This is a genomic window from Vallitalea longa (genome assembly GCF_027923465.1).
GTDB classification, from domain to species: Bacteria; Bacillota; Clostridia; order Lachnospirales; family Vallitaleaceae; genus Vallitalea; species Vallitalea longa.
Map to the genome: position 1 here is coordinate 57,672 of NZ_BRLB01000018.1, position 42,614 is coordinate 100,285.

General features: G+C 29.8%; 34 protein-coding genes and 1 pseudogene (1 of these 35 only partly in view). 25 read left to right on the forward strand and 10 right to left on the reverse strand.

What is annotated here, in order from left to right; translation table 11 throughout:
* The 9 genes from QMG30_RS20290 to QMG30_RS20330 all read left to right on the forward strand — a co-directional run.
* On the forward strand, positions 1 to 300 hold the end of the coding sequence (locus tag QMG30_RS20290) for an ROK family transcriptional regulator (RefSeq protein WP_281818659.1). It extends 876 nt beyond the left edge of the window; 300 of the gene's 1,176 nt are visible here — the last part of the coding sequence; the start codon falls outside the window, past its left edge; the stop codon is at positions 298 to 300.
* A 72-nt stretch (positions 301 to 372) separates the two neighbouring features.
* Complete coding sequence (locus QMG30_RS20295) at positions 373 to 1,347, forward strand: GSU2086 family protein (protein ID WP_281818661.1); 975 nt, start codon at positions 373 to 375, stop codon at positions 1,345 to 1,347.
* Positions 1,348 to 3,156, forward strand: coding sequence for a PfkB family carbohydrate kinase (locus QMG30_RS20300; RefSeq protein ID WP_281818662.1), 1,809 nt, complete (start codon positions 1,348 to 1,350; stop codon positions 3,154 to 3,156).
* Positions 3,149 to 3,817, forward strand: a complete 669-nt coding sequence (locus QMG30_RS20305) for a D-sedoheptulose-7-phosphate isomerase (RefSeq protein ID WP_281818664.1) — start codon at positions 3,149 to 3,151, stop codon at positions 3,815 to 3,817. Before QMG30_RS20300 ends, QMG30_RS20305 begins: the two co-directional genes overlap by 8 nt.
* Before the next feature lie 18 nt (positions 3,818 to 3,835).
* Positions 3,836 to 5,323 (forward strand): sugar ABC transporter ATP-binding protein, encoded by a 1,488-nt coding sequence (locus tag QMG30_RS20310; RefSeq protein ID WP_281818666.1) that lies wholly within the window; start codon positions 3,836 to 3,838, stop codon positions 5,321 to 5,323.
* Positions 5,324 to 5,336: 13 nt separating this feature from the next.
* Positions 5,337 to 6,296, forward strand: coding sequence for an ABC transporter permease (locus tag QMG30_RS20315; RefSeq protein ID WP_281818668.1), 960 nt, complete (start codon positions 5,337 to 5,339; stop codon positions 6,294 to 6,296).
* Positions 6,297 to 6,329: 33 nt separating this feature from the next.
* Positions 6,330 to 7,283 (forward strand): ABC transporter substrate-binding protein, encoded by a 954-nt coding sequence (locus tag QMG30_RS20320; RefSeq protein WP_281818669.1) that lies wholly within the window; start codon positions 6,330 to 6,332, stop codon positions 7,281 to 7,283.
* Positions 7,284 to 7,446: 163 nt separating this feature from the next.
* Positions 7,447 to 8,406: an ROK family protein gene (locus QMG30_RS20325; protein ID WP_281818672.1), complete on the forward strand. Its 960-nt coding sequence runs from the start codon at positions 7,447 to 7,449 to the stop codon at positions 8,404 to 8,406.
* Positions 8,407 to 8,418: 12 nt separating this feature from the next.
* Positions 8,419 to 9,474, forward strand: a complete 1,056-nt coding sequence (locus QMG30_RS20330) for an aldose epimerase family protein (RefSeq protein WP_281818674.1) — start codon at positions 8,419 to 8,421, stop codon at positions 9,472 to 9,474.
* 181 nt (positions 9,475 to 9,655) lie between these two features.
* On the opposite strand, the gene tnpB is transcribed toward QMG30_RS20330, so the two are convergent.
* On the reverse strand, positions 9,656 to 10,765 hold the full coding sequence (gene tnpB / locus QMG30_RS20335) for an IS200/IS605 family element RNA-guided endonuclease TnpB (RefSeq protein ID WP_281818675.1): 1,110 nt from the start codon (positions 10,763 to 10,765) through the stop codon (positions 9,656 to 9,658).
* Positions 10,766 to 10,832: 67 nt separating this feature from the next.
* Here tnpB and tnpA point away from each other — a divergent pair.
* Positions 10,833 to 11,157: pseudogene (tnpA, locus tag QMG30_RS25110) on the forward strand (IS200/IS605 family transposase).
* Between the two features lie 119 nt (positions 11,158 to 11,276).
* Here the strand turns inward: tnpA and QMG30_RS20345 are convergent.
* From QMG30_RS20345 to QMG30_RS20370, 6 genes are all read right to left on the reverse strand, one after another.
* Positions 11,277 to 11,801 (reverse strand): RNA polymerase sigma factor, encoded by a 525-nt coding sequence (locus QMG30_RS20345; RefSeq protein WP_309298660.1) that lies wholly within the window; start codon positions 11,799 to 11,801, stop codon positions 11,277 to 11,279.
* A gap of 125 nt (positions 11,802 to 11,926) precedes the next feature.
* The gene (locus QMG30_RS20350) at positions 11,927 to 12,601 is read right to left on the reverse strand and encodes a hypothetical protein (protein ID WP_281818678.1); all 675 of its coding nucleotides are present in this window, start codon (positions 12,599 to 12,601) and stop codon (positions 11,927 to 11,929) included.
* Between the two features lie 15 nt (positions 12,602 to 12,616).
* On the reverse strand, positions 12,617 to 14,071 hold the full coding sequence (locus tag QMG30_RS20355) for a DUF4885 family protein (RefSeq protein ID WP_281818679.1): 1,455 nt from the start codon (positions 14,069 to 14,071) through the stop codon (positions 12,617 to 12,619).
* Positions 14,072 to 14,264: 193 nt separating this feature from the next.
* Positions 14,265 to 15,974 (reverse strand): hypothetical protein, encoded by a 1,710-nt coding sequence (locus tag QMG30_RS20360; protein ID WP_281818681.1) that lies wholly within the window; start codon positions 15,972 to 15,974, stop codon positions 14,265 to 14,267.
* 518 nt (positions 15,975 to 16,492) lie between these two features.
* Entirely contained in the window at positions 16,493 to 17,023 is a 531-nt protein-coding gene (locus QMG30_RS20365) for a metalloprotease family protein (protein ID WP_281818683.1), read from the reverse strand.
* 4 nt (positions 17,024 to 17,027) lie between these two features.
* Positions 17,028 to 18,089: a tetratricopeptide repeat protein gene (locus tag QMG30_RS20370; RefSeq protein WP_281818684.1), complete on the reverse strand. Its 1,062-nt coding sequence runs from the start codon at positions 18,087 to 18,089 to the stop codon at positions 17,028 to 17,030.
* Between the two features lie 318 nt (positions 18,090 to 18,407).
* Here QMG30_RS20370 and QMG30_RS20375 point away from each other — a divergent pair, with 318 nt between their 5' ends.
* Complete coding sequence (locus QMG30_RS20375; protein WP_281818718.1) at positions 18,408 to 19,322, forward strand: helix-turn-helix transcriptional regulator; 915 nt, start codon at positions 18,408 to 18,410, stop codon at positions 19,320 to 19,322.
* A gap of 67 nt (positions 19,323 to 19,389) precedes the next feature.
* On the forward strand, positions 19,390 to 19,947 hold the full coding sequence (locus QMG30_RS20380) for a DJ-1/PfpI family protein (RefSeq protein ID WP_281818686.1): 558 nt from the start codon (positions 19,390 to 19,392) through the stop codon (positions 19,945 to 19,947).
* Positions 19,948 to 20,040: 93 nt separating this feature from the next.
* Here the strand turns inward: QMG30_RS20380 and QMG30_RS20385 are convergent, their stop codons facing one another.
* Positions 20,041 to 20,394 carry a hypothetical protein gene (locus tag QMG30_RS20385; protein ID WP_281818688.1) on the reverse strand — a complete coding sequence of 118 codons (354 nt, stop codon included), beginning with the start codon at positions 20,392 to 20,394 and terminating at the stop codon, positions 20,041 to 20,043.
* 178 nt (positions 20,395 to 20,572) lie between these two features.
* Between QMG30_RS20385 and QMG30_RS20390 the strand changes: the two genes are divergently transcribed.
* Positions 20,573 to 21,136: a DJ-1/PfpI family protein gene (locus QMG30_RS20390; RefSeq protein WP_281818690.1), complete on the forward strand. Its 564-nt coding sequence runs from the start codon at positions 20,573 to 20,575 to the stop codon at positions 21,134 to 21,136.
* 46 nt (positions 21,137 to 21,182) lie between these two features.
* Here QMG30_RS20390 and QMG30_RS20395 read toward each other — a convergent pair whose 3' ends face one another.
* The gene (locus tag QMG30_RS20395; RefSeq protein WP_281818692.1) at positions 21,183 to 21,806 is read right to left on the reverse strand and encodes a methyltransferase family protein; all 624 of its coding nucleotides are present in this window, start codon (positions 21,804 to 21,806) and stop codon (positions 21,183 to 21,185) included.
* Between the two features lie 468 nt (positions 21,807 to 22,274).
* Here QMG30_RS20395 and QMG30_RS20400 point away from each other — a divergent pair, with 468 nt between their 5' ends.
* Positions 22,275 to 22,778, forward strand: a complete 504-nt coding sequence (locus tag QMG30_RS20400; RefSeq protein WP_281818694.1) for a hypothetical protein — start codon at positions 22,275 to 22,277, stop codon at positions 22,776 to 22,778.
* 45 nt (positions 22,779 to 22,823) lie between these two features.
* Here the strand turns inward: QMG30_RS20400 and QMG30_RS20405 are convergent, their stop codons facing one another.
* Positions 22,824 to 23,309 carry an amidase domain-containing protein gene (locus QMG30_RS20405; RefSeq protein WP_309298661.1) on the reverse strand — a complete coding sequence of 162 codons (486 nt, stop codon included), beginning with the start codon at positions 23,307 to 23,309 and terminating at the stop codon, positions 22,824 to 22,826.
* Between the two features lie 29 nt (positions 23,310 to 23,338).
* Between QMG30_RS20405 and QMG30_RS20410 the strand changes: the two genes are divergently transcribed.
* The 11 genes from QMG30_RS20410 to QMG30_RS20460 form a co-directional block, all read left to right on the forward strand.
* On the forward strand, positions 23,339 to 24,028 hold the full coding sequence (locus QMG30_RS20410; RefSeq protein ID WP_281818696.1) for a GDSL-type esterase/lipase family protein: 690 nt from the start codon (positions 23,339 to 23,341) through the stop codon (positions 24,026 to 24,028).
* Between the two features lie 30 nt (positions 24,029 to 24,058).
* Positions 24,059 to 25,342, forward strand: coding sequence for a hypothetical protein (locus QMG30_RS20415; RefSeq protein ID WP_281818697.1), 1,284 nt, complete (start codon positions 24,059 to 24,061; stop codon positions 25,340 to 25,342).
* 4 nt (positions 25,343 to 25,346) lie between these two features.
* A complete protein-coding gene (locus QMG30_RS20420) occupies positions 25,347 to 26,066 on the forward strand; it encodes a hypothetical protein (RefSeq protein WP_281818699.1) in 720 nt (239 codons plus the stop codon).
* Between the two features lie 289 nt (positions 26,067 to 26,355).
* Positions 26,356 to 27,858: a sugar ABC transporter ATP-binding protein gene (locus QMG30_RS20425; RefSeq protein WP_281818702.1), complete on the forward strand. Its 1,503-nt coding sequence runs from the start codon at positions 26,356 to 26,358 to the stop codon at positions 27,856 to 27,858.
* Positions 27,859 to 28,812, forward strand: coding sequence for an ABC transporter permease (locus QMG30_RS20430; RefSeq protein ID WP_281818705.1), 954 nt, complete (start codon positions 27,859 to 27,861; stop codon positions 28,810 to 28,812).
* Between the two features lie 69 nt (positions 28,813 to 28,881).
* Positions 28,882 to 29,829, forward strand: a complete 948-nt coding sequence (locus QMG30_RS20435; protein ID WP_281818707.1) for an ABC transporter substrate-binding protein — start codon at positions 28,882 to 28,884, stop codon at positions 29,827 to 29,829.
* A gap of 206 nt (positions 29,830 to 30,035) precedes the next feature.
* Positions 30,036 to 31,514 (forward strand): ABC transporter substrate-binding protein, encoded by a 1,479-nt coding sequence (locus tag QMG30_RS20440; protein WP_281818709.1) that lies wholly within the window; start codon positions 30,036 to 30,038, stop codon positions 31,512 to 31,514.
* Entirely contained in the window at positions 31,499 to 33,088 is a 1,590-nt protein-coding gene (locus QMG30_RS20445) for a response regulator transcription factor (protein ID WP_281818710.1), read from the forward strand. The genes QMG30_RS20440 and QMG30_RS20445 overlap by 16 nt, the downstream gene beginning before the upstream one ends.
* Positions 33,089 to 33,107: 19 nt before the next feature.
* Complete coding sequence (locus tag QMG30_RS20450; protein WP_281818712.1) at positions 33,108 to 34,868, forward strand: sensor histidine kinase; 1,761 nt, start codon at positions 33,108 to 33,110, stop codon at positions 34,866 to 34,868.
* A gap of 64 nt (positions 34,869 to 34,932) precedes the next feature.
* Entirely contained in the window at positions 34,933 to 35,730 is a 798-nt protein-coding gene (locus QMG30_RS20455; RefSeq protein WP_281818713.1) for an alpha/beta hydrolase, read from the forward strand.
* Positions 35,731 to 36,092: 362 nt separating this feature from the next.
* Positions 36,093 to 42,614 (forward strand): endo-alpha-N-acetylgalactosaminidase family protein (locus QMG30_RS20460; protein ID WP_281818714.1); only part of this gene is annotated, 6,522 nt, incomplete at its 3' end.

Below are 42,614 nucleotides of genomic sequence, written 5' to 3' on the forward strand. Positions count from 1 at the left end.
ATACAAGGAGATATAAGATACAATAAAATAATTAATGAGAGCATAGTTGCATTAGGAAGTGGAATTATATCATTAATTCATATGTTCCAACCTGAAAGTATTGTTATAGGTGGTAACATTATTGATTTAGGTGAGAAAATTATAACTACTAAAATAAAAGAAGTGGTAACTAAGAAATCAATATTTAGAAATTATTATACACCAGAAATATATTTATCAAAAGTAAAGAACTCCTGTTTAAAAGGTATAGCAATGTCTGTGTTTGAGAAGATTCTAGTTAATAATGAAAAATGTGAGTAAATAATTTTTATGCAATTAGTTAGAGGATATAACAAATTTAGTTAGACGGTATAATTATAGGAAGGTGATAATATGTTTAAGCCCAAGAAAATAGACTTTTCTAAGAACAAAACTTTTACAGCTGCTAATAGGCATAATTTAGTTAGAATTGATAATCTAATGGAAATCAAAAAAGTGGAAGATTTAAGAAATGATTATGAGGAGATAGAAGATTTCATAAGAGCCATTGTAGAAGCTAGGAAAAATGGTAAACCAGTTACCATGTTCTATGGTGCTCATGTAATTAAATGCGGACTATCAAAATATTTAATTGAGATGATTAAAAGAGGATATGTTACACATATCGCATCTAATGGTGCAGGCAGTATACATGATTTTGAATTGGCGTATTTAGGAGGTACTTCAGAACATGTTCCTACTGCAATTGAAGATGGTTCTTTTGGAATGTGGGAAGAAACAGGCAGATGGATGAATGAAGCTATACAGATCGGCTACAAAAATGGAATGGGATATGGAGAGAGTTTAGCTAACTATATACATACTAATAAAGAAAAGTTTCCATATAGAGAGTACTGTGTTTTTTATAATGCATATCTAAATAATATTCCTGCAACATATCACATAAGTATTGGTACAGATATAATCCATCAACATCCAACTGCTGATTATGCGGCTCTGGGATATACAAGCGGTGAAGATTTTAAGATCTTCTGTAATTCTATAAAAGACCTAGATGGAGGGGTACATATGAACTTTGGCTCATCTGTACAGGGACCTGAAGTATTCTTGAAGGCACTTTCAATTGTAAGAAACCAGAAACTAGGAGCAAATAAAATAACTACAGCCAATTTTGATCTTATTCCATTAGGAAATTACAAGAAAGATGTAAGTAAGGAGCATTTTCATTACTATTACAGACCAAGAAAAAATATCATCAATAGACCTACAAGTTTAGGTGGAAGAGGATTTTATTTTGAATTAAATCATATGAAATCAATTCCATATATATTTAATAGATTATCAGAAGAGTTAGAGAGTGGTGAATAAATGAATTTCCAAAATTTAAGAGGAATTTTAGACAAAGTTTCAAAGAAAAGAATTGGTGTTATAGGAGATTGCTGTTTAGATATTTATTGGGAAGCGGATATGAAATTAAGTGAATTATCTCTTGAAACACCACAATTTCCATTACCGATTGTCAGTGAAAAATTTTATCTTGGATCTGCTGGTAATATTGTAAACAATTTATCTACTTTAGAAGTTGATGAAATAGATTTTATTACAGTTGTAGGAGATGATTGGAGAAAGACAATAGTTTTTGATTTGTTGGAAAATATGAAGAATGTAAATACTAAACATATTATAGTTTCTAAAGAGAGAGTTACACCAGCATATTGTAAGCCTATTAAACAAGGTATTTCAGATGTTGTATATGAAGATTCACGATTGGATTTTTGGAATTTAGGACAAATAAGTAATAAGGTTGAAGAAGATATCATTAATAGATTAAATGAAATGGCAAAAAAAGTAGATGCAATTATTGTTGAAGATCAATTAAAAAATGGAGTAATGACAGATAAAATACGAGAAGTAATATCTGAATTAGGTAGAAATGGGAAAACAATAATTGTTGATAGTAGAGAGTATGCTCATAAATATAAAAATGTAATGTTGAAACCTAATGATAAAGAGCTCATCAATATGGCTAATAATTTAAATTTAGATATTGATGGTATGGACATAGTTTCTGTTGCAAGAGAAATATCAAATAAAATAAATAAAGATATTATTGTAACTCTAGGTGAGAAAGGTTCTATATGGGTATCTGAGAATGAAACATTTAAAAAAGATATTTTCAAGGTAGAAGGTGAAATTGATATTGTTGGTGCTGGTGATGGATTTATTGCAGGTTTAGCTGCTTTTTATGACTCAACTTCAAAAGAAAATATATTATCATTATGTAACCTCATGTCCAGCATTATAATTAAGAAAATTGGTATAACAGGTAGTGCAAGTAAAGAAGAAATCTTGAAAAATTATGTTTTAAAGTTGGAGAAACCTTATTTTGAAAAATTAAATGCAATGGAAAATAAAGATATTAAATGTGCACTATTTGATTTTGATGGAACTATATCAACGTTAAGGCATGGTTGGGAAGATATTATGTTTGACTATGTATATGAACAATTACATCAATATTATATGGGTAGGGATAAAGAATTAACGGATAAAATAAAGGAATTTATTCGTGATACTACAGGAGTACAGACAATCTTTCAAATGCAATGGATTGTTGAACAAGTTAAACTTGGGGGAGGTAAACCATTAGATCAGTGGGAATATAAAGATGGTTATAATAAAGCTTTATTGGAAGTGGTTAGAACTAGAGCGGATGCTTTGCTCCAAGGTAAGATGAAGCCAATAGATTTCAGAGTTCCTGGTTCTAAAGAATTTATTGAAAAATTGGTTAGTAGAGGCATTAAATGTTATATAGCAAGTGGTACAGATGATGATGATATAAAAAAAGAAATGAAAGCTATTGAAGTAGAGAATTTGTTTGAGGATTCAAAAGGAGCACCATATAGAAAAGCAGCTTGTCCAAAAGAAGCTGTATATAGAAAACTTATTGAGGAGTTATCTTATAAGCCTAATGAAATTCTAGTTGTTGGTGACGGAAAAGTTGAAATAAATTTAGGAGTTAATAATGGTTCGCTTACATTAGGTGTAGCTTGTGATGAATATTCATTACAAGGTATTGATTTGAAGAAACGAGATAGACTTGTTAAAGCAAGAGCACATGGGATTGTTATGGATTTTAATGATTATAATTCAATATTAGAATGGATTAATGGGTGATTATATGGAAAATAGGGACAAGCTTAAAAAGATAGAAAATAACCTGAATGATTTTATAAAAAAAATACCTGAACTAATAAGTGTTAGAGAAAATATATGGAACACTTTTTTAGAAATGATAAAAACATATGAGAGTGGTGGAAAAATCCTTGTATGTGGTAATGGAGGCAGTGCAGCAGATGCGGATCATATTATTGGGGAATTAATGAAAGGTTTTATGCTAAAGAGGGAATTAAAGGAAAAAGATAGTCTGCCTTGGATCAATAGTGCTTTATCTGATAGTATCCTTGGTGAGTTACAATATGGATTACCTGCAATTAATTTGTGTGCTCATAATGCACTAAATACTGCTTTTGCTAATGATGTTAATCCTGAATTGATTTTTGCTCAACAGGTTTTTTCTCTAGGAAATAAAGAAGATTTATTTCTTGGTATATCTACCTCAGGAAATTCAAAAAATGTTTATTATGGAGGTGTTGTCGGTAAATCAAAGGGAATGACGTGTGTAGCCTTAACTGGTGAAAACGGAGGTTGTATGAAAAAACATTTTGATATAACCATAAATGTTCCTTCAAATATTACACCGGTTGTTCAGGAATACCATTTACCAATATATCATGAATTGTGTAAGTGGGTGGAAGAATACTTTTTCAGTATATAGGAAGGAGATTGATTCTTAATGGAATATCTTTTGAAAGCATCAGATATATCAAAAAGTTTTCCAGGAGTTAAAGCATTAGATAATGTTAATTTTGATTTGAAACCTGGTGAAGTTCATGTCTTGTTGGGAGAAAACGGTGCTGGTAAATCTACATTGATTAAAGTTCTAGCGGGTATTCATAAACCTGATACTGGGACAATTAAATATAAAGATAAAGAAGTTAAAATTCAAGGACCAAAACATGCACAGGAAATTGGAATAGGGGTAATTTATCAAGAACTTAACTTATGTCATCATTTATCCGTAGCAGAAAATATTTTTCTAGGGAGAGAACATGTCAATGGTTTCAGACTTAACAGGAAAAAAATGATAGAAGAATCAAAAAAATATTTATCGTTATTACAAGCCAATATTAATCCAAAAGCTTTAGTAAAGGATTTAACTGTTTCAAAGAGACAGATGGTAGAGATTGCAAAAACCATCTCCATGAATGCTGATGTAATAATTATGGATGAACCTACTTCATCATTGAGTGAAAAGGAAGTAAGTGAATTATTTGAAGTTATAAAAACATTGAAGAACCAGAAAAAGGGTATTATCTATATATCTCATAAAATGGATGAACTAGAATTAATTGCAGATAGAGTATCTGTTTTTAGAGATGGTACTTATATTGCAACAAAAGAATATAAAGATACTAATATAGATGAATTGATTAGTCTTATGGTTGGACGTTCCTTAGATGATAAATTTCCAAGAGTAGAAGTAGAAGTAGGAGAAGAAATATTAAAAGTTGAAAATATTAATGTAAAAAATTTATTGAGTGATATTAATTTTAGTATAAGAGAAGGAGAAATTCTAGGTATTGCAGGATTAGTTGGTTGTGGAAGAACTGAAATGGCAAAAACTATATTTGGAGCCATTAAAAAAGATTCAGGTAATATATATCTAAACAACAAAAAGGTAAAAATTAATTCTCCTAGAGATTCTGTTAAAAATGGAATATTATATGTTCCTGAAGATAGAAAAAATGAAGGATTAGCTGTTAACCTCAGTGTAGCAGATAATATCATTTTACCTAACATGGAAGCAGTTATTTCTAAAAAACTAGGTATCAAAAAAAATAAATCAATAAAGAAAATTTCTGATAAAACTGTAAAAGATTTTAATATTAAAACGCCAAGCATTAATCAAAAGATAAATAATCTATCTGGAGGTAATCAACAAAAGGTAGTCATTGGAAAATGGATTAATAAAAAGCCTAAAGTATTGATTTTCGATGAACCTACAAGAGGTATAGATGTACAAGCCAAAACTGAAATATACAAAATATTAAACAATCTAAAAAAACAAGCAGTTGGAGTAGTGGTTATATCATCTGAGTTACCTGAATTGTTAGGTATAACAGATAGAATATTAGTAATGAGAGAAGGTACTATTTCAGGAGAATTAATTACAAAAGAAGCTACACAGGAAAAAATAATGAATTTAGCGACAGTTAATTAAGGAGGCTTATAAAATGAGTAATTATACAAAATTCAAGTCCAAGTTGACACCGGAAAGTTTTAGAATATTATCTGTTTTAAGTGGGCTTTTGATTCTTATGTTGTTTTTCAGTATCACTTCACAGTATTTCTTTACAACAAATAACTTATTAACAGTAGCATTGCAGAGTTCAATTATAGCTATTATAGCTATTGGACAAACATTCGTTTTGATTACAGCTGGAATAGATTTAGCAATAGGTTCTAATATGGCTTTAGCAGGAGTTATATCTGGAATGCTAATGGTCAATGGATATAATGTATTTTTTGCTGTTCTAGTAGGAATTTTGAGTGGAGCATTAGTTGGTTTTATCTCAGGAGTAATTATCGTTAAAGGGGATTTACCTCCATTTGTAGTAACTCTTGGAGCAATGAGTATAGTAAGAGGTATTGCATTGGTAATAACAAAAGGTATACCAATATCCGGCCTTCCAAAATCATTTCAAGTAATAGGTAATGGTAAATTATTACATATTCCTATACCTGCAATTATTATGATTTTGTTAACTGTTATATTTAGCTTCATACTCTCTAAGACTAAGCTGGGTAATTATATCTATGCTTCAGGAAGTAATTTAGAAGCTACAAAACTTTCAGGAATAAATACAAATAAAGTAATTATTATTGTATATACATTCAGTGGATTTTTAGCTGCATGTGCAGGTGTAATAATGGCATCTAGAATTGCATCTGGACAACCTTCAGCAGGTATGGGTTATGAATTATTTGCAGTTGCTTCAGCAGTTATCGGGGGAACAAGTCTTGCTGGTGGTGAAGGTTTAATAATCGGAACTTTAATTGGAGCTCTTGTAATAGGTGTTTTAAGAAATGGTTTGAATCTGCTTAGTGTATCAGCTTTCTGGCAGGAAATTTTAATTGGTGTGGTTATTATTCTAGCAGTTTATGCTGATAGAATAAAACATAGAAAAAAATGATGTTACATAAAAACTTTATAAGGAGATGTTAAGATGAAAAAATTAGCTCAAGTATTGGTTTTGATTTTAATTGTTAGTTCTATGATTGGGTGTTCAGCTAAAAAAGAAGGTAAGGAAGAAGTTAAAGGTGATAAAGATCTTGAATTCGTGTTAATTACAATGGATTCAATGGATGAGCATTGGTTATCAGTTAAGGCAGGAGCAGAACAAAAAATAGCTGAATTAGAAAGAGTTAATTTAACATTCAGAGCTCCATCTGGAAAAGTAGATCCTAATGAACAGACAAGGATGACTGAAGATGCTATTAATCAAAAAGCAGATGCTATTTTGATTGCTCCATCAGATAAAACAGCATTAGCTCCAGTTATTGACAGGGCTCATGATGCAGGCATTCCTGTTGTAATCATTGATTCACCTGCCGATACAGAAAATTATATTTCATTTTTAGCAACAGATAACTATGCGGCTGGAGCTTTAGCAGCAGATACTTTAGCAGAAAAAATTGGAAGTAAAGGAAAAGTTGCAATCGTTAATGCTCAACCAGGTTCTGGTACTTCAATATCAAGAGAATCAGGATTTACTGATAAGATAAAAGAATCATATTCAGATATTGAAGTCGTATCAATACAATATTGTAATGGGGATAAAACAAAAGCTCTAGATCAAGCTACAGATATTATGACTGCTAATCCTGATTTGGTAGGTTTCTACGGATGTAATGAAGGTTCAACAGTAGGGATATGTAAAGCGGTGGAAGAAGCAGGAAAAGTAGATACAATTAGTATTATTGGTTTTGATAAATCAAGTGATATAATAACAGCAATTGAAAATAATATATTGGATGCATCAATGGTTCAGAGTCCAAATTTAATGGGTTACAAAGGTGTTGAAATGGCATATAACCATATAAAAGGTGAAGAAGTTGAAAAAGAAATCAATACAGGTGTAAAAGTTATAACAGCAGATAATGTAGATACTATAAAATAAAATATTGGAATAATAAGATTATATTAGTAAGGGGCTGTCCTAATACATTTAGTATACAGTAAAGTAAGTATACTTTACTGGAGCTTAGGCCAATAAAAAATGTGTTATTGATGCAGCCCTATAATATTCTATTTAATTATTCAACAATAAAAAGGGTGATTAAATGTATTATATAGGGATAGATATAGGAGGAACTAAAATCTCTGTTACTATATCAGACAATAAATTCAATATAATAGATAAAATTAAGTTTCTAACAGATACATATAAAGAACCAGAAGAAATATTGGATTATATGGTAAAAATAATTAAAGAAATATCTATGAATAATAATATTAATATAGAACAAATAAGTAGTATAGGTATTAGTTGTGGAGGACCTTTAGATAGTAAAAAAGGTATAATCTTATGTCCGCCTAATCTACCCAAATGGAATAATATTAATGTTAAAAAATATTTTGAAACTGCTTTATCGTTGCCAACATATTTATTAAATGATGCAAATGCTTGTTGTGTTGCAGAATGGAAGTTAGGTGTAGGAAAAGGCTATAAAAATATTATATTTTTAACATTCGGTACGGGAATAGGTGCAGGTCTTGTACTTGACAACAAATTATATCTTGGAACTGATGACCAAGCAGGAGAAATCGGACATATTAGAATTGATAAAAACGGACCGCTTGCTTATGGAAAAAAAGGTTCCTTTGAAAGCTATTGCAGTGGAGCAGGAATTAAGAATCTTGCACTTATTGAACTTGTTAAAGGAGAAATAGAATCTTCTAGAGATACATTATTACATAATTACAAAAAAGAAAATATAGATACTGCATTGATTTTTAAGCTGGCAAATAAAAAAGATAATTTTTGTTGCGAAATTATTAATAAAAGTGCTTATAAGTTAGGATTAGGGTTATCAATTTTAATAGATATTCTGAATCCAGATCTCATAATAATAGGAAGTATCTATACAAGAGCTGAGAAATATTTCAAGAGTATAATAGATGATGTTATTGGAGAAGAAGCCTTACCAATTAACAGAAAGACATGTAAGATTGTTCCAGCTAGTTTAGGAGAAAATATAGGAGATTATGCGGCACTTATCACTTCAACAGGGAATTATTAGATAGGAGATAAGATGAATATACAAAAGAAATATTTTGGTGTTCTTAAGAACAACCAAGATGTATTTAAATATACTCTTAGCAATGATAAAGGACTTGAAATATCTATTTTGAATTATGGTGGAATCATTACGGACATAATTGTACCTGATAGAAATGGATATAAGGAGAATATAACATTATCTTTTAATAATATTAAGGATTATGAAGAAAAATCACCTCACTTTGGATGTATTACCGGCAGAGTCGCCGGTAGAATTTCAAACGGTGAATTCAGTATAGATAATAAGAAATACAAATTATGTAAAAATGATAATAATGCCTGTATACATGGTGGGGAAACAGGTTTATCCAAAAGAGTATGGAACGTAAGAAAAATGATTAACGATAAAGATATAGGAATCGAATTGAGTTATTTCAGCCCTCATATGGAGGATGGTTTTCCTGGTAATGTAGATTTTAAGGTGTTATATACCCTAAATAATAATAATGAGTTTACTATTGAGTACTATGGAAATACAGATGAAAAAACAATATTGAATCTAACCAATCATGCCTATTTTAATCTAGAAGGAGCTGGAGAAGGATTAATATTGGACCATATACTTAAGGTGAACAGTAAATATTATGTTCCAGTAGATAATGAGTTGATTCCATTAGGTCATTTGGAAAAGATAGATAATACCCCTCTTGATTTCAACGAAGGAAAGAAAATTAAACAAGCAGTTGAATCTAAGTATATACAGGTACAAACCGTCGGGGGTATCGATCACGCGTTCGTTCTAAAAGGGTTAAGTGACAAGCCTAATATAGTAGTAAGCAATGAAAAAACTGGAAGATACATGAAAGTAAAAACTGATCAGCAAGTCGCTGTTATATATACAAGTTGTCAGCTAGATAATAATTTGATACTTGCTAATGGATTAAAGACTAAAAGATACGGTGGTTTATGTTTAGAAACTCAAGATTTCCCCGATGCAGTGAATCAAAAGAATTTTAGAACCAATTATTATAATAAACAAAAGCCTTATTACGCAAAAACAATTTTTGAATTTGGTTCTATAGTTTAGTAATTGGATATAAGTATTACACTAAAATAGTTTCCTATAATAATGTAAATGAATAGGAGATAAGGTGACATGCTCCCCCACTAAACCTATAAAACGGTTTTGAGGGGGCTTCTTGGGATGTAGTAACCTAATGGTTACTATTATTACCAAGCTCTACGGGTAAGCCCTACCCTGTAATATTTTAATATTGCAACAACAATTCACCTTGATTTTTAATGTTTATACTTGCATTTAGGTCTCTATCTATTGAATTGCCACACTCACAAGTATATACTCTTTCTGATAGTTTCAAATCTTTTTTTACTGCACCACAAATTGAACAGGTTTTACTTGATGGATAGAATCTGTCTATCTTCACAAGTTGTTTCCCTCTTAATTCAGCTTTATATTTAAGCATTGCAATGAACATTCCCCAACCATTATCAGATACGCTTTTACCAAATTTCAATGTTTGGCTCATACCTTTCATATTTAGGTCTTCTATCGCTATAGCATTGTATTTATTTACTAATTGAGTAGATAGTTTATGTAAAAAATCCGATCTTGAATTCTTTATTTTATAGTGTATTCTTGCCACTTTAGTCTTTTGTTTATACCAATTATTTGAAAACCTTACCATACGTGATAATTTCCTTTGTGCCTTGATAAGTTTAGCTTCTAACATACGAAAAAATCTAGGATACTTGGCTCTTTGGTTTTCAGAGCTAACAAACAGTTCTTTCATTGAAAAATCTAAACCTACTATGTTGCCGTTACTTGGAACTTGAATTATTTCTTTTTCAAATTCAGTAGTAATACTTACAAAATAAGCACCTGTAGGTACTTGACTTATAGTAGCAGATAATATTTTATAATTTCTAGGTATTTCTCTATGAAATTTAGTTTTTAGTAATCCTAATTTTGGAAACTTCAACATACTGCCTTCTATTCTTATTGAATTGTTAGTGTTTTTGGTTGTATAAGATTTGATATTGTTTCTTTTAGATTTGAATCTAGGATATTTAGCTCTCTTTTGAAAGAAATTCTTAAAAGCAGTATCTAAATTCCTAAGTGCAGATTGAAGAGAAACACTATCCACTTCTTTAAGCCAAGTTAAATCTTTTTTCAAAGCTGTTAACTCTTTAGCTTGATTAACATAAGTAGTTGATTTTTCTTCATTCTTGTATAATTCAATTCTTTGATTAAGAAAACGATTGAATACAAATCTAGTACAGCCGAAGGTTTTATGAATCAAAATCAGTTGTTCCTTATTAGGATATATTCTATATTTGAAAGCTTTATTGATTTTCATAGATTTTCCCTCTTCCTTATGTTATAATTATATCGCAATTCAATTTAGTTGTAAAGGAGTTTTTTAGATGAATAATAGTGAATTCAAAAGCAATAGACATTCAATATACAATCTAAAATATCATTTGGTTGTAATAACTAAATATAGACACAAATGTATTAACAAAGAACTTACTATTTGAAACACCTCCCCAAGTGAAATTAGCAAAATTAGTTAATACTCTAAAGACTGTTTCTTCAAGACTTATTAGGAAAAAACATAGTGAATATTTAAAAGAATATTACTGGAAACCCGTATTTTGGAGTAGAAGTTATTGCATTTTAACAACTGGAGGAGCAACAATAGAAATGATTGAGAAATATATTCGCTCTCAAGCAGGAGTTAAAGATTAAAAACCGTTCCGATTCATCTCCCTCCTAGTTAGAGGAGGGAGTTTTCTCGAAATATCTAGATAAAATCTAAGATTATAAAATCCAATTTAGCTATAATAGCTGAATTGGATTTTATAATCTTAAAGTAATTGTTCTTCCTGTAGGATATTCTTATATTTTTTCTTTGCTCTAATAATTCTTTTTTTAACATTTGAATCTGATATATTCAACAATGATGATATTTCTTTATATGTATGACCATAATAATATTTCATGATCAAAATAGATTGATAATTGATAGGTAGTTTTTTTAAGCACTTTTTTACCTCTTTTATTTTTATGGTACGCTCAATATCTGCTAAACCATCTATTAAAGAATTTTCAAGTTCATCATAAGAAATTATTCTTCGTTTGGTTTTAACTCTATATAAATCTATACTCCTGTTTTTGACCGTTTGTATAAAATAACTTTTTGAATATGGACAAACTTGTTTATACTTAATTGTAGAAAAATTACGGAAAATATTTAAAAATGCATCTTGAACTGCATCTTCAGCTAATTGAGGATCTTTTAATATGTGATAAGCTTGTCTATACATATCATTTTTATATTTATCATATAAAGTTAAAAATATATTTCTATCTTCTGCTTTGAAAAAAAGTATTCATAATTAACACACCTCACTTATTATATTGTTATATTAATGATGTGCATAATATCATGTTCATCAAAATAACATTGAAATTCATTATACAATTAGTTATATACTTATTACCATATTATATAATTTTAAGTGCTTTCTGACGTATAATAATCTATCTTTAGAGTACTTTCTATATCAACATTAGTTGCATTAGTAAGAGTATTGGATTTTATCTTCGCCAAGGTTTCATGAGAAATTTTATGGTCATCACCAAGAATTTTAATCATACTCTCTGCCTTTGTTATCTTTTTACCATCATTTTGACGATTGATTATATTTTGTCTGTAATTTTTGAAATCCTCAGATTCAAAAATATTACGATACACACTGTCAGTGGGTAGTTGCAATATAGTTTTTAATACTTCACTATCTTTCCATAATCCTTCTTCCATAACAGTTTCAATACCTTTACTTAAAAGGTCATAAGTATTTCTATCATAATATCCTTTAGTTACATCTTCTCTCATAAATGACATATCATAGCCAATATTGGACATGAAATTTCTTTCCTTATTTAATTTTCCATAGGTATAGAATTCTTCATATGCAACATCAGTCAAAGGTTCACCTTTAGATAAGGATTTATCGATTTTACATTGTACTATTGCATATCTGGAAAATTCTGCACTATCAAATTTCATACGGTCAAAAGATATTTGTTCTAGTTTTTGATTATAATGTTTTTGCAGTTTGTATGCCATATCGTTTTTTTGCAAAGGTATGGGTTTTTTCATTCTGCTGTCATCTACTGATATGGGCATTTTTACACTTCCTTTCTACACAGTTTTATTGTAAGGACTATATTGTTTCAAGTGTGGATTAGCAGTAGTGATATCCACATATTCACTTCCTAATTTGACAAGATAATCTTCAACTTTTTGTTTGTTTTCTGTTGAGAGATTGTCAAGTTCTAAATTATTTTGATCCATAAAATTTTCGAATTTGTCCCTTAGTCGTTTTTTTACTGTTGCAATATCTAATTTCTCGTTTTCCATAGTTACCTTAGGCATATTATCTGTTTTTGATTGTTCGAAAATATATCTAAAAAAATTTAATGTGAATTTGTTACCTTTTTTATTGGTATAATTCAATAGCTCTATAAATCTATCATACTCATCTTTGGTTATACCTAATTGCAATAATATATCATCAATATCTTTTGAATCATCTTCTAGAGAGATTGCTTCTGAATCATCTGAATATATCCAATCTATCATTCTATCAAACAATATATCCTGTACAGATTTTTCCTCTTTTTTATCAAGCCAAACAGATTTACCATTTATTATTGTTGCAAGTTTCTTTGCTCCATGTTTACTAATTAATTTATCAATCCATTGGGTTTGTCCTGGACCATAGCCCTTCTCGTTTTTATCATATAAATGTCCATCTGTATAGTCAATATTTAAGCAATAATCATCATATACTAGTCTACCTCCGTTATTTCCCATTCTAACTATGATATCATCAATTCTTTTTAGGTTCATATCTAGTTCTTCTTCTGTATATTCACCATCATTATTTTTATAAGTTTCTATAAGAGCTTCTTTCACATTTGTTCCGTCAGGTGCATAGAACTCTCCGTCTTTCAAAGTGCATTCCCTTAAATCATAGCCTGTCAATTTTCTAATGAAATTAATTGCGATTCCTTCACTTGTTCCCGACGATTTCTCTCCTAAATATGTTGGATTATCAGTTTCATATATATAGTTTGATGAGTAGATATGGTTATATAGTTGCTTGCCGTTTTCAGCATAATTAAGAACTTGTTCAATTCGTGACTTCAATTCTTCATCATCTATACCTGAAACAGTAACATAATAATCATATGAGCTCACAGAAAAAGTGAGGGTGGTTCCTTCTGGTATTTCAATATTGTTATGTTCAAAAATTTCATTTAAGGATTTGTCTGTAAAGTTTCTATTTCCTTTCATTCCTTTAGCTCTTGTTACAGCCCAATTCTCATATAAATCAATAAAAAGATAATGATCACCATATGTTTTAAGCTTCTTAGGATCATCATATGTTGTAGAAGTAGAAGATTCAGGATTGGTATTTGATATGTCTTTTCTTGAATATGTTGCTGTACAATAATTTGAAGTACTGTTATTTGTTCCTATGCTATTATTATTTTTAGAACTAGATGTAGTTTTTTGACTTTTGTTACGTCTGCTTGAATTAGTATTATAATAATTGGTATATGATATATTTGAAGCGGATGTTATATCCAAGCTAATTACCTCCTTCCGTAGAAATTTAATAATATTATCATGTTCAATAATTTTCAGGTCAAATTTTATATAATAATTATCGGCAATATTCTGATAAATATTAATATATTTTTAAAATTAATAAAAAACAGTCACTATTGATTTAGTGACTGTTTTGATAAATCTATTAACTGGCTATATTTTTTGATGAAATTTAATTAACACGTTTATAACCATTAAGACCAAGGTCATATTCATAATCAAATGATATAGAGACATCACTCATAGTAGAACTGCCTGTAGCCCATGTGTAAAATCTAAAGTACCATATTTGTGCTACATAATCGCTAGGTATATTGAATCTACCCCAATCAGAACTTGAAACTATAGACCTATGCCACATACCAGGATATGCTTGGACTTCATGGTATACTCCTCCTTGACTTGGGTATTGGTCTCCATTAGTTTCAACATCTGTAAACATAGCTCCAATAGGTATACTTGAATTATTTCTAAGATCAATATTCAAGGTACTTGAATGACCGGAACCGGATTTACTTGCAGTACCAGAGAAATTAAATGTTTTACTTCCTGTTTCTATTCTATCGTTCAAACTCACACTTTGAACATAAACTTTGTCTTGTTGAGCTTCTGGTTTAACTATAGCTATGTAATACGTTTGTGTGCTTCCCCCAGTATTATTTACATCAAGAGGTACGAATGATAAAACGCCATCTTCTATTGCATTGTCAGGATTACTTGCCATTGCGATAGCATTTCGGTTGCTGTCAAAAAGATAGGCTTTCATACCATCATCAAATAAACTACAACTTATTCTAATAAATAATTTATGTCCTGGTGTAACCTTGAATCGAAAGTATCCCACATTTTGTTTTTCAGCAAGAATCAAAGAATCTGAATAAAGTGAATAAGTATAATCATTCCATTCACCAATATAGCTTGCTTCATCAAATGAATGATTTTTTATTTCTTTTACAACAAATGTATACTTATCTGTATTACTGTAAGTTCCATCAAGACTTCTTACACCAAAATAATTTACCCCTTGGGATAATTCATATATTCCATCATCAACAGTATAGATATCTGTTCCGTCTGCAGACCATAGAGATTGATATTCTTTTCCTTCAGGTGAAAAAACCATCACTTGATATAAGCCGTCATGTGGTAAAGTTATTTTATAATAATCATAATCAATAGGATTATCTATTACCGCTTCCACTCTAGCAGTTTGAATATCAACAACGTCACTCATTGTTACTTCGTAAGCTGTTTCTATAGAATCATTGATTTCATTATCAATATCATTAGTTGAAGTGTATACTGTAAAATTAAATATTCCATTTCCGCTGTAACAATAAATTGCAAAATAATATATTCCAGCTTCGACAATATTATTAGTAGCTTCCATGACACCAGTACCTGTAGTTAGAGAGGTTGCATAATCTTCTAACTGCATAGTAGTTTCATTCAACTTGAATATATAAAGGTCACCATCTAATGGAGTATCATTTAATAATATTGTAGATAGTTTTGTTCTTTCAGTTATTTCCATTGCATACCAGCGTTGCTCTCCACTTGCAGCAAAAGTATCGCCAACGGTAGTATCTGGTGGGATGAGATATGCATTATTAGGATCGGTATTATCTGATGCTGTAGGCTCTTCTGTATCAAGAGATAACTCTAGATCATTAATTACATTATCAAGATTTAGCAGATTAATCTCTTGATTTGTATTTGTTACATTATTTATGTCTTCTATTTTTTCAAGATCATCTAAACTAATTATAGTGTTTTCAGTACTGAATTCAGCAATATTACTGTCAGCGGATGTGAAATTAACATTTACCATCATTAAAGCTAATACTAACATTATAGATAATAATGTTCTTGCTTTTTTCATTTGATTTCCCCCTTAATAATACCCAAATTTTATTGATTCTATTTAATTACCAGACAGTTGAAATTTTACCAAATAATCTGTTGCTTTTATTGATATTTCCTTACATAATGTAAATAAAATGCGATGTAGGGATAAAAGCTTTCATATATAATCAACCCCTTTCATGTCTGAAATAGAATATGTTTGGGTATATATAGTAAGACGAAACTTATATGCAAAATGGTGACACTCAATTTAGATATTTTTGAATTTTATTATAAAACAAACGTTATTTTCAATATTTGGAATAATTATATAGGAATTGAATACTTTATATTAAATGTTTCTTTGATAATTTAGTTTAACGATAATGTAATAAAAAGGTTTTTACAGGGAAATAAGAGAAAAGTAATTATAAGTTGATTTATTTTGAATTAGTATGATTTGAAAAAGATTAGCAATAGGCTATTATCTAACTATGTTCTATAGTAATGTATAATTAGATAATAGCCTTATATTAATATTTATTAAAAACTATATTAAACTAATAATTTTAATATCAATTTAGGAATTAATGTTACTATACTAACGCCGTATAGTAAATCAAGCCATATAATTGAACCTATTGAAAAAATATATATTATCACTACTAATGGAAAACAAATAATTTTAGTTGCCAAATTGCTTTTTTTGCTTTTTATTATATACCATATATTATTAGCATCCTGTCTACTTGGAAAAGCATGCATAGCTATAGAAATCCCAAGCCATAAAAGTAGGTAATCTAATGGCTTACCTGAGTTATAATCTAAAACAGGTATTGATGATGACATAGCTATAAAGGCACCTAACAGAGTATTTAAGAAAAAAGGGCCAATACTGATTAATATATGTTGATAGATTTCTTTAGGTTCTTCATGAATTACATAACCGCTAGGGTTAGAAAATTGAAAATAGCGTACATCAAAGATAGCAACTCTTGATATTCTACAGAATAATTGATGAGCAAATTCATGTACTATAACTCCTGGAAAAGTAACTGCTGATATTATTATACCGGGTATAAACATAGTATTAACCTTCTTTCTGTAAGTTTTTCTTAATATCTTTAAAGTATTTTAATTCTTCAGGTGGAAGATCCATCTTTTCAATTTCTTCTAAGAGGTCATCTCTTTCTTCATACATTTTATTTACCTGATATGTTATAATCATCATGTTTAATACGGAACTATTAACAGGATCTAGGTTATATGCTTTTTCAACATATTCAAGAGCTTTCTTGTCATTGCTTTTTCTTAGTTCAATATCTGCATAAGTAACGTAGGCGCCTAGTGATTCGCTGTTTATATTGAATAGTTGATCACATATTTTTGCTGCTGTATCATAATTTTCTAGTTCTGTTTCATAAGATGCTAGTGCTTCTAGAGCATATTGATAGTCAGGATACTGATCTAACACCATTTGCATATACTTTTTAGATTGTTCAAGATTATCTTCGGTATAGTAAAGACCAGCTAAAGTAATAGCTGTCTCTATGTTAAATGGATTTGTATTAATATATTCGGTTAATCTTTCTATTTTTATATCATTTGATTGAGATGAAATTTCATTCATCAGATTATAGAGATCATCAGTGTAATAATATATTTCATTTATGTATGTACTTATGTTGAGTAATTGATCATATAAAGATTTATCTTCAATTATCTCACCTTCTAAATCACATAATAGATCGTTTGCAGTAATATAATTACCATTATAAAATTCTGCAACTATAATCTTAGCTTTTATATCAGTTAAATCATATTCTTTATCTGCTATCTGATATTGCTTAAGTGCTGTAACATATTTCTTCTGAGATTCAGCTTTTTTACCTTTCTCATAAGCTAATACTCCTTTCATGGAATTCGGTAATCGCATGAATGAATATACAATTAAAACCATAATAATACCTAAGAAAATTTTAATAGATTTAGGTAAAGGTCTTTTTGATAGTTTATACCTGCAACTAGGACATAATTTGGTTTTATAGCCATCTTCAGTGACAGAACTGCCACAGTTTTCACAGGTATAATTAGTTGTTTGCTCATAATAATCGTTGTATTTTTGATCTTGATCTGAATTTATTTCAGACATATAAACCACCTTTCTGTAAAATGTAAGTTTAATAGATTTAATCTACCTTACAAAATTAATTTTATGATATGTTATATAATTATAACAAATGCATTGCATAACAGATTATACCATGAAGATACAATGATAGTAAATATATTAATTGAAAACTAGGGTAATACACTTAAAATATAATATCTTAATGATTCAATATTTGATGATTAATGTTTTTTGTATCTAGGCTATAATTTTTAAATATGATAAAATACAATTAATATCTAGAGCTTAACATCAGCGATTGGGGGGATATTTATTAAAAAAATAGATAGATTACAAAATATCATATATTTATTGAGTCATAACAAAAGGTTAAACTGTTCTAAATTAGCAGAAATTTTAGAAGTTAGTCCAAGAACTATCTATAGAGATATAGACGCTTTAAGTCAAATGAAAGTGCCCATTATCTCTTATGAAGGTGTTGATGGAGGCTATGAGATTGATAAATCATATTTCTTTCAATCTGTTAAATTAACAGATAAAGAATTAATGGTTATGAAATTACTCTTAGATTTAGGATATCAACTCAATACTACAGATATGGATGACGACATAATCACACTGAAACATAAATTATTAAATGCATGTGGAGACCAACCTAATATAAAAAAAGCTTTGAAACATATAACTATGGAAGTTCAGCATATATATCCCCAAAAGATCGTTAAGGGTATATTCAATAAAGTGATAAAAAGTCTTGAAAATGAAACAATGCTTTTGATTGAGTATTATACACCCATAAATAAAAGTTGGTTGATAAGAAAGATTTATCCACTGCATCTTTTCTATAGTGAAGGATGCTGGTACTTAGATGCATATTGCGATGTCAGAAAAGCAAAAAGGACTTTTCGCTTGGATAGAATACGTACATGTAAATTATTATCGGAAAATATCCCTCAAGAATATCTACAATCTTATGAAATACATAAAATGATTGATGATGTAACGGTTACTGAAATAACCTTGGAAATAGACGAAAGATTATATGAACAGATTAAAGATGATGATATAATTAGAGATGCTGACATAATAATATCAACGAAGTCATCTATAACGCTGACAGTTAAAAATATATCAGCAGAATACATAGCCATGTTTGCTTACAGAAATGTAGATATGGTAACAATCCTATCACCTGAATCATTAATACAATTGGTACAGAATAAAATAAAAAGTATGCAGAAAAAATATTTATGAATTTATAAACCCTGACAAGTATCTGTCAGGGTTTATATTATAATATGGTAAATGGAGGTGGTTGAAAATGAATATTGCAGCATATTTATATGATAATTACTATGAAACTGAATTGTGTATACCCACATTAATGTTCAAAGAAGATGACGAAAATAATGTAATAATGATTTCTAGTGAACAAGATATTGTTAAATGCGTAGATGGAAAAAGGATATTAATAGACAAAAAGATAAGCCAGATAAATCATGAAGAAATAGATGTATTGATAATTCCAGGTGGCAGCCCAATAATAAAAGATGATATTATCAAATTAATTCAACAATGTGAGAAAAACGGTGCTGTTATAGGAGGTATTTGTGGTGGGGTAGAGTATATAGCTCATGCTGGTATTTTATCAGGAAGAAGATATACTAGCCATCAAGACAAATCTTATGAATACTTATCAAAGAATAGTATCCATACTCACTCTATGTATGAAAGTGATAAAAATGTAGTAACTGCCAAACCAGAAGCTTACTTAGAATTTGCACTAGAACTATATCACTTAGCTGGTCTTGATGTAGGTCCAGTAGAAGGATACCTAGAATGGTTCAAATCTCCATTTTGTTGGAAATGTAAAGACTAATAATTGTCAAGGGGTCATCACCAAAAAAATATAAGAATATTTAGTATATTCTAGGCTGATTAAAAACATATATTAGTTATTGTTTGTTAATAATTAACAGCATTCAAATCCATTAGCTATTATAGAAATACAAAGTTCGGTTGTTCCTGCTAATGTTACTAAAGAAACACTATTTAGCGGGTTAATACTTCGAGCATATATAGCATTAAGTATTATGCCTTGATCTACATCATTAATTCGTACGACAGTGGGAGTTGTTAATGGAGCTTTAGGTTGTATTACGATTGTTCCACTTAGGCTAGGTATATTTAATTGTTGCCATATATCAAATGTACCAGCAGTAGTTATTGTAATAGTTTTATTTTCAAAACCATATTGTACATTACATTTACAACCTTTTACTGCAGTTGAACTAACCCCACAACATGTACTAATATTACATGCCATATTTTTTATCCCCTTTCATATTTTATTTGATTTGCCTAGAATATTATCTAGTATATTCTATGCAGTATTATAAGGGTTGTTCATAATTCTGCTTTTTTAAGTAATCCTTGATAAAACTAGAAATAAGTAACTAGACATTTGGTAATATATTATAATATGTAATTGGAGGTGGTTAAAAATGAATATTGCAGTATATTTGTTTGACAACTATGCTGAACCAGAATTATGTGTACCTACATTAATGTTCAATTACATTGATGAAAATAATGTAGTAATGATTTCTAGTGAACAAGATGTTATCAAATGTGCAGATGGAAAGAGAATATTAATAGACAAAAAAATAAGTCAAATAGATCCTGAAGATATAGACGTATTAATAATTCCAGGGGGTATACCAATAATTAAAGATGATATTATCAAGTTAATCCAGCAATGTGAAAAAAATGGTGCTATTATAGGAGGTATATGCGGAGGAGTAGACTATATAGCACACGCTGGCATTCTATCAGGAAGAAAATATACAGGTTATTATGAAAAAGATAAAACTTATGATTATCTACCAACCGATGGTATTCTAACTTACTCTATGTATGAAAGCGATAAAAACGTAGTAACAGCGAAAACAGAAGCCTACTTAGAATTTGCACTAGAACTATATCACTTAGCTGGATTTGATGTAGGTCCAGTGGAAGGATACCTACAATGGTTCAAATCTCCGTTCTGTTGGAAATGTAAAGACTAAAATAATATTTGATTTAAGGCAGAAAGTTCTCTATTCAGAGAACTTTTTAATAAATATAAGGAATTAATCTTTTAGTGTTTTTCTTATAGATAGTAAATTCATCACCAAATCTTTGTGCCAATGCTTTTTCTTCAACATTGATTCTTATACTATAGCAGACTAAACATAATATTAAGACCAATATAGGCGAGAATATACTTCTTAGTGATAGAGAGATACCTAAAAGACTTATTATACTTCCAGTATATGCAGGATTCCTGATTAATCTATAAGGTCCGATTTTCATTAATTTTTGTTTTTCTGTTGTTTGGACATTTAAAGTAAAAGCTCGCTTAAGAATCCAAACAGAATAATCTCTAAGGACAGTTCCAAAAATCAAAAAACATAATCCGATATAATAGAAACCATGAGGAAGTAACATTCTTCTAATATCATAGGATACATCGTCACCTATAAAATAATATGATAAGATGAAGCTACCTATCCATCCTGCGATAATTATCCATAAAGTTGGTTCATGTTTGTGTGATTTTCCTTTTCTCACAAAAAAACTTGAAGTAAAGAGCCAGATAATGAACTCCGAAATAAAAAGGAAGTAAAGAGCATAATTAAAATATTTATATTCAGAAAAAGTTAGAAAAACTTGTTTATACTTTAAATACTCATTCATAAAAAAACCTCCATCTATTAAAGCTGATATTATATATCTAAACGTTTGATATCATATCATATTAATTAATAATAATCAACAAAATATAGTTTGGATATATCAATAATGACATTATAGAATAAACTTTGAGATAAGATATAACAAATCTTCTTTTTAGATACGAACAATGAAAAGGAAGTTTTTTTTATTGTTGCGATAATATCTATTTTTAAAATACGTCAACATTAGTGGTATAATTACATATCTATAATCCCTTAAATCTAGCATTTTACTTTTTTAAAAATTGCGTTTGTCAACAGAGAAAAGCAAAAGAACTATCCTGAACTCATTTTTTTTAAAAGTATTAATAAGTATATTGCACGAATATTCTATTATTTAATATATTCAAAATATTTCATTTTAGATATATATTTTTTTTATTAATTAGTATATAATAATATATATCAGAATGAATGAGGGGATATTTATATGAATAAAAAATTTGTATTTGTTTTTATAATAATCGTTATGTTTATTTTTATACTTACACTATTTATAAATAACGATTCAACTACTATATCAGAAATTAGTCAAAATGATGAAAAAAAAATATTAGAATACCTTGACACTAAAACAAATGATATTTCATCTCCTTCAAAGGGTAAGATGTATAGCTCTTATGATCTTTTGGGAATAGAAGAAAATAAAATATATATTTGGTTAGTAAAAGAAGAATATATAACAAAAGACCATGCTGAATCTAAAGGTAATATTGTTGCTTGTCCAGTTGTTTTATATGCCACAAAGAATAATAACAACGAACTATTAATTGAAAATCATAATTTCCCAGAAGATGGGAAAAATTACGGTAAAAATTTAAAAAGATTTTTCCCAGAAAATATTATAGAGAAAATTGACCATACAGTTACTGATACTCTTCTAGAAAATATAAAAATACGTGTACAAGAAGAAACTTCAAGAATAAAAAAATAGCTACTCATTTTTAGAGTAACTATTTTTTTATCGTTGAAAGTTAATTTACTGTATGTAAATGAATTCTACGACAATATAATTATCTATTGCATTTAATAATTCATAAGCCTGTCTATTATTTGAATGTCCAGCAAGCAAAAAATCTTCGTTTTCATCATCATATCCAGATATAATCATAGCATGTTTTGGCATTGATATCCAACCAGCAACTCCATCATGTAATATAACAACATCGCCTTTATAAATACTTTTATTGAATATTTTACTGTGATTCTTTCTATACTCTGCTCTTGAATAATTGACCTCATCGCATTCAGATCGCCAATAACTAACAAATTCTTTAACACTTATCCAAGGACTTGGATCAGCTAAATCCCAACTATCATTTAGTTCTTCTGCACTTCTAGGTTCTAGATATTTACTATTATTTTTATAACAATACCAGTCACATAAAATAACAAAAGATTTCCCACAAATCCCATGTATAATTTCACCAATAAAAACAACTACTAATAATAAATAAAAAATAATATAAACACTTGCTAAATGAGGAGCTAATAATGATTAAATGGTTTATATCATCAACGTTAATAATAATTGCCCTAAAATTATATAATGCCGTAAATAACATCCATTCCCAATGGCTATCGTTCCATTACAATGAACGTCTAGATTATTTCACTAGACTAAACAAACGATTAAAGGCAGGAGGCATATTATTTCTAGGGGATTCCTTAACTGAAAATTTTTATCTATCAGAGTTTTTTCCAGATCATTATGTAATAAATAGAGGAGTATCTGGTGACACGACTTATGGTATATTATGCAGATTAAAAACAAGTGTATATGACATAAAACCCAATAAAATATTTTTATTGATTGGAATAAACGATATCGGTAACGAAAAATCTCTCCAATACATTATCAACAACATAAAATTGATAATAACCGAAATAAGAAAAAAATTACCTGATTCCAAAATATATATCCAATCAATATATCCTGTTCATATAGATGTAAATAACAAAATTAAAAAAAGAATTGTAGGTAAAAGGAATAATAAAAAAATAAATATGACAAATAGACAATTATATGGATTGTCAAGAAAATATAACGTAACTTATATTAATGTAAATAAAAAATTAAAAGATAAAAAAGGACAACTCAAATACCAATATACTCAAGATGGATTACACCTATCACCACTTGGTTATGAAATCGTTGCCAAAGAATTAGAAAAATATATGTAAATAAAACTGAAAGAACACATCGGTGATGAAATGACTAATAATAGAAAATGGTACAGACTAGACAATACTGGAAAAATCTATCCATCAATTACATCAACAAGAGTATCAACTGTATTTCGAATATCAGCGACTATAACTACAAGAGTAGAACCTGCTAAGCTACAAAAAGCACTTGATAATATTATTGAAAGATTTCCGTATTTCAAAGTTAACCTTAGGAGAGGACTTTTCTGGTATTACTTTGAATATGTCAACCATAACCCGGTGGTTAAAAAGGAAATATTCTATCCTTGTATGTTTATGCTGTTCAAAAAGAAAAAAACATTTCCATTTAGAATTTTATATTACAACAAAAAAATTAGCTGTGAATTCTCTCATAGTATAACAGATGGAACAGGTGCACTGAAATTCCTACAAACTCTCTTAGTTGAATATTTTAGATTGGTAGGCGTAGAGTGCCAAATACCTAGTTATATTTTTAATAAGAATTCATATGTAAAACAAGAGGAATATGAAGATTCATCTCACAAATACTATAAAAAAAATATCCCTCCACCTGATTATCCCAAGAAAGCGATACATTTCCCTTTTAAATTAAATAGAAAAGGTGAATATTATATAATCACAGGAATAATTAATGTGTCAAGAGCTAAGGAAGAGTCTAAAATACATGGTTGTTCAATAACCGAATTTTTATTGGCTATATATTTTGAAACTATTCAAGATTATGTTTATTCTAGATCAGTAGGTAGAAGAAGACATCTAAAAAGAAGAATCGTAATTAATCTACCAGTCAATTTAAGAAGAATATTCCCTTCTAATACTATGAAAAATTTTTTTATTAGTATAACTCCTAATATAGATCTAAGATTGGGTAAATATAATAGAGAAGAGTTAATAAAACTAGTTAAAAACTATATGGAAATAAATATCAACGAAAAACATCTAAGCCAATATATAAGTAGAAATGTTAAAAATGAAAAAAATAAGTTTATAAGGATAATTCCTCTTTTCATAAAAAATATGATAATGCCAATAGTATATCAGAGGTTTGGCGAAAGAGGTTATACAAGCGGTTTATCTAACTTAGGATTGATAACTATGCCTAGAGAGATAGAGAACCTAATAGAAAGATTTGAATTCTATCCTCCTCCAAGTAAAGGGAATATAGTTAAAATGGGAATAGCTTCTTATAAAGATAAAATATATATTTCCTTTGGTAGATTGACGAAGGTAACAGAAATAGAAAAGATATTTTTTAGGAAAATAAGAAAAATGGACATACCAGTAAAAATAGAAACGAACCTGAGGTGATATTATGCCCTATTGTTCCAAATGTGGTGTAGAAGTAGATAATGATACAAAAAAATGTCCCTTATGCGATTTTCCTATACCTGATGTAGGAGAAGACACCAATGAACAATCCATCAATGTTTTTCCAGAAGCAGAAAACATATATCAATATAGAGTGAATGTTGTCAAGAACAAAGTATTCTTTACACTAATAATCATATTGCTTTCATGTATACCTATATTATTCAGTATTAAGGTATTTTACCCTTCGGTAACAATTAAGATAAACTATATAATTAACATAATCATAGCATCTGTATTCTATCTTTTTTTCCTATTCGGATACTTGAAAGTAAATTATAATATACTGGGAATAGGTCTGACATCAATAATTTTGATGCATAGATTAGATAATGTCGATGAAAATATGACGTGGTTCTTTGATTATGCGGTTTTTATTATTATATTGGTTATGATGATTCTATATATAGGTGTATTTTTTTATAAAAGAATCAAAAAAGAAATTCATGCTATATATACTCTTATGTATATATTTTTTGGTACAGGTATTTTGTGTTTAGGAATTGATGCAATAATTTCCTATAGGTCAGATGATGTAATAAAATTAAGTTGGTCAATAATTGTACTAATAAGTTCAACGGCAGTTTGTCTCTTGATACTTGGGTTATATTATGGACTACCTGAAAAACTTAGAAATAAAATCAGAAGAAAATTGCATGTATGAAAACATTCCGTAGAGCTGTTAGGTAACATCTAAATCAGCTCTTTTTTATATTATAGGAGAGTTTTACTTTCTATTTTCCTTAAAATCTTTTAGGAGATATAGCATCTTTGGATTTCATATTTCTAAAAGATTTTGCATGATAAAATTCAATAATCATTTCAAAATGAAGTTAGTGTGCAATTTTCCAGTTTATCGTAATTTTTTACAGAATATGATCATATTTTCTATGATATCATAACTTACATAATAAGAAATACATCATAAGAAATTGGATTAAAGGGATGGTGAAATGAATCATAACTTAGTTGAACTAAAACATATCAATAAGACTTTTCCTGGAGTTAAAGCATTAGATAATGTTAATCTTACACTAAAAAGAGGAGAGGTACTTGGGTTACTTGGTGAAAACGGTGCAGGTAAATCAACATTGGTAAAAGTGTTATCAGGGGTTTATAAAAAAGATGAAGGAGAAATTATAGTTGATGGTGAAAAAGTTAATTTTAATAATCCAAAAGAAGCAGAATCAAAAGGTATAGCAATCATTCATCAAGAACTTAATCTTTGCAGACATTTAACTGTTGCAGAAAATATGTTCCTTACAAGAGAAGATTCTAGATGGGGATTTTTAAGTAAAAAACAAACTAATATCAAAGCTCAGAAGATACTGGATTCTCTTAATCTGGATTTGAAGGCAACGGATCTGGTAAGTAATCTTCAGGTTTCTAAACAACAGATGGTTGAAATATGTAAAGCTCTATCCTCAGATGCTGAAATAATCATTATGGATGAGCCAACCAGTGCGCTTACAGATAAAGAGATAAAAGAATTGTTTAGAGTCATTAATAAACTAAAAGGGCAGAACAAAGGGATAATATACATATCACACAGGTTGGAAGAATTAGTGCATATTGTTGATAGAGTTACTATATTGAGAGATGGCAAGTACATTACGACTCTGGATTATGGAAAAGATAAATTACCAGAAATCATATCTCATATGGTGGGGAGAGAAATTACAGATAAATTTCCAAGAGTAGAATGTGAAATAGGTGAAGAAGTATTTAGAGTTGAAAACATATCGACTCCTTCAGGAGTAAAAGGAGTTAGTTTTCAAGCGAAAAAAGGTGAAATCATAGCCATTGCAGGGTTAATGGGAGCAGGGAGAACTGAGCTTGTTAGAGGAATATTTGGTGCAGATAAGAAGACTTCCGGTACAATATTTATAGACAATAAGGAGATATCTATAAAGAATCCTAGGGATGCTATTAAGAAGGGATTATTCTGTGTACCAGAAGATAGAAAAAAAGATGGACTGTGTATAAAAATGTCATTGAAACAAAATATTACATTACCTAATATGAACATGGTTACAGCTCTAGGATTTATTCAAGATGAAAGGGAATCAACTATAACCAGAGATGCTATTGAAAAATTAAGTATAAAGACACCTTCTGAAAATCAATTAGTGAAAAATCTAAGTGGTGGTAATCAACAGAAAATAGTTATAGGAAAATGGTTAGCTAGTGGTGCCAAGGTAGTTATGTTCGATGAACCTACTAGAGGTATAGATGTAGCTGCCAAAATAGAAATATATAACCTTATGAATAAGCTGAAACAGGAAGGAATAGGTGTTATATATGTCTCTTCTGAATTACCTGAGGTACTTGGAATTTCAGATAGAATACTAGTAATGTGTAATGGAAGGTTAAAAGCTGATCTCAAAACATTAGATACAGATCAAGAAGAAATAATGTATTATGCAACACAATATGATTCGACGGAGGTAATTTAAATGAGTACTACTGAAAATAAAATTACTTTACCTAAAAGTATAAAACAGTTTTTGTCTACTCTTAGTGGATTAATAGTGTTATTGATTATATTTGCAATAAGCAATAAGAATTTTTTTACGACTGATAATATTTTAAATGTTATTGTGCAGACTACACCCATTTTGTTAATTGCTATAGGGCAGACGTATGTTTTGATTACAGGGGGTATTGATTTATCGATTGGTTCTAATATAGCTATATCAGGGGTCGTTACAGCAATGCTCATGAAATCAGGTCTGCCCATCTTTTTGTCAATCATCATAGGATTATTAAGTGCTACAACTGTTGGTGTTGCTAATGGCGCTCTAGTGACATATGGAAAATTACCGCCATTTATAGTAACATTAGGTACAATGACAGCTGTAAGAGGTATTACTCTAACATTAACAAAAGGGATACCAATTAGCGGACTTCCTGATGGATTTAATGCTATTGGAATAGAAAAAACTTTTGGAATACCCAATCCAATCTATATAATGATATTTTTTGTTATAATATTTGGATTGATATTGGCTAAAACAAAAACAGGACGTTATACATATGCTCTAGGCAGTAATTTTGAAGCTTCAAGACTCTCAGGAGTAAACGTACATTCATCACTTATCAAAGTATATGCATTCAGTGGTTTACTATCAGGTGTTGCAGGACTAGTTATGGCTGCACGTATTATATCAGCACCACCTACTGCTGGAATGGGTTATGAGCTTAATGCTGTTGCTGCATCAGTTATTGGTGGAGCCAGTACATTGGGTGGAGAAGGTACTATTGCCGGTACTGCTGTAGGTGCACTTATTATTGGCATACTAAGTAATGGACTGAATTTAATGGGGGTTTCACCTTTTATACAACAGATTGTTACAGGTATTGTAATTATAGGAGCTGTATTTGCTGATAAGATAAGACATAATGATTAATCATGATAATAGATATTTTTAAGTTCAATTACTTAGATATATCAAATTATAAATTAGGAGGATAAAAAAATGAAAAAATTATGTTCAATATTACTAGTTATGACATTGATTTTAACAGTAGTGGGGTGTGGTAAAGAAGACAAAAAAACTTCTAGTAGTGGGGATTTGACTGTAACTCTAATAACAATGGATTCTATGGATGAGCACTGGTTAAAAGTAAAAAATGGTGCTGAAGATGCGGCAAAAGAACTTGAAGGTGTAAAAATCAATTTTGATGCTCCTCAGACTAAAGTTGATGCAACAGTTCAAGCGCAGTTGGTAGAGAATGCTGTAACTAATAAATCAGATGCAATAATGCTAGCGGCACTTGATAAAGAAGCACTTAAACCAGCAGTAGAAAAAGCTAAAAAAGAAGATATTCCAGTTATCTTTGTTGACTCTGGCGTAAACACAGAAGATTATGATGCTTTTTATTCAACTGATAATGGAGCAGCAGCTGCAATGGCAGCAGATCATCTAGCAAAATTAATTGGCGAAAAGGGTAAAATAGCAATAGTTAATGCTCAAGCTGGTGCAGGAACAACTATGACTAGAGAGAATGAGTTCAGAAACCGTATTGAAAGCACTTATCCTGATATAGAGATAGTCGGTGTTCAATATTCGGACGGTGACAAACAAAAAGCCCTTAACTATGCGACAGACTTCATGACTCAATATCCTGATTTAGTAGGATTCTATGCTTGTAATGAAGGATCTACTGTTGGTGTAGGTAATGCTGTAGACCAGTCAGGTAAAGATGATAGTGTATATGTTGTAGGTTTCGACTTTTCAGATGATGTAAAAGCACTTATAGAAAAAGGAGCAATAAAAGCTTCAATGGTTCAAAATCCTTATACTATGGGTTATGAAGGAGTAAAAGCAGCTATAGATATAATCAACGGTAAAGAAGTTTCACCTAAGGATGTTGATACTGGTGTAACAATAGCAACAAAAGAAAATCTTGATGAAATAAAATAATGAATAGTTATACATAATAACGTTAGTTGAATCAATAATTATTATTAAAGATATAAAGGAACTATCTAGCAACACATTTATGATTATAAATGTATCAAGATGGTTCCTTAATATTATTCAAATAAAATAAAAGTTCCATTTTCAAATAAAAAAAAATAGTTATATGATATATAATAACTATGTTATAATAATAGTTGGTGGTTAATATGAGAAAAAACGTAATTCATCATAAGATATTTCATAAGATAGTTATTCTTTTATGCATAACATTTATATTAACAAGTTGTCGCTATGATTCTAAAATAAAACAATCGACAGAATTAGGAATAGTTCCTTCTGATACCAAGGACAGTATGGTTAAGTTGAAAATGCTTATAATTGGAGCTGAACCTTTAGATTTTGAAGATGTATTAATAGATGCCAATAAAATATTGAATAAGGAAATAGGCGTAGAATTAATTGTTGAATTTCTTGAAAAAGAAGTTCTTGAATCTAAATATCATGCTAATTTTGCAGGTGGAGCTGATTTTGATTTAGTTCAATGTTATCCATATCACTATAATCAATATGTAGCAAAATCAGCATATATGAAACTTACAGATGATATGTTTAGTAAATGTGCACCTGTCACATATGAACGGTTAAGAGAGTCAATATTCAATGAGATCAGTGTAGATAACAATATTTATATGGTACCTTCTTCGGGGTATTTACCTAGACAGCAATTATTGATTGTTCGTGGTGATTTATTGCGGCAGAGTGGTATTTATACAATAGATACAATAGAAGAGCTAGAAGATTATTTTGATTATATCAAAGAAAATGTAAGTAATATGATACCGCTTGATATTGGTTATAATGCTTACAATTTGTTTGATTTTTTGTATGCAAAGAAAGGGCTTGAAAGATATGACGACTCATTGTTCATGATTGATAAGAAAGATGATAATAAAGTTTTATGGTTACCGGATAATGAGTTGTTTATTGATTATTTTAATATTATTTCTAAATGGTCTTTGGAAGAATATATACCGTTTAATGCATCAAGCAAAAAAATTGTGAACAAAGATAAATTTCTAGAAGGCAAAAGTGCCTCGTATTTAGGCAATATCTATGAAATAGAAAACATAAAATGTTATGTAAACAAAAAAAATCCACAGTACAAACCTTATGTAGTAACATTGGGATGTAATCTTAATCAAGTCAGGTATCCAATGGATAATGGAATAGCAATAAAAAATGGTACTACCAATGCGGCTAAATGTCTTCAGTTCATTGAAGAAATAAACACTAATAAAGATTTGTTCAGGTTATTGAATTATGGTATAAAAGGAATACATTATAAAATATCGAAGGAAGGCAATTACGTACCATTAGTTATGAGTTATCGTTATCCAATATATAATAATTATGTATGGTGTATGAACAGAAAATTAATGCTTCCCTATGAATTTACTACAGAGATAGCAGATAAAATAGTAATCAATAATAGACATAAAGCTATAGATATGAAATCAATAGATATAAAACTAGATGAAATAGACACTCTAAATAAGAATCTTTTATATCCTATTACTCTTGGAAATATTGATATTACTGAAAATTTGAGTGTATATAAAAAGAAAATGGAAGAAGCAGGTTTTAATTTATATAATAGGGAAGTGATAAGGTGTTCAGACTATTAATTATTGATGACGAGTTCATAACTAGAAAAGGTATAATAAAAAATATTGATTATAGTAATTACAATATACAGGAAATACAAGAAGCTGACGATGGTGTAAATGCTCTGAAAATAGCTAAGGATTATCAACCTGATATTGTGATTTCAGATATTAAGATGCCTAGAATGGATGGGGTAACATTTGCATTCGAATTAAAAAAAATATTACCTAACTGTAGAATAATATTAATGAGTGCATATACAGAGTTGGATTATTATAGAAATGCCATTAAACTAAATGCAGTAAGTTATATTGAAAAACCTATAGATCTAGAGGAACTGAAGCAGTCTATAAAGAATGCTGTAGATGATCTTATGCAGTATACACAGTATGAAACAATGAGTAAACAAGTAGATGAATTAATAAAAACTAATAAAGAAGTTCTTAAAAGCCAATTATCTACTATGATAATAGATAATAACCGTAATATATCTCATGTAATTCAAAAAGGAAATGAATTGGGTTTACAACTTGATTCTGAACATTATTATCTGACAGTGATTATTAAACAATATATAGAAGACAGATTAGATCCATATGATCAAGGTATTTCTAAACAAAGGATAACCTCGATACTGGAAAAATATCTGCAGCCTTTACAAATAAATTACGTAATGCACTTTAAAGGAAATATAGCCGTCATAACATTGATTGTAGAAAGACAACATCGTCTAGTACTCAATTATGATAAATTAGAAATAGTTTTTACTGAAATATATAAGGAACTGTTGGAGATTTGTCAACCAGCGATAAGTTTAGGGAAAGTGGTGTCTGGTATAAATGAAGTATACGATAGTTATGTTTCTGCTGTGATAGCAAAAGAAAAATTATTTTTCAAAAAAGGTATAAGTATCAATCACTATAAAACGAGTGAAGAAGATAAGAGTTTAGATATGGACAATACTTTGTTTAATAGATTTGACAAATATCTAGAAACATCCAGCAAAATAGATTGCATACTTTTTATCAAGCATTTGACAGAAAAGATAAGAAGATATAATAATACACCTAAAAATATCATTATAGATATATATGCAAGACTCTTCACTATAATCAACCAATATCTGCATAATATGAATAACTTGGATGATATCAATAATGATATACATTTTAATGATATTTCTAAGATGATAACGTTAGATGCTCTTGAGTCATATATGATTGATAATATAGATTGCTATTTTCTAATATTGAAAGAACAAAGTGAAGCAGGATCCATTGCTGTTAGAGTGAAAAAGATAATTCATGATAGTTATGGAGATTCTAATTTGTCTTTGGAAGTAATAAGTAATCATTTACAGGTTAGTAAAAATTATTTATCAGCAGTATTTAAGAAAGAGACAAGTATGACAATTAATAAATACATCACTAAGTATCGTATTGAGAAAGCCAAGACCAAATTACGAGATACTTCATATAGAATAGAAATCGTAGCTAATCTAGTAGGATATGATGATAGTGATTATTTTTCTAAAGTATTCAAGAAATATGTTTTATGTACACCAAGAGAATATAGAAAAAAATTTATAAAATAGTTTAGGAAGAGAATGCCATATGCATTATTTAAATAACTTAAAATTAAAATATAAACTTATAATCAGTTATTTCATTCTAATAGTTATTCCTTTAATAATATTTAGTCGTCTTTCTTTTAAAGAGTTTGCTCATATATTGGAAGATCGTATAATATATTCTGCAAACCAATCCTTCAACCAAGGAACGGAATATGTTACATACAAGATACATAAAATCATAGAGGTATCGGATAATATTACTGTTAATGATTATGTAAAAGAAATATTAGAAAGAGATAGTGATGATACAAGTGTCTTACAATTACATGAAGATCTTAATAATTTAAGAAGTCTATTATATTCTTATAAAGGTGATAAAGATATCCATAATATCTGTGTTTACATAAATGATAAACTACTTCATGATGACAGTGATGGTGAAATAGCTTCAATCAGTTATGCGAAAAAACAGAAATGGTTCAGCCAATTACCAGGTGCAGGTTCAAGAGTTTTTATGGTTCCTCCTGCTTTTTATAAAAGACCCGATGAAGATAATGATATGGTTTTATCAGTTGCCAGAAGAATAACGAGTTCAACGGATTACATCGATATCATAGGGTATCTACGCATTGATTTCCTTGAGAAAAATATTAGAGATATTTTGATTAATGCCAATGCTATAGATGGAAGTTTAACTTATATCCGTAGTAGAGATGATAGAATCGTCAGTACTACTGATAATGGGTTATTAAATAAATATAGGCTTTCTTTAGCTAATATTGAAAGACTACAGAAAATCAAAAATTGGACTATAATAAATATCAACAATGAAGATTGCTATGCGAGAGTAAAAAATATTGAAGATACTGATTGGACTATTATAACTGTAATACCACTTAATGATATTTATAGAGAAGTCGCTGATATCAGTAGACTGATGTTCGTTTTTTTACTTATAATTATACCAGTAACCATTTTGTTTTCTGTTTTATTGACTTACCAATTAACAAGAAGATTAAGTAATCTGTCTAATAAAATGAAATATGCTACAGAAAATATATTTGAAGAATATAATGAAAAGTATAATTATAATGACGAGATTGGAGAACTCACATCTTCATATAACTATATGGTGAAACGTATTTCCACATTGGCAGAGGAGAAATATAAGTCTGGACTTAGCATTAGAAGTACAGAGCTAGAGTTATTACAATCACAGATAAATCCTCATTTCCTATACAATACAATGGATATGATAAATTGGATGAGTTATGATAATCGTGGTGAAGAGATAAGGAAGATTACAAGAGCATTATCAACATTCTATAAAATAAGTCTCAGTAAAGGGAAAACTATGATACCTCTTAGAGATGAGCTTAAGCACGTTGAGTTATATATGGAGATACAGAATTTTAGGCTTAACAAATCTATTGATTTTATAATAGATTGTTCAAAACACTTATTGGATATATTGATACCAAAGATAACTCTACAGCCTATAGTAGAAAATTCAGTATTTCATGGTATTTTGAATAAGGATGATAAAAAAGGCACTATTAAGATTACTTGCAGAGATGATGATACTTATTTAATCATTCTTATAGAAGATGATGGCGTTGGTATGGATGAAACAACAATAAACGAACTATTAGAAAACAACGATAAAAAAGGATTTGGACTTAGAAATATTCAAACCAGATTACTGCTTACATATAATAATAAAAGTAGTTTTAAAGTAACAAGTAAAATCCAAGAAGGGACAGTTACAGAAATTAAGATACCTTTGTTCCTAGATAGATAAAATATAGAAAATATGGTAAAATTATAACAACAAATTCTGATAAAGAAAGACGGGAGATAATATTATGGCATTAATTGAATGTAATTTTACATCTAAGGTACTAGAGTTATCAACTGATTTATTAGCTGTTCTACCAGAAAAAAGTATAGGTTCCATGAAAAAATATCCAGTATTATATCTTTTACATGGATTGTCAGATGATCATACAGGCTGGCAAAGGAGGACATTAATTGAAAACTATGTGAGAGATAAAGAAATTGTTATAATCATGCCTAATGTTCACAGAAGCTTTTACACTGATATGAAAAACGGATATAAATATTTTGAATTCGTGAGCGAAGAACTTCCTTCTATAGTAAAAGAGTTTTTCCCTATTTCAGACAAAAGAGAAGATACTTTCGTAGCTGGTCTTTCTATGGGTGGATTCGGAGCAATGAAACTTGCACTCAACTATCCGGATAGATATAGTAAAGCGGCTAGTTTATCAGGTGCACTGGGAATGGTTAAAAATATGAAAGAAATGGAAGAATATAGTTCAACTAATAAGGATAATTCTGTTTCGGATAATATAACTTTTAGAATCAATGAAATGAAAAATATTTTCGGAAGCTATGGAGAAATTAAAGAAAGCTGCAATGATTTATTTTATTTGCTAGATAAAAATATTGCTGAAGGTAGAGAAATTCCAAACTTATATCAATCATGTGGTACAGAAGATTCTTTGTATGATGATAATATTAGATTCAGAGATTATGTTAAGTCAAAAGGTATTCATATCACTTATGAGGAGTGTGAAGGAGATCATACATGGGATTTCTGGAACAAAATGATAGAGCATGTCATTGAGTGGCTTGATGTGTAATTATTGAATTTCATAAGAAATATATCAGAAGTTATGAAACAGAAAATTATATATATTAAGGATAAACAGCTTTTTAAAAAGGCTGTTTTTTTGTTTTTTTATACTATTAATGTTATGACATTTATTATACGATGATTTATAATATATGCATAAAAAAACAGAGACAGATAGAAAGTTTATGTAAAAATCATATATAGAACTAAGATTTGTACATAAAAGGATAATATTTATACATACAAAATGAAACAAATTTTTGTTAATATAGTTATGTTATTGGTAAAATAGCTAAAATATTAAGCTGGATGTTGTGACGGGGTTTTTAATTGCAACTAAAAGAAGACTAAAGTAAGGAGAGTGACAAAATGTACCAAAAAACGATTAACAGAAGAATTATAGCTATAATTATGTCAATGCTGATGATTGTTTTTTATATTCCAGTATCAGCAGCGGAAAATGAACAATCTACAGAATTAATTGTAGAAGAGTTATCTGAAACTCCAGAAGAAGAAGTAACAGAAACTCCAGAAGAACAGGTAACAGAAACTCCCGAGGAAGAGGTAACAGGAACTTCGGAGGAAGAGGTAAAAGAAACTCCTAAGGAAGAGGTAACAGAAACTCCTAAGGAAGAAATAACAGAAACTTCTAAGGAAGAGATAAAAGAAACTCCCGAGGAAGAGGTAATAGAAACTCCTAAGGAAGAGGTAACAGAAACTCCTAAGGAAGAGGTAACAGAAACTCCTAAGGAAGAGGTAACAGAAACTCCTAAGGAAGGGGTAACAGAAACTCCTGAGGAAGAGGTAACAGAAACTCCTAAGGAAGAGGTAACAGAAACTCCTGAGGAAGAGGTAACAGAAACTCCTAAGGAAGGGGTAACAGAAACTCCTAAGGAAGGGGTAACAGAAACTCCCGAAGAGGAGATAACAGATATATATAAACAAGATTATGATAACGATTGTAAGTTTGATATTCTTGAAGGAAATGCAACAATAACTTTCGAAAATGGAATGTTGAATTTTGCTAATGAAGGGGAAACAAAAATAATAGATACTAAGACTAATAAAATCACAGATGGTGAAATAGAGATAAAATTCACTGTTCAAGATGATACATTGGGACGTTTTGGAATATTAGTCCGTAGTATAGATTTGGATCATTTATTATTAATAGGAAATGATGGAGTCAAGTGGGGAATACAAGATGGAGTCAAGTGGGACTTTGAAACTCCAGGTAGAACTTTTTACAAAGGCGATATAGTCAGGATGCGTGTTCTTTACGAAGGCAAGCATATTACTCTATGGGCTGCGAAAGATGATGAGGAATATGGTTTACCAATATTAGACAAATCTTATGATTGGTTAGAAATAAATAGTGGTTATCAAGGTTATAGAAAATGGTATACCAGCGTAGAAACGAAAGTAGATTATATGTATTCTGGTGAAATTGGTTCAATAAATGGAGAACCACAAGGAATTGAAAATGATACTATTTCCGTTGTACTAGATCAAAGCGTAGAACTTCCATCAATAGTTAATTTAATATATGAAGATGGTGCATTACTTAAAAAAGATGTAATATGGGATGACGAATCAATCGATACATCAGTTATTGGAACAGTTCAAGTAGAAGGTACAATTGAAGGTATGGATTACAAACCTACTCTAGAGGTCAAAGTTCAACACGGTATTGTATCTGAAGTAGAACCAATAAAAGTTAATTTAATTAAAGACAGTGTAGATAAGAGTTATTTACCTACTGAAGCTAATGTAAAAATAAAAATCAATGAAAATGAAAATGTTGATTCAGTAGCGAATATTACTGAATGGGCAGATATTGTTGTCAAAGATGACACTTACACTGCTGTTGGTGAACTTGATAAAAAGACTGAAGATGATTCATATGCTACAGTAACAGCATCAGGTAAGATAATAGATAACTCTGATTCATTACTGTATCATCAAGAATATACTATTCCAGAAGGTATTACATGGGATACTATAGATGGTTCAGGTAATTGTAATATCAACGCAACAGATGGTGAACTTGAAATTACTAATGATGAACTAAACAGCTATAAAGTTGTTGAAAACGAAAGTCCTTATTTGGGAAATGGTGAATTAAGTGTAACAATGACAGCATCAGAAGCTTGTACATATGGAATTTTATTCAGGGCTTCCAGTAAAGAGAATTATGCTGGTATTTCATATCACAGTGGAAATACATGGGCTATAATGGGTTCAAATGAGTTGTTTAAGACATTTGAAGGACCTGAGATTCAAGAGAATAAAGAAGTTAATATTAAATGTAGATATATTGGAGATAAAGTAACCGTTATAATTGATGATAAAGTATATTTTGATGATATTGTAGAAGGTATAACTCTTAAAAACGGTAAAGTAGGTTATTCTAATTATGGTTCAACTAAAACTTTAAGTGTCACAGAACTTAAAAGTGGTGAGCTAGGTGAAATCATCAAAACTGCAATTCCAAGAATTATGGATTTACAAACATATAATGTGCAAACATATCCACGTGTAATACCATCACTTCCATCAAATATTGATATTGAATATTACGGTGGTATAAATGGTAAAGCTCAAATCGTATGGGATTATATTTCACTTAATGACTTGGTTCCAAATGGTACATTAAAAGTTGATGCTACTATTGAAAATGAAGTGTATGAGGACTTAGCAGTAATTGAAATATATGATGAAGGACCTCGTTCATATGAATTGGATTTTGAAAATAGTAAAACTGCAACAGATGGATGGAACGTTGGTAATGGTTCTGGTTCTGTTGAAGCAACAGATGATGGAAGACTTCTAATCAAAGGTCTTAGTAATCAAGGTGTCATCTATTATGATGATGGTAACATTCCAGCTCTAAAAAACATGACCTTTGAAGCAGATGTAGAATTTGTATTACCGACAGAAGATTCCTCATTCAGAGGGGGACCTTTAGTAAGGTATGTAGATTCTAATACTTGGGCTAATATTTCTGTGGACGTTGGAAAATTAGTTTGGAAAAACGGTGAAGGTTATGGTTCATTCCCTGGATCATTTACTCCTGAAAAAGGTAAAGTATATAAAATGGTATTAAAAGCACATGAAGGAAATTTCTCAATATCATTTGATGGAGAAGAAATAGGTAAACAGGCTGTTTCATCCCTACCAGACGCTGAAGGATATATTGGTTTCCATAGCTGGGCAGGACAATCTTTTATAATTGATAATGTAAAAGTTACAGAAATTCCTCCACTAGCTCCACCAGATATACCAGAAAAAACAACTGTAATTTCTTCAGAAAAGATGGATGTAACAGTTGATGTCAACTTCCCAAGAGTATTGAAATATGATTGGAAAGAAGATGGTTCAATACTTAAAGGAGAAGATGAACAATTATTTATTGTAGAAGTTAATGGTAATAGATATATACCAAAAATCACTTCAACAGTTGCAGAGGATAAGTCTTCAATAATATATACCATGACAGACTTTGGTGATACTGGTATTGAACTTAAAGGTATGATTAGCGTTAATGATAATAAACTAAGATTTGAAATCATAGATATATTCGAACCAGAAGAGAAATTTCAAACATTAAATATTCCAAAGCAAAGTTTAGCAACTGTTACAGCTTCAGAAAATGGTAAGATATCTTCTGTTGTTACAACAGGTGATTGGAATAACATTATTGAAACATTCACTACAGTTGAAGACGAAACACAAGGAACAACAGGTAAAACATATGCATTTATTAGTAATAATAAATTTGCTGTAAGTACTGATTCAAATGTAACTACAGGTGGTTCTAGAGTTTCAATATCAACAGATAACAGAAGTAATGATAAAAAGACTGGTATTGGAGCAGGTTCTTGGACATATAGAGAAGAGTTAGGCAAAACTAATACAGGTGAGGATTATTTCCAAGAAGATATGCCTTGGGTTCAAATCGCAATAGCCAAAGATGAGAATAATGATGGAAACATTGACTGGCAAGATGCGGCTATATTATATAGAGAAGATATGAGAATACCTCTTGGTGCAGAAGATATTAAGAACAATGTTTCATATATCTCAATGAATATATGTTATACCCAAAATCCATTTTTAAAAGGATTAGATATGGTTAAAAACATATATAATTATACAGATGGATTCGGGCAAATAGTACTTGAAAAAGGTTATCAGGCTGAAGGCCATGATGATTCACATCCTGATTATGACCATATGGGTATAAGACAAGGTGGAGTAAAAGACTTTAATAAGCTTATTGAAGAAGGTAAGAAATATAATGCCAAAGTTGGTATCCATATTAATGCTACAGAATATCATCCAGATGCATTTCAATTTCCAGAGAATATAGTGAATCTTAATTCACCAGGCTGGGGATGGTTAGACAAAGCTTATTATGTAGATCAAAGAAAAGATATAACAACTGGTGAACTGTTTAGAAGATTGGATTTATTAAAGAAAGTAGCTCCAGAGCTTAACTTTGTATATGTTGATGTATATACAGGTAATGATTGGAATGCTTCACAACTAGGTGAAAAGGTTAATTCATTAGGTTATATGCTAGGAACTGAAATGAATGGTCCTTTGGAGCAGTATGTTACATGGACTCATTGGGGTGGAGATGCAGCATATCCTAACAAAGGTAATAATTCAAGCATTATGAGATTCATTAAGTATAATACACAAGATACTTTTATAGGTGATCCATTATTAAAAGGTAATAAACATCTATTACCTGGTGGATGGGGTGACCAACAGACAGTTCTTGGAAAAATGGGAACAGGAGTGTTCTATAATAATAACTTGATAACTAAATATATGCAGCATTTTGAAATAATGAAAATGAGTTCTGATGAAGTCGATTTTACTGAGGGTGTAAAAGTTGTTCGTGAAGGCAGTGATATCAACTATTATAAGGACGGCAGATTAATAGCTACGACTCCAGAAGATACATATAATGATACTTATATTGGTGAAACAAAATTATTTATACCTTGGGCACCAAATGCAGATGATGGTGATAAATCAACTAAAATAGATAAAATATATGCTTGGACACCATTCGATGATGATACTACAGAATGGTCATTACCTGCTGAGTGGAGAGATGATACTAGTCTGAAACTTTATAGACTTGATGATCTAGGCAGACATTATGTTAAGGATATTACAGTTAATGATGGTAAGATTACATTATCACTTGAAAAAGATGTTCCTTATCTAGTTGTAGAAGAGAAATCAGAAGAACCAAGAATAGATACTTGGGGTGATGGTCAACAGATAATCGATCCAGGTTTTGATTCACAAGGTTTCGTGAACGAGAAGGTAACAGGTGCTGCATGGACTGGAACAGGTGAAAATGTATCTATAGCTAAAGAAGTAGAAGGATATCATCAAGGTAGTCCTCGTGGAGGTAATGATATCGTCAAAATTACTGATGGTGCAGGTGGAATTAGTCAATCTATAGATGGGCTCGAAGAGACTAAAACATATTCTATATCTGCATGGATAAAGAATGATGATGAAAGAACTGTGACCCTAAATGTTAATTGTGGTGGTGAAGATTATTCAAGTGTAATTACCAGAAAGGGTAAATCAAGAAGTGGACAAGCAGTTAAATTCAGCAATGATACATTCATCAGAGCAAATGTTGAATTTACAGTACCAGAAGGTGTCTCAACAGCAGAAGTTTCAGTAGATGTTGCAGATGGTACTGGTACAGTATATATAGATGATTTTAGATGCTTCAAGTTACCAGGTAGAACTTATGAACAAGGTTATGCTTTCTATGAAGATTTTGAAAATGTAGATGAAGGGATTTCACCATTTTTACTTGCTCCTTATAAAGATGGTTCTAATAGAACTCATCTAGCAGAAAAGGATTTATACGGACGCCAATTCATGAATTGGGTCATTAATGGAAGATTTTCATTAAAATCTAATCATGAAGAGGGAGAAAAAGGAGAAATCATAATTACTGAAGATGGTTCATTTACACTCAAATCAAAGACTACATATGAACTAGGTTTGAAATATGCACTTGCTAGAAAAGATTCAGGTTACAGTTTTAATCTAAAACGAGCAGATGAAACAATAGTAGCTGAAATTCCCCTAACTGTAACAGGTAGTACAGATTCAATTGAACCAATAGATAGAGGTATTATTAAAGAGATCAGTACAACATTTACTACAGATGAAGATATAAGTGGTTTATACATGTCTCTTGATAAAGAAGTTGGCAAAGAAGAGATTATCTTAGATGATATATATATCAAAGAAACAACTACTGACGAAGCTTCAACATTAGGAGTTGTTAACTTAAATACATCAGTCAATGATATAAGAACAGATATGGAGTTTATTCCATTTGATGTAACAGCTTTAATGAGTAATGGTAGCAATGTAGATATGAGTACAGCAGAAGTGATTTATGATATTTCTGATCCTACAGTATTAGTAGTTGAAGATAATACTATAAAACCATTAAAAGAGGGTATTACTGATTTAACAGTAAAAATTACAGTCGATGGAGTTACTGTTAATTCAAATACTGAAACCATTATAGTAGATGATAGTAAAATTATAGAGTATTACACAGTTGATTTCTATAAGACAGGTGAAGACACAGAAATATATCATTCAGCTAATATAATTAGCGGTTCAACTCTTACTCTTCCAAGTGTACCAGTAAGAGAAGGCTATACATTTGAAGGTTGGTATACAGATACTGAATTAACAAAAGCATTTGATGAAGATAGTATTATAACATCTAATATGAATATTTATGGTAAATGGAATAAAGAAATAGAGTATTACACAGTTGATTTCTATAAGACAGGTGAAGACACAGAAATATATCATTCAGCTAAT

Coding starts and splice junctions, on each gene's coding strand:
- QMG30_RS20295 (WP_281818661.1), top strand. CDS start 373: ATGTTTAAGCCCAAGAAAATAGACTTTTCTAAGAACAAAACTTTTACA.
- QMG30_RS20300 (WP_281818662.1), top strand. CDS start 1,348: ATGAATTTCCAAAATTTAAGAGGAATTTTAGACAAAGTTTCAAAGAAA.
- QMG30_RS20305 (WP_281818664.1), top strand. CDS start 3,149: ATGGGTGATTATATGGAAAATAGGGACAAGCTTAAAAAGATAGAAAAT.
- QMG30_RS20310 (WP_281818666.1), top strand. CDS start 3,836: ATGGAATATCTTTTGAAAGCATCAGATATATCAAAAAGTTTTCCAGGA.
- QMG30_RS20315 (WP_281818668.1), top strand. CDS start 5,337: ATGAGTAATTATACAAAATTCAAGTCCAAGTTGACACCGGAAAGTTTT.
- QMG30_RS20320 (WP_281818669.1), top strand. CDS start 6,330: ATGAAAAAATTAGCTCAAGTATTGGTTTTGATTTTAATTGTTAGTTCT.
- QMG30_RS20325 (WP_281818672.1), top strand. CDS start 7,447: ATGTATTATATAGGGATAGATATAGGAGGAACTAAAATCTCTGTTACT.
- QMG30_RS20330 (WP_281818674.1), top strand. CDS start 8,419: ATGAATATACAAAAGAAATATTTTGGTGTTCTTAAGAACAACCAAGAT.
- tnpB (WP_281818675.1), bottom strand. CDS start 10,765: ATGAAAATCAATAAAGCTTTCAAATATAGAATATATCCTAATAAGGAA.
- QMG30_RS20350 (WP_281818678.1), bottom strand. CDS start 12,601: ATGCCCATATCAGTAGATGACAGCAGAATGAAAAAACCCATACCTTTG.
- QMG30_RS20360 (WP_281818681.1), bottom strand. CDS start 15,974: ATGAAAAAAGCAAGAACATTATTATCTATAATGTTAGTATTAGCTTTA.
- QMG30_RS20365 (WP_281818683.1), bottom strand. CDS start 17,023: ATGTTTATACCCGGTATAATAATATCAGCAGTTACTTTTCCAGGAGTT.
- QMG30_RS20370 (WP_281818684.1), bottom strand. CDS start 18,089: ATGTCTGAAATAAATTCAGATCAAGATCAAAAATACAACGATTATTAT.
- QMG30_RS20380 (WP_281818686.1), top strand. CDS start 19,390: ATGAATATTGCAGCATATTTATATGATAATTACTATGAAACTGAATTG.
- QMG30_RS20385 (WP_281818688.1), bottom strand. CDS start 20,394: ATGGCATGTAATATTAGTACATGTTGTGGGGTTAGTTCAACTGCAGTA.
- QMG30_RS20390 (WP_281818690.1), top strand. CDS start 20,573: ATGAATATTGCAGTATATTTGTTTGACAACTATGCTGAACCAGAATTA.
- QMG30_RS20395 (WP_281818692.1), bottom strand. CDS start 21,806: ATGAATGAGTATTTAAAGTATAAACAAGTTTTTCTAACTTTTTCTGAA.
- QMG30_RS20400 (WP_281818694.1), top strand. CDS start 22,275: ATGAATAAAAAATTTGTATTTGTTTTTATAATAATCGTTATGTTTATT.
- QMG30_RS20410 (WP_281818696.1), top strand. CDS start 23,339: ATGATTAAATGGTTTATATCATCAACGTTAATAATAATTGCCCTAAAA.
- QMG30_RS20415 (WP_281818697.1), top strand. CDS start 24,059: ATGACTAATAATAGAAAATGGTACAGACTAGACAATACTGGAAAAATC.
- QMG30_RS20420 (WP_281818699.1), top strand. CDS start 25,347: ATGCCCTATTGTTCCAAATGTGGTGTAGAAGTAGATAATGATACAAAA.
- QMG30_RS20425 (WP_281818702.1), top strand. CDS start 26,356: ATGAATCATAACTTAGTTGAACTAAAACATATCAATAAGACTTTTCCT.
- QMG30_RS20430 (WP_281818705.1), top strand. CDS start 27,859: ATGAGTACTACTGAAAATAAAATTACTTTACCTAAAAGTATAAAACAG.
- QMG30_RS20435 (WP_281818707.1), top strand. CDS start 28,882: ATGAAAAAATTATGTTCAATATTACTAGTTATGACATTGATTTTAACA.
- QMG30_RS20440 (WP_281818709.1), top strand. CDS start 30,036: ATGAGAAAAAACGTAATTCATCATAAGATATTTCATAAGATAGTTATT.
- QMG30_RS20450 (WP_281818712.1), top strand. CDS start 33,108: ATGCATTATTTAAATAACTTAAAATTAAAATATAAACTTATAATCAGT.
- QMG30_RS20455 (WP_281818713.1), top strand. CDS start 34,933: ATGGCATTAATTGAATGTAATTTTACATCTAAGGTACTAGAGTTATCA.